The organism is Odoribacter sp., assembly GCF_985060555.1.
In genome coordinates this window covers 1-57,671 of the sequence record NZ_CFKYFN010000063.1, presented here as the reverse complement: position 1 = coordinate 57,671, position 57,671 = coordinate 1, and the positions used below count along the sequence as shown (strand labels likewise).

63 protein-coding genes (1 of these 63 running past the window's edge) are annotated in these 57,671 nt (G+C 42.6%); 7 read left to right on the top strand and 56 right to left on the bottom strand.

The window, feature by feature from the left end; translation table 11 throughout:
* From AC5RDS_RS08650 to AC5RDS_RS08640, 3 genes are all read right to left on the bottom strand, one after another.
* On the bottom strand, nt 1-2,986 hold the 5' portion of the coding sequence (locus AC5RDS_RS08650; protein WP_087382288.1) for a SusC/RagA family TonB-linked outer membrane protein. It extends 374 nt beyond the left edge of the window; 2,986 of the gene's 3,360 nt are visible here — the first part of the coding sequence; it begins with the start codon at nt 2,984-2,986; the stop codon falls past the left edge of the window.
* A gap of 94 nt (nt 2,987-3,080) precedes the next feature.
* Nucleotides 3,081-4,241, bottom strand: coding sequence for a FecR family protein (locus AC5RDS_RS08645; protein WP_494222298.1), 1,161 nt, complete (start codon nt 4,239-4,241; stop codon nt 3,081-3,083).
* Nucleotides 4,242-4,538: 297 nt separating this feature from the next.
* Nucleotides 4,539-5,099 (bottom strand): RNA polymerase sigma-70 factor, encoded by a 561-nt coding sequence (locus tag AC5RDS_RS08640; protein ID WP_013612475.1) that lies wholly within the window; start codon nt 5,097-5,099, stop codon nt 4,539-4,541.
* Between the two features lie 166 nt (nt 5,100-5,265).
* On the opposite strand from AC5RDS_RS08640, the gene hydE reads away from it, so the two are divergent.
* Nucleotides 5,266-6,348, top strand: coding sequence for a [FeFe] hydrogenase H-cluster radical SAM maturase HydE (gene hydE, locus AC5RDS_RS08635; protein ID WP_013612476.1), 1,083 nt, complete (start codon nt 5,266-5,268; stop codon nt 6,346-6,348).
* Between the two features lies 1 nt (nt 6,349).
* On the opposite strand, the gene AC5RDS_RS08630 is transcribed toward hydE, so the two are convergent.
* The 4 genes from AC5RDS_RS08630 to recF form a co-directional block, all read right to left on the bottom strand.
* On the bottom strand, nt 6,350-7,006 hold the full coding sequence (locus AC5RDS_RS08630; protein WP_013612477.1) for a LysE family translocator: 657 nt from the start codon (nt 7,004-7,006) through the stop codon (nt 6,350-6,352).
* A 45-nt stretch (nt 7,007-7,051) separates the two neighbouring features.
* A complete protein-coding gene (locus tag AC5RDS_RS08625) occupies nt 7,052-8,860 on the bottom strand; it encodes a bifunctional lysophospholipid acyltransferase family protein/GNAT family N-acetyltransferase (protein WP_013612478.1) in 1,809 nt (602 codons plus the stop codon).
* Between the two features lie 21 nt (nt 8,861-8,881).
* Nucleotides 8,882-9,172 carry a DciA family protein gene (locus AC5RDS_RS08620; RefSeq protein WP_013612479.1) on the bottom strand — a complete coding sequence of 97 codons (291 nt, stop codon included), beginning with the start codon at nt 9,170-9,172 and terminating at the stop codon, nt 8,882-8,884.
* Between the two features lie 72 nt (nt 9,173-9,244).
* The gene (gene recF / locus AC5RDS_RS08615; RefSeq protein WP_306442663.1) at nt 9,245-10,339 is read right to left on the bottom strand and encodes a DNA replication/repair protein RecF; all 1,095 of its coding nucleotides are present in this window, start codon (nt 10,337-10,339) and stop codon (nt 9,245-9,247) included.
* A gap of 223 nt (nt 10,340-10,562) precedes the next feature.
* On the opposite strand from recF, the gene AC5RDS_RS08610 reads away from it, so the two are divergent.
* From AC5RDS_RS08610 to AC5RDS_RS08600, 3 genes are all read left to right on the top strand, one after another.
* A complete protein-coding gene (locus AC5RDS_RS08610) occupies nt 10,563-11,252 on the top strand; it encodes a tetratricopeptide repeat protein (RefSeq protein ID WP_013612481.1) in 690 nt (229 codons plus the stop codon).
* A 96-nt stretch (nt 11,253-11,348) separates the two neighbouring features.
* Nucleotides 11,349-13,031, top strand: a complete 1,683-nt coding sequence (locus AC5RDS_RS08605; RefSeq protein ID WP_147348745.1) for a hypothetical protein — start codon at nt 11,349-11,351, stop codon at nt 13,029-13,031.
* Nucleotides 13,028-13,672 (top strand): putative outer membrane beta-barrel protein, encoded by a 645-nt coding sequence (locus tag AC5RDS_RS08600; RefSeq protein WP_013612483.1) that lies wholly within the window; start codon nt 13,028-13,030, stop codon nt 13,670-13,672. The genes AC5RDS_RS08605 and AC5RDS_RS08600 overlap by 4 nt, the downstream gene beginning before the upstream one ends.
* A gap of 131 nt (nt 13,673-13,803) precedes the next feature.
* On the opposite strand, the gene AC5RDS_RS08595 is transcribed toward AC5RDS_RS08600, so the two are convergent.
* The 9 genes from AC5RDS_RS08595 to AC5RDS_RS08555 form a co-directional block, all read right to left on the bottom strand.
* Nucleotides 13,804-14,679, bottom strand: coding sequence for a TlpA family protein disulfide reductase (locus tag AC5RDS_RS08595; RefSeq protein WP_022161100.1), 876 nt, complete (start codon nt 14,677-14,679; stop codon nt 13,804-13,806).
* Between the two features lie 43 nt (nt 14,680-14,722).
* The gene (locus tag AC5RDS_RS08590; RefSeq protein WP_113028507.1) at nt 14,723-16,210 is read right to left on the bottom strand and encodes a PKD-like family lipoprotein; all 1,488 of its coding nucleotides are present in this window, start codon (nt 16,208-16,210) and stop codon (nt 14,723-14,725) included.
* A 27-nt stretch (nt 16,211-16,237) separates the two neighbouring features.
* Complete coding sequence (locus AC5RDS_RS08585) at nt 16,238-16,954, bottom strand: DUF4843 domain-containing protein (protein WP_118404561.1); 717 nt, start codon at nt 16,952-16,954, stop codon at nt 16,238-16,240.
* 6 nt (nt 16,955-16,960) lie between these two features.
* Nucleotides 16,961-18,463 carry a RagB/SusD family nutrient uptake outer membrane protein gene (locus AC5RDS_RS08580; protein WP_494222297.1) on the bottom strand — a complete coding sequence of 501 codons (1,503 nt, stop codon included), beginning with the start codon at nt 18,461-18,463 and terminating at the stop codon, nt 16,961-16,963.
* A 28-nt stretch (nt 18,464-18,491) separates the two neighbouring features.
* Nucleotides 18,492-21,800 carry a SusC/RagA family TonB-linked outer membrane protein gene (locus AC5RDS_RS08575; protein ID WP_113028504.1) on the bottom strand — a complete coding sequence of 1,103 codons (3,309 nt, stop codon included), beginning with the start codon at nt 21,798-21,800 and terminating at the stop codon, nt 18,492-18,494.
* 76 nt (nt 21,801-21,876) lie between these two features.
* On the bottom strand, nt 21,877-23,046 hold the full coding sequence (locus tag AC5RDS_RS08570) for a FecR family protein (RefSeq protein ID WP_087382298.1): 1,170 nt from the start codon (nt 23,044-23,046) through the stop codon (nt 21,877-21,879).
* A 207-nt stretch (nt 23,047-23,253) separates the two neighbouring features.
* On the bottom strand, nt 23,254-23,901 hold the full coding sequence (locus AC5RDS_RS08565) for an RNA polymerase sigma factor (protein WP_022161094.1): 648 nt from the start codon (nt 23,899-23,901) through the stop codon (nt 23,254-23,256).
* Between the two features lie 29 nt (nt 23,902-23,930).
* Complete coding sequence (locus AC5RDS_RS08560; RefSeq protein WP_022161093.1) at nt 23,931-24,947, bottom strand: 2-oxoacid:ferredoxin oxidoreductase subunit beta; 1,017 nt, start codon at nt 24,945-24,947, stop codon at nt 23,931-23,933.
* Between the two features lie 63 nt (nt 24,948-25,010).
* Nucleotides 25,011-26,849, bottom strand: coding sequence for a 2-oxoacid:acceptor oxidoreductase subunit alpha (locus AC5RDS_RS08555; protein ID WP_172721255.1), 1,839 nt, complete (start codon nt 26,847-26,849; stop codon nt 25,011-25,013).
* A 451-nt stretch (nt 26,850-27,300) separates the two neighbouring features.
* Here AC5RDS_RS08555 and AC5RDS_RS08550 point away from each other — a divergent pair, with 451 nt between their 5' ends.
* Both AC5RDS_RS08550 and corA read left to right on the top strand, forming a co-directional pair.
* Complete coding sequence (locus AC5RDS_RS08550; protein ID WP_195305863.1) at nt 27,301-28,797, top strand: mechanosensitive ion channel family protein; 1,497 nt, start codon at nt 27,301-27,303, stop codon at nt 28,795-28,797.
* A gap of 83 nt (nt 28,798-28,880) precedes the next feature.
* Nucleotides 28,881-29,942, top strand: coding sequence for a magnesium/cobalt transporter CorA (gene corA / locus AC5RDS_RS08545; RefSeq protein WP_013612490.1), 1,062 nt, complete (start codon nt 28,881-28,883; stop codon nt 29,940-29,942).
* Nucleotides 29,943-30,065: 123 nt separating this feature from the next.
* Here the strand turns inward: corA and eno are convergent, their stop codons facing one another.
* Nucleotides 30,066-31,358, bottom strand: a complete 1,293-nt coding sequence (gene eno / locus AC5RDS_RS08540) for a phosphopyruvate hydratase (RefSeq protein ID WP_013612491.1) — start codon at nt 31,356-31,358, stop codon at nt 30,066-30,068.
* Nucleotides 31,359-31,591: 233 nt separating this feature from the next.
* On the opposite strand from eno, the gene AC5RDS_RS08535 reads away from it, so the two are divergent.
* A complete protein-coding gene (locus tag AC5RDS_RS08535; RefSeq protein WP_175315765.1) occupies nt 31,592-32,200 on the top strand; it encodes a DUF4923 family protein in 609 nt (202 codons plus the stop codon).
* A 14-nt stretch (nt 32,201-32,214) separates the two neighbouring features.
* Here the strand turns inward: AC5RDS_RS08535 and AC5RDS_RS08530 are convergent, their stop codons facing one another.
* The 39 genes from AC5RDS_RS08530 to AC5RDS_RS08340 all read right to left on the bottom strand — a co-directional run bounded on the left by AC5RDS_RS08530 (nt 32,215) and on the right by AC5RDS_RS08340 (nt 57,561).
* Nucleotides 32,215-33,330 carry a hypothetical protein gene (locus AC5RDS_RS08530; protein WP_195305864.1) on the bottom strand — a complete coding sequence of 372 codons (1,116 nt, stop codon included), beginning with the start codon at nt 33,328-33,330 and terminating at the stop codon, nt 32,215-32,217.
* A 47-nt stretch (nt 33,331-33,377) separates the two neighbouring features.
* A complete protein-coding gene (locus tag AC5RDS_RS08525) occupies nt 33,378-34,478 on the bottom strand; it encodes a hypothetical protein (protein ID WP_195457959.1) in 1,101 nt (366 codons plus the stop codon).
* Between the two features lie 67 nt (nt 34,479-34,545).
* Complete coding sequence (rplQ, locus tag AC5RDS_RS08520; protein WP_013612495.1) at nt 34,546-35,058, bottom strand: 50S ribosomal protein L17; 513 nt, start codon at nt 35,056-35,058, stop codon at nt 34,546-34,548.
* Nucleotides 35,059-35,062: 4 nt separating this feature from the next.
* Nucleotides 35,063-36,055, bottom strand: a complete 993-nt coding sequence (locus AC5RDS_RS08515) for a DNA-directed RNA polymerase subunit alpha (RefSeq protein WP_013612496.1) — start codon at nt 36,053-36,055, stop codon at nt 35,063-35,065.
* Nucleotides 36,056-36,073: 18 nt separating this feature from the next.
* Nucleotides 36,074-36,682: a 30S ribosomal protein S4 gene (rpsD, locus tag AC5RDS_RS08510; RefSeq protein ID WP_013612497.1), complete on the bottom strand. Its 609-nt coding sequence runs from the start codon at nt 36,680-36,682 to the stop codon at nt 36,074-36,076.
* A 115-nt stretch (nt 36,683-36,797) separates the two neighbouring features.
* Nucleotides 36,798-37,190, bottom strand: a complete 393-nt coding sequence (rpsK, locus tag AC5RDS_RS08505) for a 30S ribosomal protein S11 (protein WP_013612498.1) — start codon at nt 37,188-37,190, stop codon at nt 36,798-36,800.
* Between the two features lie 12 nt (nt 37,191-37,202).
* Nucleotides 37,203-37,580 carry a 30S ribosomal protein S13 gene (gene rpsM / locus AC5RDS_RS08500; protein ID WP_013612499.1) on the bottom strand — a complete coding sequence of 126 codons (378 nt, stop codon included), beginning with the start codon at nt 37,578-37,580 and terminating at the stop codon, nt 37,203-37,205.
* Nucleotides 37,581-37,610: 30 nt separating this feature from the next.
* Nucleotides 37,611-37,727 (bottom strand): 50S ribosomal protein L36, encoded by a 117-nt coding sequence (gene rpmJ / locus AC5RDS_RS08495; protein ID WP_013612500.1) that lies wholly within the window; start codon nt 37,725-37,727, stop codon nt 37,611-37,613.
* A gap of 108 nt (nt 37,728-37,835) precedes the next feature.
* Entirely contained in the window at nt 37,836-38,057 is a 222-nt protein-coding gene (infA, locus tag AC5RDS_RS08490) for a translation initiation factor IF-1 (RefSeq protein WP_013612501.1), read from the bottom strand.
* A gap of 25 nt (nt 38,058-38,082) precedes the next feature.
* Nucleotides 38,083-38,862 (bottom strand): type I methionyl aminopeptidase, encoded by a 780-nt coding sequence (gene map / locus AC5RDS_RS08485; RefSeq protein WP_195426648.1) that lies wholly within the window; start codon nt 38,860-38,862, stop codon nt 38,083-38,085.
* A gap of 97 nt (nt 38,863-38,959) precedes the next feature.
* Nucleotides 38,960-40,300 carry a preprotein translocase subunit SecY gene (secY, locus tag AC5RDS_RS08480; protein WP_013612503.1) on the bottom strand — a complete coding sequence of 447 codons (1,341 nt, stop codon included), beginning with the start codon at nt 40,298-40,300 and terminating at the stop codon, nt 38,960-38,962.
* Nucleotides 40,301-40,408: 108 nt separating this feature from the next.
* A complete protein-coding gene (rplO, locus tag AC5RDS_RS08475) occupies nt 40,409-40,855 on the bottom strand; it encodes a 50S ribosomal protein L15 (protein WP_013612504.1) in 447 nt (148 codons plus the stop codon).
* 27 nt (nt 40,856-40,882) lie between these two features.
* A complete protein-coding gene (rpmD, locus tag AC5RDS_RS08470) occupies nt 40,883-41,065 on the bottom strand; it encodes a 50S ribosomal protein L30 (RefSeq protein WP_013612505.1) in 183 nt (60 codons plus the stop codon).
* Between the two features lie 12 nt (nt 41,066-41,077).
* The gene (gene rpsE / locus AC5RDS_RS08465; RefSeq protein WP_013612506.1) at nt 41,078-41,584 is read right to left on the bottom strand and encodes a 30S ribosomal protein S5; all 507 of its coding nucleotides are present in this window, start codon (nt 41,582-41,584) and stop codon (nt 41,078-41,080) included.
* Nucleotides 41,585-41,596: 12 nt separating this feature from the next.
* Entirely contained in the window at nt 41,597-41,953 is a 357-nt protein-coding gene (gene rplR / locus AC5RDS_RS08460; protein ID WP_013612507.1) for a 50S ribosomal protein L18, read from the bottom strand.
* A 22-nt stretch (nt 41,954-41,975) separates the two neighbouring features.
* The gene (gene rplF, locus AC5RDS_RS08455; RefSeq protein WP_013612508.1) at nt 41,976-42,530 is read right to left on the bottom strand and encodes a 50S ribosomal protein L6; all 555 of its coding nucleotides are present in this window, start codon (nt 42,528-42,530) and stop codon (nt 41,976-41,978) included.
* 18 nt (nt 42,531-42,548) lie between these two features.
* Nucleotides 42,549-42,944 carry a 30S ribosomal protein S8 gene (gene rpsH / locus AC5RDS_RS08450; RefSeq protein WP_046403686.1) on the bottom strand — a complete coding sequence of 132 codons (396 nt, stop codon included), beginning with the start codon at nt 42,942-42,944 and terminating at the stop codon, nt 42,549-42,551.
* A 21-nt stretch (nt 42,945-42,965) separates the two neighbouring features.
* Entirely contained in the window at nt 42,966-43,235 is a 270-nt protein-coding gene (rpsN, locus tag AC5RDS_RS08445; protein WP_013612510.1) for a 30S ribosomal protein S14, read from the bottom strand.
* A gap of 11 nt (nt 43,236-43,246) precedes the next feature.
* Nucleotides 43,247-43,795, bottom strand: coding sequence for a 50S ribosomal protein L5 (rplE, locus tag AC5RDS_RS08440; protein ID WP_013612511.1), 549 nt, complete (start codon nt 43,793-43,795; stop codon nt 43,247-43,249).
* A gap of 204 nt (nt 43,796-43,999) precedes the next feature.
* Nucleotides 44,000-44,323 carry a 50S ribosomal protein L24 gene (gene rplX, locus AC5RDS_RS08435; RefSeq protein ID WP_013612512.1) on the bottom strand — a complete coding sequence of 108 codons (324 nt, stop codon included), beginning with the start codon at nt 44,321-44,323 and terminating at the stop codon, nt 44,000-44,002.
* Between the two features lie 94 nt (nt 44,324-44,417).
* Nucleotides 44,418-44,783: a 50S ribosomal protein L14 gene (gene rplN, locus AC5RDS_RS08430; RefSeq protein WP_013612513.1), complete on the bottom strand. Its 366-nt coding sequence runs from the start codon at nt 44,781-44,783 to the stop codon at nt 44,418-44,420.
* Nucleotides 44,784-44,785: 2 nt separating this feature from the next.
* Complete coding sequence (gene rpsQ, locus AC5RDS_RS08425; RefSeq protein ID WP_022161085.1) at nt 44,786-45,043, bottom strand: 30S ribosomal protein S17; 258 nt, start codon at nt 45,041-45,043, stop codon at nt 44,786-44,788.
* Between the two features lie 4 nt (nt 45,044-45,047).
* Nucleotides 45,048-45,248 carry a 50S ribosomal protein L29 gene (rpmC, locus tag AC5RDS_RS08420; RefSeq protein ID WP_013612515.1) on the bottom strand — a complete coding sequence of 67 codons (201 nt, stop codon included), beginning with the start codon at nt 45,246-45,248 and terminating at the stop codon, nt 45,048-45,050.
* A 40-nt stretch (nt 45,249-45,288) separates the two neighbouring features.
* Nucleotides 45,289-45,711: a 50S ribosomal protein L16 gene (gene rplP, locus AC5RDS_RS08415; protein ID WP_013612516.1), complete on the bottom strand. Its 423-nt coding sequence runs from the start codon at nt 45,709-45,711 to the stop codon at nt 45,289-45,291.
* 30 nt (nt 45,712-45,741) lie between these two features.
* Nucleotides 45,742-46,476 carry a 30S ribosomal protein S3 gene (gene rpsC / locus AC5RDS_RS08410; protein ID WP_013612517.1) on the bottom strand — a complete coding sequence of 245 codons (735 nt, stop codon included), beginning with the start codon at nt 46,474-46,476 and terminating at the stop codon, nt 45,742-45,744.
* A 3-nt stretch (nt 46,477-46,479) separates the two neighbouring features.
* A complete protein-coding gene (gene rplV, locus AC5RDS_RS08405; protein WP_013612518.1) occupies nt 46,480-46,902 on the bottom strand; it encodes a 50S ribosomal protein L22 in 423 nt (140 codons plus the stop codon).
* Between the two features lie 37 nt (nt 46,903-46,939).
* The gene (gene rpsS, locus AC5RDS_RS08400; RefSeq protein ID WP_013612519.1) at nt 46,940-47,209 is read right to left on the bottom strand and encodes a 30S ribosomal protein S19; all 270 of its coding nucleotides are present in this window, start codon (nt 47,207-47,209) and stop codon (nt 46,940-46,942) included.
* 19 nt (nt 47,210-47,228) lie between these two features.
* Entirely contained in the window at nt 47,229-48,053 is an 825-nt protein-coding gene (rplB, locus tag AC5RDS_RS08395) for a 50S ribosomal protein L2 (RefSeq protein ID WP_013612520.1), read from the bottom strand.
* A gap of 5 nt (nt 48,054-48,058) precedes the next feature.
* A complete protein-coding gene (rplW, locus tag AC5RDS_RS08390) occupies nt 48,059-48,349 on the bottom strand; it encodes a 50S ribosomal protein L23 (RefSeq protein WP_013612521.1) in 291 nt (96 codons plus the stop codon).
* A gap of 11 nt (nt 48,350-48,360) precedes the next feature.
* A complete protein-coding gene (gene rplD, locus AC5RDS_RS08385) occupies nt 48,361-48,996 on the bottom strand; it encodes a 50S ribosomal protein L4 (RefSeq protein ID WP_013612522.1) in 636 nt (211 codons plus the stop codon).
* Complete coding sequence (gene rplC / locus AC5RDS_RS08380; protein WP_013612523.1) at nt 48,996-49,619, bottom strand: 50S ribosomal protein L3; 624 nt, start codon at nt 49,617-49,619, stop codon at nt 48,996-48,998. The genes rplD and rplC overlap by 1 nt, the downstream gene beginning before the upstream one ends.
* 54 nt (nt 49,620-49,673) lie before the next feature.
* Nucleotides 49,674-49,979, bottom strand: a complete 306-nt coding sequence (gene rpsJ / locus AC5RDS_RS08375) for a 30S ribosomal protein S10 (protein WP_013612524.1) — start codon at nt 49,977-49,979, stop codon at nt 49,674-49,676.
* 60 nt (nt 49,980-50,039) lie between these two features.
* Nucleotides 50,040-52,142, bottom strand: coding sequence for an elongation factor G (gene fusA, locus AC5RDS_RS08370; protein ID WP_013612525.1), 2,103 nt, complete (start codon nt 52,140-52,142; stop codon nt 50,040-50,042).
* An 18-nt stretch (nt 52,143-52,160) separates the two neighbouring features.
* Nucleotides 52,161-52,640 (bottom strand): 30S ribosomal protein S7, encoded by a 480-nt coding sequence (gene rpsG, locus AC5RDS_RS08365; RefSeq protein ID WP_013612526.1) that lies wholly within the window; start codon nt 52,638-52,640, stop codon nt 52,161-52,163.
* Between the two features lie 123 nt (nt 52,641-52,763).
* On the bottom strand, nt 52,764-53,177 hold the full coding sequence (gene rpsL, locus AC5RDS_RS08360; RefSeq protein WP_013612527.1) for a 30S ribosomal protein S12: 414 nt from the start codon (nt 53,175-53,177) through the stop codon (nt 52,764-52,766).
* 279 nt (nt 53,178-53,456) lie between these two features.
* On the bottom strand, nt 53,457-55,016 hold the full coding sequence (locus tag AC5RDS_RS08355) for a PKD-like family lipoprotein (protein ID WP_041556741.1): 1,560 nt from the start codon (nt 55,014-55,016) through the stop codon (nt 53,457-53,459).
* A gap of 7 nt (nt 55,017-55,023) precedes the next feature.
* Entirely contained in the window at nt 55,024-55,767 is a 744-nt protein-coding gene (locus AC5RDS_RS08350; protein WP_013612529.1) for a DUF4843 domain-containing protein, read from the bottom strand.
* 10 nt (nt 55,768-55,777) lie between these two features.
* On the bottom strand, nt 55,778-57,205 hold the full coding sequence (locus AC5RDS_RS08345; protein WP_013612530.1) for a RagB/SusD family nutrient uptake outer membrane protein: 1,428 nt from the start codon (nt 57,203-57,205) through the stop codon (nt 55,778-55,780).
* Nucleotides 57,206-57,216: 11 nt separating this feature from the next.
* Nucleotides 57,217-57,561, bottom strand: a complete 345-nt coding sequence (locus AC5RDS_RS08340; RefSeq protein ID WP_041556743.1) for a hypothetical protein — start codon at nt 57,559-57,561, stop codon at nt 57,217-57,219.
* Nucleotides 57,562-57,671: the final 110 nt, after the last annotated feature.

Genomic DNA, 57,671 nt, shown 5'->3' with positions numbered 1-57,671 from the left:
CCAAGCGATAACCGAAAGACAGGTTCACACTCAAGTCGCGGAAAGTAAACATAGTATTGATATTTCCTCTGAATTTAGGATCGGTTACTCCACAGGCCACTTTATCACGGGCATCCCAATTGAATGTGACATTACCGAAGCGGTCGATAAACAATTCCTGTCCGGTACTGGGATCGATCCCCAGAGAAGGGACGACATAGATGGTCCGCAAAGCCTCTCCTTCCCGATACATGAAATTCGGGTTAGATCCTCCTTGTAATTCCAATTCCTCGTTGGCCACTTTCAATGCCTCGGAGATTTTGACAATCTCGTTCTTTTCATGAATGAAGCTGGCAGATACCGACCAAATGATATTCTTTTCCGTATTCCGGATGGGATATCCTGACAAAGCCACTTCAACTCCCTTATTCTTCACTTTACCGACATTATCTGTATAACTGGGGAAACCATTCGTCAAAGGAAGATACATTTCAGACAATAAATTATTAGTCTGGTTTGTATATATATCGGTTGTCACTTTCAAGCGGTTATGAAATGCTCCGATTTCCAATCCGAAGTTCCATTTGTCGGTTTTCTGCCATTCCAGGTCATCATTGGCCAGACCTTTCAGGTGGCTTCCGAACCAATACCGGTACCGATCGTCGGTATAATATTCATAAGTAGCAAGGGCCTGATAAGCATCGAAATTCACCGATCCGGTCACCGCATAAGAACCCCGCAATTTCAGACGATCCAGCCACAATACATTTTCCATAAACTTTTCTTTATGAATATTCCAACCGATCCCGAAAGAATAAAAGGGCGCGAAGCGTTTCGAACTACCGAACTGGGAGGCCCCGTCCATACGATAAGCAACGTCGGCGAAATAACGATTGTCGTAGATGTAATTCACATTCCCCGTTACACCGATGCGCCGGTTGAGCGATTCGGATCCGGTAGGTTTTCCATCTTTCTGGTATTGAAGAGCCATCGATAGAAATTTAATATTGGATTGGGGAAAACCTTCTACCTGAAATGTATAAGAATGCGATTTATCCTGGGCGAGATTATAATCCAAACCGACATAAAGCTCATGTTTTTCTTTGAAATTCCGGGAATAACTCAAAGTCAGACTCCAATCATAACTGAAGCTTTTCCCCGAAGAATAGATATATTCTCCTTTACGGAAAATCTGTTCATCCGAATAATCCTTAAATTTGGTATGGTCGGCAGGTTTAAAATTATCATAATCATTCACCTGTTTCGACAAACCGATGCGGGAACGCAAGGTCAGGCCTTCCCAGGGTTTCCATTCTACATCGAAGTTATTGGTAATAGTCGTATAAGTCTTTTTATCGACCAAATCGAGCATAGCATTGTAAAGCGGATTTTCAGGGGCAGTATTCCAAAAATCTCCTTTTTGTTCGAGTTCTTTCAACACTTTACCATCTTCTCCGCGTTCCCGCCAGTAAGGATTGAGTTTCACATACTGATCGAAGGATCCGTAAGGTGATTCATTCGATTCGCTCAGTCCGACTTCGAGGTTATTGCGGAACAATAATTTTTCTTGCTGATACATCAGGTTAATATTCCCGTTGAAAGTTTTCCGGTCGGACCCTTTCATCACCCCCAGGATATCGTTATATTGAACAGAAGCAGAATAACGGAAGCCGTCATTCCCTCCTCCTTCCAACCGCAGGTTGTGCTTGTGTCCTACACCCGTACGCAAAGGCTTCGACAACCAATAAGTATCGACTCCCCGTTCTACTTCTTGTTTGATCCTGGCCTGCCTTTTCCTCAACGCCATTTCCATATCGGCCCATTCGTTTTTATATAAACCGGCACTCTCTTCCAACTGAAGTTTTTCAGCAGCATTCAATACATCGTAATCGCTCAGATCAGGCACCTCGATATTCACACTTCCCCGATAAGACAACCTCAATTTTCCAGCCTCGGGTTGTTTAGTCTCGATGACAATCACTCCATTAGCTCCCCGGGATCCATAAATCGCGGTAGCCGAACCGTCTTTCAACAAAGTCACTGAACTAATATCCTCGTCGTTTAAATCCAGCATCCGGGTGAGACTGATCTCAAAACCATCCAGGATTATCAAGGGAGTATTCAAATCTACTTTCGTTTCATTTTTCAGGTCCTCTACCGTCGGTAAACTGGAAGTTCCCCGGATCTGTACTTCCGGTAAATGGTTCGGATCTGCCCCATAGACATTGTTTTCGATAATATTGAAGGTCGGATCGATATTTTTCAACGTAGATAATAAATTACGTCCCCGAAAAGATTTCAGTTCTTTCTCCGTAATTGTCGATACCGAACCGGTAAAACTCTCCTGAGATTTCTTAAAAATACCGGTTACCACAACTTCATCCATTTCGGCCACTTCCTCCTCTAATTTTATTTTCAATTCACTTTGGCCATTATACCGAACTTCCAAGGGTTTCATCCCGACAAAAGAAAAAGCCAATACAACCTCTTTGGTATCGGGTAATTCGAAACGGAATTTACCGTTCACATCGGTAGAGACTCCGAGCTGAGTTCCTTTGATCCGTACGGTTACCCCAGGCAAGGGTGTACCCCGGACATCCGTTACCTGTCCCTGAATAACCTGTACCTGTTTCGTCTGGGTAACCTCATCGAGTTTACGGATAATAATGGTCTTATCCGTAATATCGTACACCAGCTTCGTCCCTTGTAAACAGTTTTTCAATACCTCCTCGATCGTTGCATCCTTCATTTGTACATTCCGTTGAGTGATCCCTACCAAATCGGCATCACTATACACAAAACTAAAGTCAGAATGAAGGCGGATTTCCTGAATCACTTCTTTGAGGGTTGCATTTTGTAAATTCAGGTCCAAACGCAACTGTTGTGCATAGACATTTGCTTTTATCTGCAAGGTCAATAGCAGTAAAAAAATAAAACTCGCTTTCATCACTAAAAAATGAATGATTTTTCTACACCCCGGACTAGGGTATAAAGACTTTTTTTTCATAATTTTGTATTTAAAGTTCAACAAACGCTCATTATCTGTTAGCAGCAGAAATGAACATGAATTTCAGGGCAGTGTTAGCAGCACTGCCTTTGTATTATCTGACAATCACTGTATTTTTATTTATTTCGAATTGTATTTTTCCTGTACTCTGCATTAGTTCCAGTACCTGAGCAAATTTCTCATGCTTCCGGATATTCAAAGAAAAAGGTATTTCTTTTGCTGCGGAAGTGGCATAAAACACCTCGAATGAATACCAACGCCCCAAGTCTTTCAAAATCCGCTCTAATGAACAATTATCGAACACCAATCGTCCGTCTTTCCAACCCACAAACAACTCAGTATCCACAGCAGCCACTTTCACGGCCTCTGTTTGTTTATCGAACACAGCTTGCTCCGAAGGTTTCAACTCATACACCTGTTTCCCGGCCGACACATTTACCCGGCCCGAGACCAGGGTCGTACGAATTTCTCTTTCATCGGCATAAGCCCTGATACCGAAAGTAGTGCCCAACACGTTGACCTGCATACCGCCGATATCGACGACAAACGGTTTCTCCGGATTTCGTTTTACCTCGAAATAAGCTTCTCCTTCCAATTTCACTTTGCGCAGATCGCCCGAAAACAGTACGGGATATTTCAAGCTGGATTCGGCATTCAAAAACACCTTCGAGCCATCGGCTAAAACCAAGGTATACTCTCCTCCCCGGGGCACTTTTAAAGTATGATATTCTTCCCCTCCCTTTACTCCCTCTTCGCAATACTTCAAAGAATCGGACCTCACCTCCCAATGTCCCCCCTGCATTTGTCCCCGGACAGCTGTTTCCCCCAAATCGATACTCGTTCCGTCGGCCAACTCGAGCACGGCATAGGATTTCCCAGGAATAAAAGGTACTGAAATAAGCGTTTTTTCTTGAGGAGTACGACTCAATTTTATAAAATAACCACTGGCAATCAATAAAGGGAGAAAGATAGCTGCGGCATAACGATACCAGCGGATCGTTCTCTTGCCCCTGTCCCGACCGACCGTTCTTTGCCGGATGATCTCCCATTCGGATTGGGTATCGGATTCATTTTTCACAAAACGACCTATACTCCGTTGCCAATGGGCAGAGGATAACAAACGCCGAAAAAGAAGTTCATGTGCTTCAGATGCAGCACGCCATCGCTCAAGCTCCCGGCTTTCTTCTTCATTCAATCGATCCCGGAGATAACGGAATATCAATCGGCTCAGGTGTCGTTGTGTTTTAATATTCATCACTTCAATCGCAGGTTGTTTCTATTATAACACGCAATCCCTGCTTTGGTGTAATATAAAAAGTCATTTTTTTAATTTTAACTAAAAAATAGAAGTTGCAAGGGTTGCAGAAATTTAAGCCAACGAGTAGTTTTTGCGAAAAAACTTTCAGTTTGCCGAGACTCACTTCATTCTCGTCGAGAGCCCCAGGGCCTGTGTAGAATAATCTTTAATTCAATGATTCCCGACAGAAATCGAAGGATTGGTCATGCAATATCGACCCGGAAATATAGCCCAATGCCCCGTCCCTGTGGTTTATTAAGGAAATTGACAAAGAACCAGTAAGGAAAGAATATGTTTCAGGCGCTCACGCATATAATGGTTGGCATTATTCTTATGTTTTTTGACGGTATTTACCGTAATCTGAAGGATTTCAGCTATTTCTTCATGTTTTTTCCCTTCAAGGCTCAGGCGGTATACCTCCCGGCAAGCCGGAGGAAGTTCATTGAAAACTCCTAATAATAATTCGAATAATTCGGTTTCCAGGATATGATCCCAAAAAGATTCCAGTTCTTCTTCGTGGAGAGCCACTTCGGCATAACGATCTTTCACTCCCTGATGCCGGATCGTATTCAGACAACTATTTTTTACAGCCTTATACAAAAAAGCTTTGATCGTTTCTTCTGTTTTAAAATCAACTCTTTTCTCCCATAGACAAACAAACACATCCTGTACGATATCGTCGATCACCTCTCCCTCCTCGACATATTTCGCAGCAAAATAACGTAAAGCAGGAGCATATTTTTCATATAATATACGAAAAGCCTTTTCCTGTCCTACCGAAAAATCCCGGATAATATGTTCGTTTATACTTCCCAAGTCTGCCGTTTAAAAGAGTTATTCACCGATTCTATTTTTGCAAAAGTGATAAAAAATCTACCGACACCGAAATTTTCGAGTCAAAACAACGGCTAAAAATATAAATTAAATTCAAAATATACCGATTCTCTTTTGTTTTTGTATTTTTACCGTCAAAGAGACAACTATGGAGGTAAAAACGATATTGGGAAAACAGGAACTTAGCAAAACAGATTTAGTGGCGTTGTTGGATTGCCGGGATACAACGGAAGCAGAATTATTCCGGCATAGCCGACAGCTTCGGGATGCGACCATAGGGAACGGCGTTCATATGCGAGGCCTGATCGAGATTTCGAATGTATGCATCAAAGATTGCCTTTATTGTGGGATCCGGAAATCGAACAGCCAGGCCCAGCGCTACGAGCTGAACGATGAAGAAATCGTCGAAGCAGCTATCTTTGCTTACCGGAATCACTATGGTTCGGTGGTGTTACAAGGTGGCGAACGCCATGATCCGGCTTTTATCCTACGCATCGAACGGCTCGTCAGGGAGATCAAACACCTGAGTAACCAGCGTTTGGGGATCACTCTCTCGCTGGGAGAACAAACCGAAGACACCTACCGGAGATGGTTCGATGCAGGAGCTCACCGCTATCTGCTCCGGATCGAAACTTCGAACGAATCACTCTACCGAAAAATTCATCCTGCCGGCCAGCTCCATGATTTTCACACCCGGCTGGAATGTATCCGCAGCCTTCAGCGTTGCGGTTACCAAACCGGTACAGGAGTGATGATCGGACTTCCTTTTCAAACGACCGGAGATCTGGCCGACGATTTGCTTTTTTTGAAATCGATGGATATCGACATGGTGGGTATGGGACCTTATCTGGAACACCGGGATACTCCCCTATGGCGATACCGGGAAGCCCTTCCTTCCCAACAGGAACGTTTAAGATTAGGACTGCATATGGTCAGTTGTCTCCGGCTGTTGATGCCTGATATCAATATCGCCGCGACGACAGCTTTACAGGCAATCGACCCGGAGGGACGGGAAAAAGCGCTGGAAATCGGTGCCAACGTAATCATGCCTAATATCACTCCCCTCGGCAACCGGGGCAACTACCGCCTCTATGAGAATAAGCCGGGCATGGATGAAGGAGCCGAGGAATCGACACGCCGGTTGATGGAAAGCGTCAAGCGAAGCGGATGCGAAATACAACTGGATACGTGGGGAGATTCCCTACACTTTCAGAACAGAGTGAAAAAATAGGTCAGGCTGCGGGCAACAAAGACCGGAAAGGCTCGAAAGCAGCTAAAATCACCAAGCCTCCCAACACGGTGATCAATACCCCGGACACCCGGTTGATGGTGATCAATACCCGAAGCCGGAATTTCTTCCGGAAAATGTTCACCAGCGTCGAAAGCGTATACCACCACAAACCACCGCCGATCACCACGCCGGACAAAACAAACAATTCGATCCGATACGAAGGATCATCTCCGAAAACCGAAGCACCGGCAAAGACAGCCATAAAAACGACAATAGCCACCGGATTAGAAACAGTCAGAAAAAAAAGGGTCAGAAAATCACCCAGCAACCCTTTTTTAGTGACCCGCTTTTTCATCCGGATTTGCTTCAAGGGATTATCGAAATAGATTTTCAATCCTACGATAATCAGAAAAATTCCCCCGATGATCTGTAGGATCAACTCGTGAGTCTGTATGACATTGATCACGAATCCTAATCCGAAAGCCGCCACCGTAGCATAAAAAAGATCTGCACAGGCCGCTCCCATTCCGGCGACAAAACCGGCTAAAGCTCCTTTCTGTAATGTCTTTTGTATAATCAGTACACCCATCGGACCGAGTGGCACCGACACCATCAGTCCGATCAGTATTCCTCTGAAAATATAAACAACATCATACATGCTCTTCAAAGTTAAAATACACCTTATAAACGCTATAATCCGGACTTATACTTCCAGATTATCCGAAGAGAAACGATTCAAAATCGTATCATCATTGATCTCTTTCGACAAAGATTCAATGGTACTCATAGGTACATCGAACAAATCCAGAATCAACAAACCATCCAGGCACATATTAAATTTAGGGTCTATATTGAAACCGACAATACGCCCGTTCAATAAAATATATTTCTTCAATAAAATAGGAAGTTTATCGCTCGAAGGCTCTATATCACCGATCAACTTATCCAGCGTAGCGATATTATCCCCCGAAGCTTCCACCATTACATCCACATCGGGATCATGAGTCTCTACCCGATATTTACAGCGGGGAGAGATACACCGGGCCAACTCGGCATCCCAATGATTTCTGATGATAAACTTCATAATCAGTTCTTTCGAAACCTCCGAATATTTCCCGCTTATCGTCACCGGCCCGATCAGATAGCGGTATTCCGGATTCTTGATCAGGAAGTAAAGAATTCCTTTCCACAGCATAAATAAGGGCAACGGTTTACGCTGATAGTCTTCGATAATAAAAGAACGTCCTAATTCGATCGACTCATACAATACAGGCATGATCTGCTTGCGGATTTTGAACAGAGTATTGATATAAAATCCTTTTATCCCATAACGGTCGATGATATCCTTCCCTTTTCCCACCCGATAGGCCCCGACAATCCGGTCGGTATCGTTGTCCCAAATAAACAGATGATAATAGTATAAATCGAATTCATCCAGATCGATACTCCGGTTGGTGCCCTCGCCGACAGCCCGGAACGTCAGTTCACGCAAACGCCCGATCTCGTTCAGGATGTTCGGAATTTTCATGGTGGGAGCACAATAAACCGTATAATTTTTCATGGAAAACAACAGATAGTCTTCCATGATATCTTTAATTTCCTTTTGTAAAATTTCCACGGGAGTCTCCTTTGCTACCGGTTCGACCTGTTTTTCCGCCTTCTGGGATTTCAGGAAAAATTTTTTCACTTCGAGCGAAGATCCCAATAGATAAGTCTTTGCCCTCAAAAATTTACCGTATTGTATCAGATCGGCGAAAGAATTTTGAGTTTCTACAGAAATCGGATTTCCTACCCGTAATTTAATTACCCGGTTTTTCTTATTCAAGAGTTCCGAAGGTAATTTCACCGTTCGCAGCATCGGATGAATCATACCGAGTATCTGAAACAACATACTATTGGAACCTTTAAAATAAATCGGGATCACCGGCACATCGGCTTTCCGGATCAACTTCAACACAGAACGGCTCCACGCTTTATCTTCAATCGAATTCGAGTCGGCCTGGTAAGCAGATACCTCTCCTGCAGGAAACAGCCCCAACGCCCCTCCTTCCGATAAGTGCCTTAAAGCTTCTTTCAATCCCCCGGCACTCGAAATATCTTTCAGTCCCTCGAAAGGATTCACGCCTAAAAAATAATCTTTGATGGGTACGATCTTCTTCAGCAGAAAGTTAGCCATCACCTTATAATCGGGACGGATTTTACTCAACAACTTGATCAGGATAATCCCGTCAAGCCCACCGAAAGGATGATTGGAAATGGTGATAAAAGCTCCCTCTTTCGGTATTTTCTGAAGATCTTCTTCATTCACTTCGATCGTCACTCCCAGGGCTTCGATCAATCGGTCCAGAAAAGCTTCGGGATTATCGCTATATACATCGGAATACAGCTTGTTGATTTTATTCAGCCGCATGATATACATCACCAGCTTCGCCACCAGGCTTCCGCCCAGATTCCCCCCAAACCGATTCAACTTTGAGGCTTTCAATATATCGTTCGAGTCTATCAGATTCATATTATTTCCTACGTAAATCCATTAGTTTATGATCATTTCTTTGACCACTTCTTTTCCGACTTTTTCGTTCAGAGCTCTGATCAGTCCTTCTTTGACCATCATAATTTCATTTCTCACGACGGCAGAAGTGAAAGAGACGAAGAGCTTGCCATCCATCACCCGGACACTTTTCGTCCGGGAGGCAATCATTTGCCCCACAACTTCCGGCCAGATCATACAAACCTCATGCTCCTTAAATTTCTGTTCAAGGCCCATATTACGAAGCACCTGGTCGACCAGCTCATCGATTTGTTTTGTTTTCCCCTCTTTCATAAACAAGGCACCGAATTCCCTTTTTCAAATTACTTGCAAATATAATATTAAATCTCAAATGCGACCGGAAAATCAGGAAATCTCCCCTCCGGTAACTGTAAACAACTTATAATCCACCGCCTGGGCTCTCAGTATATCATCGATATGCCCGCGATTGGTGTCTGTGATAAAGACCTGTCCGAACATCTCTCCTCCTACGATTTTCACGATTTGTTCTACCCGGTCGGCATCCAGTTTATCGAAAATATCATCGAGGAGCAAGAGCGGTTTCACCTCACTCATCTGGTGTAACCAATGGTATTGTGCTAATTTCAAGGCAATCAGGAAAGTCTTTTTCTGTCCCTGCGAACCGATTTTACGAACCGCATAGTCACCGATATTCAGAACCAGATCATCCCGGTGAATACCGACAGTCGTGTAAGTCAACAATCGGTCGCGGTCGGCAGCCTGTTTCAAAGCCGTCAGGAAATCACCCTCTTTTACCGAAGGTTTGTATTCCAGACATACTTCTTCCCGCCCCAGAGACAACCGTTCGTAATAAGTCTGAAATACCGACCGGAATTCCTTCAGAAATGCGATCCTTTTTTGGCGGATCGCTTCTCCATGTTCGGCCAATTGCTCGTTCCATACTTCCAGCATTTCAGGATCGAGAAATTTACCGGCAGCCGATTTCAACAGCATATTCCGCTGAGTAAGTGCTTTATTATAACGAATCAGCCGATGCAGGTAAACCCGGTCGCACTGGCTGATAATACCGTCCACCAACTTGCGTCTCTCCTCACTTCCTCCGTCGATCAGGATAAAATCTTCGGGTGAGATCATTACTAAAGGGATCAGTCCGATATGTTCGGACAACTTATCATAAGCTTTCTGATTTTTCTTAAACACTTTTTTTTGCCCCCGTTTCACTCCACAATAAACCGTCAGTTCTTCTCCCCCGCGTTCGTATTTTCCCTGCACAACGAAAAAAGGTTCTTCGTGCCGGATATTCTGCAGATCAGGCAGGTTAAAATAACTTTTACACATGGAAAGGTGATAAATAGCATCCAGGACATTGGTCTTTCCAACCCCATTATTTCCGACGAAACAATTGAAACCGGAAGTAAAAGTCAGGGTCGCCTCTGCGATATTTTTAAAGTTGATGATATTTAACTCCTTCAGTGTCATTTAACAAGCTATTCCTTATCCGGCATTCATAATTCAGGACAAAATTAGTCTTTTTCACCTAAAACACGCCCAAATCAATGGCTTATTTAAAGTCGATCGAAAAAAAACTGCCGGATATTTCGATTTTCAATTAAAAAAGCTAATTTTGCAGGCTATTAAGAATAATGTAAAACCGGGCATAGCCGGTAGGTGTTAACACGGTAACCTTTATAACATTACAGATATGTCAAAAGAACAGAAAAAACGCGAGGATGGTTTCGAGCACTTGGAAGAGGCCCTGACCAGTGGTGAACAATTTATTGAAAAAAATCAAAAAATGATTGTGAATGTCGTCCTTGTTCTGGTAGTGATTATTGCCGGATATTTCGGATACAACAGATTCATTGCTGAACCACATGCCCAAGAAGCTGCCAACCAGATTTTCGGAGCGCAAAACTATTTCGAAAAAGATTCTTTCAATCTGGCCCTGAACGGAGACGGTAATGTGCTGGGGTTTATCGAAATAGCAGACAAATACAGCTCGACTCCCAGCGGTAATCTGGCAAAATATTATGCCGGATTGTCTTATTTATATATGGGCGAATATCAGAATGCCATCCAATATCTGGAAAAATTCTCTTCGGACGATTTATTATTGTCCAACTTAGCTAAAGCCAATATCGGAGATGCTTATATGCAATTAGGAGAATACCGGAAAGCTGCTGAAAATTACAAAAAGGCTGCAGCTTCTAAAACGAACGATTTTTCAACTCCTACTTTCCTGATGAAAAACGGCTTAGCCTTAGAGAAATCCAACGACTACAGCGGAGCTTTAAAAGTCTACGAGCAAATCGAACAGGAATATCCGGCATCGCCTGAAGGCCGGGATATTGAAAAATATATCGAAAGAGCTCAGTTGAAACTGAAAAAATAACAGAAAGCCCCGGTAACGGGGCTTTTTTCTTTCTTTTTTATTATTTTTGCAGGAGTATGTGTAGCATTCCTCACTGTGGAATAATTCGATCCCGACATGAAAAACTTGCTTATACTCCTTGGCATTCTATTGTCTTCTCCGTTTGTCGTAGCCCAGCATTCAGCTATCAACGGCAACGTCGCTATTGCAAATAACAGCCCGGAAGGAACGCGGGTTGTCGTAATCAAAAACGGGAATAAGCTCGACGAACAGGTGCTGAATAAAAAAGGACATTTCGATTTGAAACTCGCCTTCGATGCCGACTACAAAATTTCTTTCGAAAAAACAGGTTATATCACCAAAATTATCAGCATCAACACCGAAGTACCGGAAGAAAGCATTGAAAACAACCCCGATTTTCCTCCCGTCAAGTTGATCATCAATCTGTTGCCAAGTGTCGAAAAAATCGATCTATCCATATTCGATCAGCCTATTGCCATACTGACCTATCAGGCCGAACTGGACGATTTTACGTTCGACAAATCGTATTCAGATAAAATCAAAGACCGGATCGCCCAAACCGAACAAGCTGTAAAAAAACAATTAGCTGCCCGGGATGCCGCCGCCATCGAACAGGAACGGAAATTTGCCGAACTATTCAATAAAGGACTGGAATCGTTCGGCCGGAAAGCCTGGCAGGCAGCCATCGACAGCTGGACCCTGGCTCAAAATATGAAGCCCGGCAACAAAGAGGTGAAACAAAAAATTGCGGAAGCTCAGGAACAAGCAAAACTGGAAGAAGCCCGAAAGAGTGTCGAACCTCAAAACGAACAAACCTACCGGCTACTGCTCGCTGCGGCCGACAGCTTATTCAGCCGGGAAGAGTACCCGGCGGCTAAAGAAAAGTATGCCTCAGCCAAACAAATCAAGACAAAAGAGCCTTATCCCCAGGAACAAATCCGTAATATCGACCGGTTATTGGCAGAGATCGCCCAAAAGGAAGCTATAACACAACAGCAATTAGCCGAAGCCGAAGCTACCTATCAAAAAACAATCGCCCAAGCCGACCGTTCCTATCAAGCCCAGGAATACCGCCAGGCCATTACTACTTATCGGCAGGCACTGGCCTTAAAATCGGAAGAAGCCTATCCCCGGAATATGATCGGCAAAGCCGAGCAAGCACTGGCAGCCCTGGAAAAGCAACAGGCTGACGAAGCTGAGAAACAACGCCAGGAAGAAGAAAGAATCAACACTTTAAAACTCAAATACACCGGGATCATAGCCGAAGCCGACCAGGCATTCAAAAACGAAAACTACAGTGCGGCCAAACTACGCTATTCCGAAGCCGATCAACTTAACCTGGGCGAAGATTATCCCCGTAAACGCCTCGGAGAGATCGAGCAAATCATCCATTCTTCGAAATACAAAGCCCGACTGGCCGAATACAATAAAAACAAAACACTGGCCGAAAAGAATCTGGAACAGAAAAACTATGCTTCTGCCAAGGTATATTTCCAAAAAGCATTGACCTTATCACCGGCCGACAAAGAGAGCATCAGGGAACGGATCGCCGAAACAGACCGATTGATTGAAGCCGAACAACTGGCTGCCTTAGACAAAGCCTATCAGACCAATATAGATAAAGCCGACAAAGCTTACGCTGAAAAAGCCTACGCCATTGCCAAATTCTATTATCAAAAAGCGTTGGAAATAAAAATCGGCGACAAACATGCTACCGAACGGCTGCAGGAAATAGAAAAATACATCGGAGAACGACAGACTAAAGAAGCCGAATTATGAAAAAAATCATCTATCTGTTTTGTCTGATCTGCACAATCACACTGGCCAAAGGCCAATACTACCGTCCCGACCGCGGATTTTTACCGGGCATCAATGCCGGATATTTTTACCCGACAGGCGATATGGGGAAAATCCTGAAAAACGGTATCGGGGGAAACGTATCGGCCAAATACCTAATTAACAAGATGATCGGTATAGGTTTCGAGGCAGGATATTACGGTTTCAAAACCAAAGTCAATCTAAACAAAGACGATGTCTCCCAAAAATATAAATACCACCTGATCCCGGTCCTGCTCGAAGCGACCTTTTATGTCCCGACATGGAACAGAACCACTTTGCCTTATCTGGGCATTCAGTTCGGGGGGTATTTCTCCCAGCTCGATGTAGGACGCCAATATACCGGTTATTCTGCCTCCCTTTCTTTTTCAAAACACCTGTTTCTGTTTTCACCGGGAGTGGGGCTTCATGGCGGTCTCTTGTTTCAACTCTCGGACAAGGTATGGATGGACCTGAAAGTGAGGGCCGATTATGTCCCCCGAATCGACGATGCATATGAGTACAACGAATATACCCAAGGTAACATCGGTTTCAACAAAATGCTGAATATCGGAGGAAATATCGGCCTGCTTTATCGGTTTTAAGGGTATATCCCTTGCAGTAATCTGTATTCCTTTCAGACACCGGCCGGCTAAAAAACGATTTTTTATCCAAACCGTAATTCCGCCCATCGATATGCTGAAAGAAATCACCGATCAAGACTTGTAAAGCAGTCTCAAATTCCTTTGAGCCTGCTTAAAGTTTCCACCGTTATTTCCTGTGAAGGGCGGCTCATATTCGGATTTACGACTTTCCCTTCAGGATCGAGCAAAATAAAATGGGGGATTCCCTGAATACCGAAAAATTTCATAAATGCAGGATCGCCTCCACAATTCAATTGAATCCCTCCCATCCGGTCGGTTCTGAGTTTCTTCTTCCAGGCCTGTAAATCCTTATCACAGGAAAGACTGACAAAACAGATTTTCTTACCGTGAAATTTCTTTTCCAATTCGCCCATATAAGGAATCTCCTCACAACAAGGCCGGCACCAGGTGGCCCACATATCCACGTACACATAATTTCCCCGGAAAGAAGAAAACTTCACTTCTTTGCCAGTCGAATCGCGATAACAAAAATCAGGTATTTCGCGTCCGATCAAAGCGATTTGCTGCTGAGCCTGCGGATTGACCGGATAAACGGTTTTCGAAGCCAATGCATCAGCACCTACCTGCAACAATTCCGCTTCCTTTTTGCTGCCTACAATCCGGTAAACTTCACCACCTTCGCCATTGACAAACAAAAGGGTCGGGAAGGCATTGATTTTATAAGTATTCAAAATCACCGGTCCCTCTCCTTTTTCCATATCCATCTTCACATTTATAAAATGCTCGTTGTAAAACTTCCCCACTTTTTTCGACGGAAAAACCTGCTGTTCCATTTGCTTACAAGGCTGGCACCATTCCGTATAACAATCCACAAAGATCAATTTTCCTTCCTTTTTCGCTGTTTCCAACAGTTCTTTCCAACTTCCTTCTGCAAAGCGTATTCCCTGTGCCTGCCCACCCAAGGCCAATCCACACAGCATTGCTATGATAAAATAAACTTGCTTCATTTCTTAAAATTTTACCGTTTTTTCATTTTTTACCTCCTACCCCTCACTCCTCGACATCATATTCGACAGATTTCTTTTCGACCATATCCACCGGTGTCCCGCCGAAACGCTGATAATGTTCGAGAATTGTCCCGTCTTTTGCATTTATCTTATACACATCTCCTTTGTATTTCTCCGGTCTGTCTGTCTCCACTCCGACAAACAAGGCCAAATTATCGACAGATACTTTCAGCATCGTTATCCGGCAATTATCCGGTAAAGCACATTCGAAAGGGATAGAAGGAAACTTAAAATCAGGATCCGATAAATTCAACACATAAAGCTGACGGCCTCCATCCGAATAATACAACCAATTGATACCGGAATTAACGGCCATAACCGAACCTTCGGCTAAATGATGACCGGACAGAAAAACCAGCGAATCCTGTCCTTTCAATTTTCCTGTAGCGGTATGGGCCCGGGCCAGTGCAGCCCGATCAGTAACCGGATCATAAAATAAAGAACTGAACTGATATGTTCCGCCAGACATATTTTTTCCCCATCCCAGCCAGGGAAGTCCGATATAAGTCTCCGATATCCGAACTTCATCATACTGATTTTCATCATAAGAAGGGATATCGTAACTATTCATAAAATACATAAACCGCCCCGACAGATTATCATACCCCAAAGTAGAATTCCGGGTATTCAAAAGCATCGGAGACAACCGATAGTCCACCAATCTTTCTTCATCTCCTTCGACGTGGATCGGTTTTAAAGAAGAAGCCATATAACGGTTTTGACGGGCCTGTTTAGGATAAATAATCCCATCTTTACCGATAGCCCCTCCGAATTCGGTAATCGCATCTTCAAACCGGCAATACACCATATCATATTCCTGGGCAGGCCCGGTAAATGAATTTTCGTCGAACAAGGCAATCTCTTTAAATAGTACAGGATCCAACTCATGAGAGGAAGCTGAAGTATGTACAAAAACAGTTCCACCATAAGAGTATTCATCGGACTGCTCTATTGCTAAGGCCTTCCCCTTCAACTCTCTCTTATTCTCCAAACTATACACATCCCGCATGATTTTATTAGTCGGATTATTCAATGTGCTCATAAAAGAAACTTCCGGATAATCCTCATAATCACTCAATAACAATAGTCCTTTTGAATAGGGTGAGAAAACCTGAACCTCAAAATCAGCAAAAAAACGGACACTATCATCTTCCGGCAAAGTAACTTCCATACGAGCCTGATATTTTTTAGCCTTATCCGACACAACATAACAAAGGTCCTCGGTTTCCGCAATCTTTTTCTGATCCAGATACCAGGCATAAATCAATTTAGCTTTCTCATTCAGGCTATTTTCTAAAGTAACCGGAATTTTCAAGGTATCCCAGCGCAATATTTCGTAAGGGTCTTCTTTAATCCCCGATATTTTTACTTCATTGATCGGATGATAGTCATAATTTCCTTTATCCTCATAACAGGAAACTGTAAGAAGCACAATCATCCAGAAAAAGGCATATATTCTTATATTATTCATAAGTTCATCATTTTTTTAATTAGCATACTATATTTCCAGGCGTTTACCGGTAAAAGGATCGATCACGATATTATTTTCAAAATATTCGCGGACAACATTAGCTACATAAGCACAATAAGGATTATTCCCATAAGGGTCGATTTCCTCACTTCCATACACTTCGACCACTTTCTCATATTTCAACGGATGGTATTCCCCCAGGATAAATTCAAAAGCCCACCACCAATCGGGTTCCAGCACATAAGCACTGAAATTCACTTTCAGGGTTGAAAATTCAACATAAGCAATCCCTAAATCTTCTGTCGGTTCGAGTTTTAACAAAACATTCCGGTTAAAAACTTTCTCAAAGGCCTGTTTATTCAGCACCAAAGGGAACGAATCCACGCCGACGTTACGGTGAAAGATATATTCATCCGCTAACTTATCGAAATCCACACCTTCCTTACCGGTACTGCTATCGGCAACAACGACCACTTTATAATTTCTGTCGAAATCTTTACGGGCTCCCATAATCTGTAATTGAATCCACAAAGTATCTTTCCCATCCGGAAGGTCTTTCCCATATACAGTATGAACAATACTATCCACCAACAGATCTGTTTCTATTCCTAAATCGTTTATTTTTTTCGGATATTTGAAATATATCTTACCGTCATCTTTAAAATCGAAAGCAGGATCTGTTTCGCACGACTGTCCTAACCAAGCAATGACAGCCACCAAAGCGATGATTATTTTATTTTTCATAATTATTTATTTTTCAGTTTTCCAAATTCCGGATTCCCGGTCCCCATATTTAATTTCATCCTGTGGTAAAGGCCATACCAGAACTTTATTTTCATTCGGAATATTTATACCTAAAGGAAGGATAGCCGCTTCCTCTTCAATCAGGCGTTTATAAGCATAAAAGAACTGTCCATCTCCGATATATTCCTTGCGGTATTCTTTCAACACTTCGGTCAATACTTCCGTCCGGCCGGCATTCACCGGCAAAGAACGATGAATTTCACGGGAAGGCAAAATCTCCTCCAACAAATCGTATGCTTCGGCGGGATGAGCTTCGGCAGCGATGTAATACATTTCAGCCAATGTTATCATCCTCACCTTTTCTTTGGCATACTCCAAATCCGCATTATGTTTCAATAAATAAGAAGTGCCCCAGGATGTTTTAAACCAATGTGTCTGACGCAGATCACGTGTTCCCTGCCCATAAATATCACTCAATTTATTGATTAAAATCTTTTTAACTCCATAAGATTCATCGAAATTCGACTTATAAAAAGCATCTACCTGTGCTGAATATAATCCGAAAATAAATTCGTCGGTAAACAGAATATCCCTGTATTTCGCCTGTTCGCCACTCACCAGAATATGTTCTTCCTGAATGGGCCGGAATTTACCGCTTTCGATGACTTCCATCGCATAATCATAGGCTTTCTCCATATCGTCGGTTGTCCCTAAAGTCAGGTGTACCCGTGCCAGTGTCCCTAATACGGCATAATAATTCATCCGGTATTTCCTTGTTTTCAGAAAATCGGATGTATAATAACCCTCATTCTTATCAGTTACATCGTCCGATTCTTCTTTCTTTTCACTTTCTCCCAACCAGTCGGGACCATTTGTCCGGATCACATCGTTGGATAAAAGTTGTTTTGCTTCAGTCAGGTCAGCCAGAATCTCCTGATACACCTCTTTAACTTTTAACTGAGGTTCGATATCCGGTGAAAAAGTTTTCCGATAGGGGATCGACTTATATTCAGGATTTTTCTTCACATCCGGTGCAAAAATCCGGATTAATTCAAAATGCAGATAGGCCCGCAGAGCCAGCGCTTCTCCTCTCAAATAATCATAATTGCTACAAATCTGTACCGCTTCAGGTTTATCCAGGTATTTCAGTAAATTATTCGTCAGACCGATACAATAATAAATACGCATCCATAAAGCATCGGATATAGCTGTACAAGAGGGATGCTCATATTCGAAGGTTTGATAGTGCCCGTAAGGACATTCAGAAATATCATAATAACTATAGTACTGAGCCGTCATGTCCAGGGCAGTCTGTAACGTACCTCCATATAAATCGCTTTTTCCCATGTTTACATATATTCCGTACAACGCATCCATAAACCCTTGCTCGGTATTGAACATATCATCCTCATTCACTTCAGTTTCAGGTTTCACGTCCAGCCAGTTTTCACATCCGCTTAATGTAACCGCAGCCAGCAGAAAACTTATTATCTGTATATATTTCCTCATAATTCTCATTTTTAGTATTTATACCCTATTACAAACTAGCAGACAAAGAAAAAGTAAATTGCCGGGCAAACGGATAAGACAATCCCCGTTCTTCTTTTACCGAAGAGAAACGGGCAATATCTCCCATATTGAAATTAAAACGCAAGCCGGTAAGACCGATTTTCCGGCATAATTCCCGTCGCATTTCATAACCGAGCGATATACTACCGATCTGAAAATAATTGTAATCCTGTACAAAGCGGGTCGTCAGATTCGACACATTTTCTTCCAAAGCGATATTTTTAAAAAAGGTCCGGTCGCCCGGTTTTTTCCAACGGTCATACAATACCCGCCGGTCACAATTACTATTGGGATTCACCCCTTCCACCCGGGAAGCCAACGTCTGATTATAAGTTTGTCCACCCCATTGGAAATTGAAAGACATATTCAGGCTAATTCCCTTAAAGGTCAGAAAAGAATTCAAAGTGCCTCTGAATTTGGGATCTGTCGTTCCACAAACCACTTTATCATTGTAATCCCAAATGGTAGTCAGGCTGCCGTCTTTTTTCACAAACACTTCTTTACCGGTTTCCGGATCGATTCCCAAAGAAGGCACAGCCTTCAAGGCATCGAGTGATTCTCCTTCTTCGTATAAAGGTACCGGTTTCTTGGTTTCATTTTTATTGTTCTCATCATTCATCGCTCCCAGCTTATCCGTGATCTTTTTGATCTTATTCTTACTGTCACTGGTACCGAAAGCCAAAGACCAATACAGTTCCCGTTCAGTATCCCTCAGCATCTGAGTACGTAAATTCAGAGACCACCCCTTATTTTCCATCTCTCCGAAATTTTCTTTATAATCGATAAACCCAAGAGAGGGTGGCAGACTGATATCCATCAATACATCCTTGGTATATTCACGGAAATACTCTCCGGTCAGAGAAAAACGTCCCTCCCAGAAATCCAGATCACATCCCAGATTCACCGTAAATTTGCGTTGCCATTTCAGATCCTCATTTCCCAATGCAATGATATCGGCTCCGACTCCGTTCAGGTAAATATTATCCGATGAATATTGATAAGTAGTCTGGGCCTGATAAGGGGAAAAGGTCACATTACCGGTATATCCTACAGAACTCCTTATTTTTGCCTGAGTTAACCACTCCGGATTTCCCCAGAATTTCTCGTTATGAATATTCCATCCGATACCTGCCGACCAGAAAGGAGCAAACCGGTTTTTCTTACCGAATTTGGAAGAACCGTCTGTCCGATAAGAAAAATCGAACAAATAACGGTTGTCGTATGCATAACTGGCATTAGCAAAGAAACCGATCAACCGGTCCTGGGATACCGATCCTCTGGGTTTCGCACCCTCCCGGTATTGCATGGCAAAATCCAGATTAGTCAGCTTATCACTCAAGAAACCGGTAGCTGAAAAACTTTTATTATCTTCTTTATTATCCTGCATATTGGCCCCTAACACCAAGGTAAACATATGCTTATCGATAGATTTCCAGGCATTCACCACAATATTTCCATCCATAGAATGGGTCGAACTGCTACTATAATCGTAGGATCCTTTATCTTTATCATCCTGCTGATCTTCAAACTGACTCGATTTTGGCGATACAAAGACATCACTATGGGTCGTCCCGTAGGTATAGGCAAAACGCCCGGTCAGCCGTATTCCTTCGACAATATACCATTCAAAATCAAAATTGTCATTGAAGGAAGTGCTCTTACTTTTATTGACATTATTCAGTGTAGCATCAAATACCGGGTTAGCCTCTCCGTTAGACAAGCGTTTAATACAGCGTCCCATCTCATCATAGGCTCTTTCGTAGGGATTAACTTCCGTATATTTACTGAAATTTCCATAAGGAGATTCCTCTGTATTATTCTGATCAACAGACAACATATTCCCGATACGTAATTTTTGACTGATCGTATAATTCCAGGTAAAACTCAAACCCAACCGATCCCGCTTGGATCCTTTCATAACCCCCGGATTATTGCCGTAATTGATGTTGATTCCATACCGGGAATTTTCATTTCCTCCTCCCAGATATAAAGAATGCGTATGCTTGAAAGCCGTGCGGAGCGGTTTGGAAAGCCAATAGGTATTTACTCCCCGGAGCACTTCTTTGTGGCGTGACTCATATAACCGATCCAATTTCCTTTGCTGTTCGATATTACCGTCTTTATCTTTATACACTCCGGCCAAACGTTCGAATTCAAGTTTTTCGGCGGCATTCAACAAGTCGTAATCGGTCAGATCCGGGATTTCAACCGTAGCATTAAAATTATAACTGGCGGTGAGGCGTCCTTTTTCCGGCATTTTCGTTTCGATTACAATCACCCCGTTGGCAGCCCGTGAACCATAAATAGCGGTGGCCGAAGCATCTTTCAGGATTGTGATCTGTTTGATTCGCTCGATATCGAAGTCGAATACTTTTTGCATATCCACTTCATAACCGTCCATAATGAAAAGAGGATTATTGGATTTCCCTTCGAAACTCGATTTCCCGCGAATAAGGATTTCCGGCAATTTATTCGGGTCGGAACCGTATTCATTATTCTCGACGATCTGTAACGAGGGCTCATAAGCCTGTAAAGCCTTGAACAAATTCGTCGGACTGATCCGCTTCAATTCTTCTGCCTGTACGGTTACTGCCGAACCGGTATAAGAACTTTTGGTCTTGGTAAAATAACCGGTCACAACCACTTCGTCCATTTTCTGAGCTTCCTCCTCCAGCACAATATACAGAACCCTCTGTTCACCGGGTTTTACGGTCTGTGTTTTATAACCGATAAAAGAAACCTGCAGCATCAGATCTTTTATTTCGCCTACTTCCAGTTTAAACTTACCATCCTGATCGGAGACAACCCCCATTTGAGTATCTTTGATACGTACCGTTGCTCCCGGCAGCGGGTTACCGTCTTTATCCTTGATCTGACCGGTAATCGTCACTGTTTTCAGTGCTTGTGGCAATGGTTTTCCCTTAGGGGAAATGACGATCACACTATCCAGAATAGAATAGCTCAGAGGCAGACCGGCAAATATTTTATCCAACATCTCATGCAGCGTCGCATTTTTAAGCGACACATTCACCTGAATACCTTGCAGTTCGTTATCATTATATAAAAACTGCATATCGGTCTTTTGGCTGATCTCGGTCAAGACCTCTATCACGCTGGCATTTTGTTTCATCAGCGATAGCCTGGTATTCTGCGAATAACCGTTTGCCGCCACCGATAAAAATGAAGCGAACAGAAAAAAGACACATAATTTCATCATTAACACCATTTTTCTCAGGCCAGGGAGTTTTCCCGACCTACCGTTTCGTTTTTTTTTCATAACTTTGTTTGATTTTAATCGTTTGTATTAGATCGACTTTTTATGCAGAAGGTGTTACGACCACCTTCTGTATTTTTTATTGTATCATTTCGACTACGACTGTTTTATCTGTCTTTTTGAACCGGATATTCGTCGTCAGTTCCAACATTTTCAATACCTTCGATAAATCCGAATATTTAGGAATACTCCCGGAGAATCGTTTTATTTTCAGGCTTTCCCCAGCAAAAAAGAAACTGACATCATACCAGCGTTCCAGTTTCCGGGTCACCGCTTCCAATTCTTCACTGACAAACACAAAACGGTCTTGTATCCAGGAACAATAAAGGGCGGCATTCACTTCTTTCACCTCGATTCCCTTTTCGGTGTATATCGCCTGTTGTCCGGGCTTCAATAATTGTTTACCCTTTTCACCGCTAACTTCGACACTTCCCTGCAACAAGGTCGTGTATATCCCCGGTTCTCCCTCATAAGCAGTGACGTCGAAAGAAGTTCCTAACACCTCGACTCGTTGTTTTCCCGATTGTACGATAAAAGGCCGGGCTTCATTCCGGGCAACCTCAAAATAAGCCTCTCCTTCCAGGGTCACTTGCCGGTTTTTACCTGTAAAACGAACAGGATACCGCAATTCCGATGCACTATTCAACCATACCCGGCTCCCATCCTCCAATACCAATGTATATTCGCCTCCTCTCGGGATTCGCAGGATATGCCATTCTTCGGGAGTTTCCTGCTGTAAAGAATCCTGGTGATAAGCCAAACGCCCCTGATCGTTGATCCATAAGCGTTCCCCTTGCCCGAGCGACAAACAAGTGTCTTTTATACCGTTCAACACCAATTCTTTTCCATTCTCCAGCACTAACACCGCCTGCTGGTGAAACTCCTTCGGGCCGACTGCAGCCAGAGTCATCTCTTTACGGGTATCCGGCACGAAATACAGGAAACCGATCCCTCCTATTATAAATAAAATCACCACTGCGGCGACATACCGCCAATAGCCCGGATGGATTTTACGGCGATTCGTTATTCTACAATAACGTTCCAGCTCTTCCCACCTCTTCGCTGTATGAAAAGAAGCATAAAGTGACAAAGCTCCTTTCAGATTCTCTCTTGTAGTAAAAGTATCGAACCACTCCTGATTTTTAGGATCCTGTTTTAACCAGCAGGCCAATTCGGCCTCATCCTCCGGTGTCAGCTCTCCCTTTATCCAGGCAGCCACCCAACGATAGATTTCCTCGTTTTTATCCATAACATTTAATCTTAGCCTGATCAGTACTCCTTCAATTCGTATATCTACACTGAAATCGGTATTTCCTCATCCTTGATTAATCAGAAAGTCCGAAGGTCTGACACCGATCAATACCCAAAGGACGCTAATCATTTCTGAGTATTTTAATCCTTTTTACTATTTAAACACACCCGATAAGGAAATAGGTGACAAGAGGTATGAAAAAAATTAAAATTCGAAAAAAAACAGAGTCATATAGACGAAAAGTTCTCCCAACCGTCCTTTCAGATAGGCCTTGGCCCGTTGTTTTTGCGTCTTGACCGTATTGACAGAAACCCGCAGGAGTTCGGCGATTTGTTTTTCTTCTTTTTCCTGAAGATAAGCCATATAAAAGATTTCCCGGCACCGTTCCGGTAATTCATCGATCGCTTCGAATAATTCGGTTACCACTTCGGATTCCATCTGCCTGAGGAGGAAACAATCCTGATCTTCTTCGGATTCCGGGACAGCTTTACGATCATTCCTTGCGCGGATTTCCAAATCGCGCAGATAGTTCAGGCAGCCGTTTCTGACACTGGTATACAAAAAAGTACGAATCGTCTTTTCATTGGGAAAGGCGGACAAATCGTATTTCCAGAAAGCGACGAATACATCTTGTACCAAATCCTCCGCCACATCCTGATCTTTGATTATCCGGGAGGCAAAAAAGCACAATGGACGATGCCAGGAATAAAAAAGCTCCTGGAAAGCTTCTTTTTCCCGTTGTTGCAAACGCCGTATGAAATCTTCCTGATTGATCACTGCCCTTATTCCTACTTTGTGCGTATAAAAGTAAATAAAAACAAATAAAGGTGCAACCGGTATTTCCGATTGCACCTCATTTTCAGCTTACACTTGTCCGCTTATTATTTTACTTCCCAGGTATCCCCGCTATTCAGCAAGTCTTCCATACAATGGATCTTAGAAATTTTCTTCACTTCTTCGATCTGATCGTCCAGAGCCTGGTCGTAAGTATGCGCTTCGACATCACGGATAACTCCCAGGGCAACCGGGAATTCCGGAGCTTTCATATTGACGAGCATCCAATGCAGGAACGGATTGGGATTATGTGCATCGTGAACCAGGATATCTTTTTCAGTGATACCGTCTTTACCGATTTCGACCACTTTCAGCTCACCTGATTTTGCCAATACCAAACCTTTATCTTTGTTTTTACCGAAGATCATCGGTTCACCGTGACGCAAAACGATCTGACGCTCTTCTTTCAACTCTTTATCCGTTACAGCAGAATGAGCACCATCGGCAAAGATGACACAATTCTGAAGCACTTCTACCACAGAAGTTCCCTGGTGTTTTACAGCTGTTTCCAGAATTTCAGCGGTCAAGTTCACGCTGGTATCGATCGAACGGGCGAAAAATTTACCCTGAGCACCGATGCAAAGCTCTCCAGGATTGAAAGGATGCTCGATCGTTCCGTAAGGAGAAGTTTTGGTTTTAGTTCCCAATTTGGTAGTCGGGGAATATTGTCCTTTGGTCAGACCATAAATTTCATTGTTGAACAACAAAATGGTAATATCCACATTCCGGCGGATAGCATGAATAAAATGGTTACCCCCGATAGCCAATGCATCACCATCACCGGAGATCTGCAATATATTCAGTTTCCGGTTGGCATTCTTCGCTCCGGAAGCAATAGCGGCAGCACGTCCATGAATTGTATGGAACCCATAGGTATTCATATAATAAGGGAAACGGGAAGAACATCCGATACCGGAAATCACAGCCCAGGATTCTTTGGGATAGCCCAGTTCAGCCATCGCTTTTTGCACGGAATTAATAATACCGTGATCACCGCAACCCGGACACCATCTGATTTCCTGGTCGCTTTTAAAATCTTTAGGAGTATATTTTAATTCGCTCATTTCAATTTCTAATTTTCGATTTCTGATTCTAAATATCTTTCATCCTTGTTTAAGTCGAAGAGCTTAAATTATTTTATTGATTTTTTCTTTCAATTCTACGACAGTAAAAGGTAATCCAGCCACCTTATTTACTTGCAGGTAATTGAATTCGGGAAATTTACTTTTCAGATATTTAGCAAACTGTCCGAGATTCAATTCACATACGACGATTTTCTTATAACGAGCCAACACATCCCGTGTATTTTTCGGCAGCGGATTGATAAAATTGAAATGGGCCAAACTGACATCTTTTCCTTCAGCCCGCATTTCAGACACTGTGGTATAAAGGTGACCATAAGTACCTCCCCATCCGACAACCAAAATATCGCCTCCTTCGGGATTACCGTATACTTCCTGTTCGGGCAGATCGTTTGCAATCCGGGCTACTTTTTCTTCACGCAGATCGGTCATGACCTGATGATTCTCGGGCACATAACTGATCGTTCCGGTGATATTCATCTTTTCCAGTCCGCCGATCCGGTGTTCCAAGCCTTTGGTACCGGGTAAAGCCCAGGTTCTGGCCAGAGTTTCGGGATCACGGGCATAGGGTTTATAATCATCACCTTCTTTAGCCAGACGCAATTTTATCTCAGGTAATTTAGCCATGGAAGGAATCAACCAGGGCTGAGCTCCGTTGGCCAGGAAGCCATCGGTCAGCAGGACTACCGGAGTCATATGCTCGAGCGCAATCTTTCCGGCCATAAAAGCATAGTCGAAACAGTTTCCTGAAGTACTGGCAGCGATTACCGGCATCGGACATTCACCATTACGGCCGTAAAGTGCCTGTAATAAGTCGGACTGTTCGGTCTTCGTAGGCAGACCCGTAGAAGGCCCTCCCCGTTGTACATCCACGATCACCAAAGGCAATTCAGCCATAACTGCCAATCCGCAAGCTTCCGATTTCAGCGCCAATCCGGGACCTGAAGTCGTCGTACAGGCAAAATTACCGGCATAGCTGGCACCGATAGCGGTACAGATACCACCGATTTCATCCTCAGCCTGATAAGTCTTAGCACCCAAATCACGACGAAGTGCCAATTCATGCAAAATATCGGTAGCGGGAGTGATCGGATAAGAACCACAGAATAAAGGCAGTCCTGCTTTTTCTGCAGCTGCCAACAACCCCCAGGCTGTGGCTTTATTACCGGTAATCGTACGGTATTTACCTTTCTCGATGGTAGCCGGAGCTACTTTAAAATGAGTGGCTAACGCATGTACATTAGCAGCATAATTATAACCGGCTCTCAACACCATTTTGTTGGCAGAAGCAATAGCCGGTTTTTTGCCGAATTTAATATCGAAGAAAGCTTCGGTATGCTCTACAGATTGCTCGAACATCCAATAGATCATTCCCAAAGCAAACATATTTTTACATCTCAATATCGATTTCTGATCCAAACCGGTCTCTTTCAGCGCTTCGATAGTCAGCTCGGTTACTTTCACCGGAACAACATTATAGTCCGCCAAAGAACCGTCTTCCAACGGATTTGCAGTATAACCGGCCCTTTCGATATGTTTGTCGGTAAAGGCATCGATATCCACAATAATAGTACCTGCTTTTTTAGCCCAACGTAAGTTCGCTTTTAAAGCAGCCGGATTCATAGCCACGAGGACATCGGCATAATCACCCGGAGTAGTAATGTGCTCTTCTCCAATGTGTACCTGGAAACCGGACACGCCACCAACAGTACCTTGCGGGGCACGAATTTCTGCCGGATAATCCGGAAATGTTGCTACGTCATTTCCAAATAAAGCAGCTGTATCCGAAAACTGCTGCCCGGTTAATTGCATTCCGTCTCCCGAATCTCCGGAAAAACGAATGACAACATCATGTTTTTCGATAACTTTTGTCTCTTGACTCATGGTTGAATAAGTAGTTTTAATTGTTGCTGACGTCAATCAGCTTACTTCATTGTAAATGTAAAAGGGAAAATTACCACTTTAACTATTCATTTTAACAATCTTATAACATTCTCCGAATGCTATTTTTATGTTTTAAAACATGGTAAAGGTAGCGAAACCTCCCTTTTAAACAAGTTTAATCCGAACATTTTTTCCTGATTTGCAATAACTCTGATAATCAACGATTCTGCAAACGATTTTCAAGTTTTCGAAACGCTTTAAAATGAAATCGTTCTAAACAATCTTCCCAAAAACGACATTTTTTTTGTATAGAGCGCTCACGTTTGCGGAATTATCGCTTAAAATGTCTTTTTTATTACAAATTATTACTTTATCGTATTTTTTGTTTTTTTTAACAGAATCCTTCTTCTTTTTTTTTTTCCTTTACGTATGACTCTAAAAATGGATACGCATGAATAGAATACTACTCTTTTTCTGTTTACTTTTCGGGTTATACTCCTGTCACACCCCAAGTACGCCAAAAACACCACCGGCTAACATTGTCTCCGAATTCAGGATAACGTCTACTCAGGTCGGAGCCATCCGAAAGGGTATGACGATAAAAGAATTGTATGCAGCTCTACCGGAAGACCGGATCAAAAAACTGAAAACCCGTACCGAGTTATCCAACGAGACTGCCGACTATTACTATATCTATGGCGATAGTTCCCGTTTACTCCTCATTGTCAATACCGAACGGCAAAACGACGAACGCTCGCGTATTTCCCGAATCATCGTAAAAGATAAACGTTTCCAGACAACCTCGGGAATCGGACTGGCTTCCACCGTAGGAACAATCAGAACGGCTTATCCTCATAGTCAGTTTCTACCTTCGGTAGATGAAATCATCCTATATGTCCCGGAAATAGATGCCAATTTCGAAATAAACAAACGACTCCTCCCTCCTTCACTAGCCATCGACTCGACCGGAGAGATCGCCCCCGACAGTATACCCGCCCAAACCAAAGTAACCGACCTGTCTATCTTTTGGGATTACAGTATTAAAAATCTGGCCGACAAAACCTTCTGGAAAGACCTGACTCACCGGTTTACCAATTGGGTAATCACCCAAGTACCTTCTATAATCATCCTCACTCTCATTTTTATCGGCTTATTACGACTACTCAATTATATCGTCAAAAAATTAAATAAAGCGGCCAAACGACGGGTACACCTCAATGAAAATATCGACGACGCAGAAGGCAACAAAAGAATAGAGACCTTATCCGGTATTATCTTAGGGGTTGGAAAAATATTCTTATGGACCATATTCGTGCTGATCATGCTGAGTAAGTTCAACATCAATATCGGTCCGATCCTCGCCAGTGCCGGAATCGTCGGATTGGCAGTAGGTTTCGGTGCCCAGGAATTAGTCCGGGACTTTATCTCGGGATTCTTTATCCTATTGGAGGATCAAATCCGGACAGGAGACGTGGCGATCATCAACGGTACGACAGGAACCGTAGAGAAAATAGAGATGCGAACGACGACCTTACGGGACGCTTCGGGGGTCGTTCACATTTTTCAAAACGGTAAAATCAACTCCTTATCGAATATGACCAAAGGCTGGTCGGCAATAGTAGTCGATATCGGCGTAGCTTACAAAGAAGACACGGACCATGTCAACGAAATAATGAAACAAGTGGGTGACGAACTCATGAAAGACGCTGCCTGGCAATCGATCCTTATGGGGGTAGATTTATGGGGAGTAGATAGTTTCGGCGACAGTTCCGTGATTCTGAAAGTAAAACTGACGACTAAATCAGGACAGCAGTGGGCAGCCAGCCGGGAATTCCGCCGCCGGATCAAAAAAGCTTTCGACGCCCAGCACATCGAAATCCCATTTCCACAAGTCAGCCTGAACACCGGCTCCGGAACAGGGGCTATGCCGGTGAAAATAGAAAGTTAAAAAGCGATAAGCTATAAGCTAAAAGCTTATTTTTGTTTTACCATACAGCTTAGCTTATAACTTTTAACCTATTTAGTTGATTTATGGCTCGTTTTTTAAAAGATAAACAAAAATCCAAGGGAGCTGCTCCTGGTTCACTGATCTTTATCGGCCGGCAAAAGATGGATTACAGCTGCATTCGGGTAACCCAATACAATGCCGAATATGTCAAAGAAGGGGAAGTGAAAGCTTTGGATAAGATTTCCGAATACCTTTCCGACGACCATGTGGTCTGGATTTCCGTGCGCGGCTTACAGGATACCAACCTGATCGGCAAACTCGGAAAGAAATTCGACATCAGTGCCCTGATCCTGGAAGACATCCTGAATACGGACGAACGTCCCAAATTTATCGAAGACGACAAGCATTTGTTCGTTATCCTGAAATCCCTGAATTTCAACCGAGAACTCCGTAAGGTTCAGATCGATCAGATCTCGTTGATTGTCGGAAAAAATTACCTGATTTCCATTCAGGAAACGGATAACGAGTATTTCGAAGATGTCTCGAAAAGAATATATGCCGGACAAGGAAAAATCAGAAGTTTATCCTCCGATTATCTCTGCTATGCGATGATCGATACCTTGGTCGATAATTATATATTGAATATCGAAAAATTAGGTAATGTGATCGAGGAACAGGAAAAATTATTGCTCACATCAGGGAAGGAGCTTGTCGAGAATATTTACCACTATAAGACCGAATTATCTTATGTCCGGAATAATGTCCGTCCTGTAAAAGAGCTCATGACCCGTTTCGTCACCTGCGATTCCGACTTGATCAACGATCATACTTACAACTATCTGCGCGATCTGGAAGGTTTGGTTACCCAAGCCCTGGAAGCTATCGAAATCTACTACACCATGCTTTCCGACCAACAAAACAGCTACAATGCTACCATCAGTAATAACGTCAACGACATCATGAAAGTGCTGACGATCTTTTCAGCTATTTTCATCCCCCTCACCTTTATCGTAGGAGTTTACGGAATGAATTTCGACTATATCCCTTTCCTCAGATACCGCTATGCCTATTTTATCCTGTGGGGGATCATGATCGCTATCGTTATCCTGATGCTATTTTTCTTCAAACGGAAAAGATGGTTTTGACAGCCATTTGTTTTCAATATACAATTAACAAGAGGTTACAAGGCTTAGGGATAAACTTCCGAACCCCTTTTCACCTTTGTAACCTCTGTAACTAAAAAAACCGGATACGTTATTTCGTTCGTATTATTTCTTAAGATTGAACTTCTTTCCGGCAAACACAGCATCTTCACCCAATTCTTCTTCAATACGCAGAAGCTGATTGTATTTCGCCATACGGTCGGAACGGCTCATCGAACCGGTTTTAATCTGACCGGAATTTGTTGCGACGGCAATATCTGCAATGGTAGCATCTTCTGTTTCACCCGAACGATGGGACGTCACGGTCGTATACCCTGCACGCTGAGCCATTTCTATAGCATCCAATGTTTCGGTTAGCGTTCCGATCTGGTTCACTTTGATTAAGATCGAATTGGCACATCCTAATTCGATCCCTTTCTTGAGGTATTCGACATTAGTCACAAACAGATCGTCTCCAACCAACTGGCAACGATCACCGATTTTTGCAGTCAGCATTTCCCAGCCATCCCAATCATTTTCAGCCATACCGTCTTCAATTGAATCGATCGGGTATTTATCGATCAACTCTTCCAGATAAAGTACCTGCTCGGTAGAAGTACGTTTCGCTCCATTCGGCCCTTCAAAAATGGAATAATCGTAAATGTCGTTTTTATAGAACTCCGAAGAAGCACAGTCAAGTCCGATCATCACCTCTTCGCCTGGTTTGTAACCCGCTTTTTTAATAGCTTCGATAATAGATTCCAACGCATCTTCCGTACCTTTCAAGGTAGGAGCGAAACCACCTTCATCTCCTACAGCCGTACTCAATCCCCGATCATGCAATACTTTTTTGAGGGTATGGAAAATCTCTGCTCCCATCCGAACAGCTTCCCGGAAGGTTTTCGCACCCACCGGGCGAATCATAAATTCCTGAAAAGCAATAGGAGAATCGGAATGGGAACCTCCGTTGATAATATTCATCATCGGCACAGGCAATACTTTTGCATTGCATCCGCCGATATAGCGGTATAAAGGAATTTCCAAAGCGCCGGCAGCAGCTTTTGCACAAGCCAAAGATACGCCCAACATGGCATTGGCTCCTAAATTGGATTTTGTCTTCGTGCCGTCCAGATCGATCAACAACCGGTCGATTGCTGCCTGGTCGGTAACATCGAATCCCAGCAAAGCATCGGCAATCACTGTATTGACATTGTTGACAGCATTCAATACACCCTTCCCCTGATAACGGGATTTATCCCCATCGCGCAATTCCAAAGCTTCATGTTCGCCTGTCGACGCTCCCGAAGGAACAGCTGCACGCCCCATCACTCCGTTTTCCAGAGTTACATCTACTTCTACTGTCGGATTCCCGCGAGAATCCAATATTTCGCGGCCTGTAATATCTACAATATGTGTCATCGTTTTGTCGTAATTTTAAATTATACATTTTATTTTGCTGACACAAGTTACGACAAAAGAATGAAGAATGAAGAATTAAAAATGAAGAATTAACTTTCATTTATAAAATTTACATAAAACATAAACTGTATCTATTGTATGATTATTTCAGTCTATAAAATCCGGTAAATTGTCGGTTATTTTATCAAATAAAGAAGGAAGCTTATATCTTTGCAAAAAATAATCTAAAAGATATGAAAAAGATCCCGGTTACCTTATTTATAGTCTCGGCTTTACTTTTCATCCTCCCGGAAAAAACAGAAGCACAGAGCCTGAAAGACATCCTAAAATCAGAAACAGCACAAAAAGTCATCGATGCCGTAAAGGAAGCGACAGCACTCAAATTCGAAGACTTGCAGGGGACCTGGCAATACAAAGGAGCAGCCTGCCAATTTAAAAGTGAGGAATTACTCCAAAAGGCAGGAGGTATAGCCCTGGGTGAAACAATGGAAGGCAAACTCGAAAAAGCTTATGAAAAAGCAGGAATCAGAACCGGCAATTTCTCATACACTTTCAACCATGATTCCACCTTTACCTGCCAAATAGGGAAAAAGGAATTGAAAGGTACCTATGCTTATGATAGCTCTAATCAAATTTTGACGTTAAGTTATTTTGGTTTATTAAACACCGAAGTACAACTATCGGGAAAGAAAGACGGCACGGCTTTCCTCTTCAATGCCGACCGATTACTAAAACTGGTCACTTTACTGTCGGGTTATTCAAAGAGCAGTACTTTATCGGCTGTCAACAAAGTAGCCCAACAATACAACGGCATGATGCTCGGATTCGACCTGCAAAAATAACCGGACATCTGCCACTATAGAAAATCCCTGACATCATACTTCCGGATGCAGTCTTCTTCATCCGTAGCGTATAAAAAACCTTTCTCTGCATCCAAAAAAGGATATTTAAGGGGATGGGAAAGTTTGAGTTGAAATTTAAAAGTCCCTGCCCAATCGAATACCTCCACCGAAAAGCCAAGTTTGACCGGACGCCGCGGATCCTCGGGAAAAGCTCTGTAGGCAAAAACCGTTTTATCGGTACAATCGACTCCAGAATAATTTTCCCCGAATGACTCGGAAGAATTCAATAACGGCAATTCGTTATCCGTTGTCAGCCAACGGAAGTTTTGCATTTTTGAATCGTATAATATGATCTGATTCATATTACGAAAGGCCACCGCTATTCTCCGGCGATCGGGCGACATCGCTTCATCCCCGAGAAAAAGCTGATCAAAATCCCGGATGTCGTCATAATCGGTATACCATACGCTATCTAAAACGGTAGCGGAAGCATAATTATAGCTCAACCAATACAAATTCTTACCTCCTACATGCGTCGTTCCCTGCATAGACAGAATCCGTATACTACCATCAGCATTTTTTCTAATATTCTGATTCGGTATAATATCATAAGGCCTTTCGGCACGGGAAATCCAAAACACCGAATCGTTCAAGACAAAAACCGGGCGGTATAAGAAATCGGCCATACCCCGATCCATAAATTTATATTGCTTTTCCCAACAAGGTTTACCTGCTGTTAAAGAACTTTCCAAATCGACGACTCCTATGAAATTTTGGGGAGCTTTCAACCACAGCCTCATTTTTCCCTTCCAGGGAGCTGCCCATATTTCCTGGCAGCTGATCACTTCATCATCTCCCCGTCCTTTTTCCAAAAAGGCTCCTAAAAACCGATAGGTATCCGCCTGATATACCCTCACTATTTTCTCTTCCTCCATATTCAGTATCACCAGAAAAGAATCGAGACGGCAGATACTCGTCGGGATCAATTCCTGTATAGGTAATTCCTCTCCTTTCAACTCGACTATTTGTTCAGGTGTTACCCCTAAAATCATTACTTTCTTCTCTTCATTACCTCGTTCTGCACAACTCATAAAAAGAAAAACTAGAAAAAGCAGGTAGAAAATCTTCATAAATCCGGTTTTAATTATAATGAGCAAATATATAATTTCCGATGTGATTAAAGAAATTCCCCGACAGCATACTTCCGGATACGGTCTTCATCGTCCGTAGCATAAAGAAATCCCTTTTCTGCATCGAAAAAAGGAGCTTTCAGGGGGTGTTCGATATTCAGTAGATATTTGAATTTGCCGTTCCAGTCAAAGACGGAGATGTTACGTTCTCTTTTTCTGCCATCCGGATGCAAAGGAAAAGCCCGAAATGCAAGTACTGTCTTATCGGTACAGCAAACCCCGGAATAATGTTGTCCATCGGTTGTGTGGGGCAAAGGTAATTCAGTCGAAGTAGTCAGCCACTTTGAAGTAAGCTTCTTCCGGTCAAAGAACAACATCTGATTCATCAGCCGAAAAGCCACGACAATCTTATGCTGATCCGGTGACATCGCCTCTTCGGTTGAAAAAATCCGGTCGAAATACTGTAAATCGGTATAAGACGTATACCAAACAGTATCTTGTGCCTGAGAAGAAGCGTAATTGAATTCCAGCCAATACAAGTTTTTCGGAGGAAAACTCTGCATCCCTTTTTCAGAAATAACGGTATAACTACCATCCGGATTTTTTTTCAATGTCCCTTCCGGGTAAAGCCACGAAGGTTCTTCGGCACACGATATCCAGAAAACAGAATCATTCAAAGGAAAAACTGAACGGTATAAATGATCACTTTTTACGTACCTCCCCAATTTATACTGTTGTTTCCAACAAGGTTTACCTGTTTTTAATGAACTTTCCAAATCGACGACTCCGACAAAATTCAACGGAGCCTGTAGCCATAATCTCATTTTACCTTTCCAGGGAGCTGCCCATATTTTACGGCAGGTAATCACTTCATCGCTCCCTCTTCCCTTTTCCAGAAAGGCCCCTAAAAAACGGTAGGTATCCGCATGATACACCCTCACTATTTTCTCTTCCTCCATATTCAGAATCACCAAAAAAGTATCGAGACGGCAGATACTCATCGGTATCAATTCCTGTATAGGTAATATTTCACCATCCAAATCCAGCGTTTGTTCCGGACTTGCAGCTAAAATCACTTCGCTGTCATTTTGCTGCTGCGTACAAGCGAAAAAAAATAAAAGCAAGAAAAAAAGAGAGAAGATTTTCATGACTTTGTATTTAAAAAGAAAGGCAGATCCTGAGGATCCGCCTTCTATCTGAATTCCTGTAAAAGAATTATTCAGCCTTAGGAGCTTCCTCTGCAGGAGTTTCTGCTTTCGGAGCTTCTTCAACTACTGCAGCCCCGGTAGCTTCAGCTTTCTTAGCGCCTGAAGAACGACGACGACGGGTAGTTGTTTTCTTCACTTCCTGTTTAACTTCAGTATAAGTGGCATTGAAGTCTACCAATTCGATAATACAAGTCTCAGCGTTATCACCGATACGATTACCGGTACGCAGGATACGGGTATAACCTCCCGGACGGTTCACGATTTTCGGTGCGACTTCGCTAAACAATTCGGTAACGGCTTCTTTCTGTCCGAGGTAACTAAATACAACACGGCGAGAATTGGTGTTATCGTTTTTACTTTTAGTGATCAGAGGCTCAACATATATTTTGAGCGCTTTAGCCTTAGGCACTGTCGTGCTGATTCTCTTGTTGAGAATCAAAGAAGCGGCCATATTGGACAACATGGCTTTCCGATGTGCACTGGTCCGGCTCAGATGATTAAATTTCTTCTTATGGTTCATGATGTTATTCCTTATCTAATTTATACTTTGTAACATCCATACCGAATTCGAGGTTGTTATTTTCCAACAGAGCTTCCAGTTCGGTCAGCGACTTCTTACCGAAGTTGCGGAATTTCAACAGGTCGTTCTTATTGAAGCGGCACAATTCCCCGAGTGTTTCTACTTCGGCAGCTTTCAGGCAGTTCAATGCACGCACTGACAAGTCCATATCGACTAATTTAGTCTTCAACAGCTGACGCATATGAAGCACTTCTTCGTCGAATTCCTCATTACCGTACTTGTCTTCAGATTCCAAAGAAATCTTTTCATCCGAGAACAACATAAAGTGATGAATCAGAATTTTCGCAGCCTCTTTCAAAGCATCGGTAGGAGCGATAGAGCCATCGGTTTCAATTTCAAACAACAACTTTTCATAGTCGGTTTTACCTTCTACACGATAGTTCTCAATTTCATATTTTACATTCCGGATCGGAGTATAAATGGCATCAATAGGGATAAATCCCGCTTCGGCCTCTGCCGGCATATTTTCTGTACTAGGAACATAACCGCGCCCTTTCTGGATCGTAATTTCCATCTGGAAATTAACAGAAGGGTCCATATGACAGATGACGAGTTCAGTATTGAGCACCTCGAATCCTGTGAGGAATTTGTTGATATCCCCTGCCTTAAAAGCTTCCTGACCGTTGATCAGAACCGTCAGCTTCTCATCCTCTACATCTTCCACTTTTCTCTTGAACCGAACCTGCTTCAGATTCAGGATAATCTCGGTAACATCCTCGATCACCCCGGGGATGGTGGCAAACTCATGTTCTACACCATGTATTTTGATTCCGGTAATCGCGAAGCCTTCCAATGAAGACAGTAGGATTCTGCGTAACGGATTACCAATTGTGATTCCGTAACCTGGCTCTAACGGACGAAATTCGAATTTTCCGAATTTGTCTGTCGATTCGAGCATGATTACTTTGTCCGGTTTCTGGAAAGCTAATATTGCCATAAATATCTTTAATTTTTTTTACTTAGAATACAATTCTACGATTAACTGCTCTTTAATGTTTTCCGGAATATCGCTTCTTTCCGGCACGTTCAACAGTTTGCCACTCATAGAAGCCCCGTCCCATTCCAACCAGGAATATTTGCTGACACGGTTACTACGCAGGCTATCTGCTACCACTTCAAGAGCTTTGGATTTCTCACGTACTGCAACGACATCCCCAGCTTTAACAGCTGCTGAGGGAATGTTACAAACACCACCGTTCACCGTGATATGACGATGAGAAACCAATTGCCGTGCTGCAGCACGGGTAGGAGCAATACCTAAACGGTATACGACATTGTCCAGACGACATTCGAGCATCTGCAACAATACTTCACCGGTAACACCTCCTGCACGTTCTGCTTTTTCAAACAGGATACGGAATTGTTTTTCCAGTAAACCATAGGTATATTTTGCTTTTTGTTTTTCTTTCAACTGAACACCATATTCAGAGATTTTTCTTCTGCGACGAGCCAAACCGTGCTGTCCTGACGGATAATTTCTCCGTTCCAGTGCCTTATCCGGTCCGTAAATAGGCTCACCGAACTTTCTTGCTATTTTAGACTTAGGTCCTGTATATCTAGCCATTTGTTTCTATTCTTTAAATTTACACAACATTCATAAGCTATAGGCTACAAGCTATAAGCTACAGGCTTTCGGCCTTTTCTTGCTTTTAGCATTTCGCTTTTAGCTTTTAGCTTTATTACACTCTTCTGCGTTTCGGAGGCCGGCAACCATTGTGTGGAAGCGGGGTAACATCGATGATTTCAGCAACTTCGATACCACTGGCGTGAATAGAACGAATGGCTGATTCACGGCCATTACCCGGACCGGAAACATATACTTTAGCTTTACGCATCCCCAGATCGAATGCGACCTTAGCGCAATCGGCAGCTGCCATCTGAGCTGCATACGGAGTGTTCTTTTTAGATCCTCTGAAACCCATCTTTCCGGCGGAAGACCATGAAATCACCTGACCAGTAGAATTGGTCAAAGAAATGATGATGTTGTTAAATGAGGAATGAACGTGTGCTTGTCCCACGGCTTCTACTTTAACCAGCCGCTTCTTGTTACTTGATGTAGACTTCTTTGCCATAATTCAACTCAATTATTTAGTTGCTTTTTTCTTGTTAGCAACAGTTTTCTTCTTACCCTTACGTGTACGGGCATTGTTCTTCGTGCTCTGTCCTCTTACGGGCAGTCCTAAACGGTGACGGATACCCCGGTAACAACCGATATCCATCAGTCGTTTGATGTTCATCTGAACGCTTGATCTCAACTCACCTTCGACTTTGTACTCTGTTCCAATGATTTTTCGTACAGCCCCGAGCTGGTCGTCGTTCCAGTCTTTCACCTTCAGGTCATAATCGATGCCGGCTTCACTCAGGATAGCACGTGCACTACTTCTACCTATACCATAGATATAGGTCAAGGCTATTTCTCCTCTTTTGTTTGAGGGTAAATCTACACCTACGATTCTTGCCATAAATCTTTTTTAATTTAACTAGATTAATGATTAACCCTGACGCATTTTAAACTTAGGGTTCTTTTTGTTAATGACGTACAAAACGCCTTTTCTTCTTACAATCTTGCAATCGTCATTACGTTTCTTGATTGACGCTCTTACCTTCATGGTCCTTTAATTTGAATTATTATGATTCATGATCTACGCATTACGATTTTCAATCAAAAGCCATACAGCTAAATCCGAAATCAAAAACCGTAAATCAAAAATTAAATTTTAGTTTTTGTATCTAAATGTAATTCTACCTTTTGTCAGGTCGTAAGGGGACATATCCACACGTACCCGGTCGCCAGGAAGTATCTTAATGTAATGCATACGCATCTTGCCGGAAATATGGGCTGTAATCACATGTCCATTTTCCAATTCTACCCGAAACATGGCATTCGACAATGCTTCTGTTATTACTCCATCCTGCTCTATTGACGGCTGTTTTGCCATAAACAATTAATTTATGATTTATGATTTACGATTTATGCAATACTTGCTCGACATATTCGAACGTAGACAAAATATCCGCACCATTCTTCCCTACGGCTACGGTATGCTCGAAATGAGCTGCCGGCTTTTTGTCCCTTGTCCGGATCGTCCATCCGTCGGCTTCCTGATAAATATGCCTTTTACCCAAATTGATCATCGGTTCGATAGCGATCACCATCCCTTCTTTCAGTTTTACCCCCTGCCCCTGACGGCCATAATTAGGCACCTGAGGCTCTTCGTGTAAATCGTGTCCGACTCCGTGTCCTACCATCTCCCTCACCACCGAATAACCTTCGGCCTCACAATGGGATTGCACTGCATGTCCTATATCTCCGATCCGCATACCCGCAACAGCTTTTCCGATTCCTTTATAAAGGCTTTCTTTCGTCACCCGCAATAACTTCCGGATTTCTTCATCCACTTCCCCAACCTCGAAGGTATAGGCACTATCACCGTAAAAACCGTTCTTCAAAGTGCCACAATCGATGGAAACAATATCCCCCTCTTGTAAAACACATTTTTCAGAGGGAATACCGTGCACGACAACGTCATTTACAGAAATACAAAGCGTATTCGGAAAACCACCGTAACCCAAAAATCCGGGCTCTGCACCGTGGTCACGAATAAACTCCTCTGCAATACGATCGAGCTTTAATGTAGAAATCCCCGGACGAATATGCTTTGCCATCTCGCCCAGAGTCATCCCTACCAATCGGTTGCTTTCTCTTAACAGTTCAATCTCTTCTCCGGTTTTTACAAAAATCATGCCGCAAAATTACAAAAAATATTTCAAGTTTCTAAGTTACTGAGTCACAAAGTTACTAAGTTTTTCTGAACTCAGTAACTTAGCAACTCATTCACTATTAATAGGCAGCCGGTCCTCCGGGAGTCTTCCCTTTAATTCGTCCTGTTTTCATCAATCCGTCGTAATGACGCATCAACAAATGCGACTCGATCTGTTGTAGAGTATCCAAAACAACTCCGACCAAAATCAACAGGGAAGTACCGCCATAGAACTGAGCAAACTGTTGGTTCACTCCGGCAATGGTTGCAAAAGCCGGTAATATGGCAACTATTCCCAGGAATATAGATCCCGGTAAAGTAATCCGTGACATAATGGTATCCAGGAATTCCATTGTTTTCCGTCCGGGTTTCACACCGGGAATAAATCCACCGTTCTTCTTCATATCCTCGGACATCTGCATCGGATTAACCGTAATCGCCGTATAAAAATACGTAAATGCCACAATCAGGATAAAGAAAGTGAAGTTATACCAAAAACCGGTGAAATTAGAAAAAGCAGTTGCAAAACCGGATAACGATTCAGAAGCTGCATAATTCACAAAAGAAATCGGTAACAACATAATTGCCTGAGCAAAAATGATCGGCATAACCCCTGCAGCATTAATCTTCAGAGGGATATACTGACGTACTCCACCATATTGTTTGTTTCCGACAATACGTTTTGCATACTGTACAGGCACCTTACGGGTTCCTTGTACCAGCAGGATCGTACCGCAGAATACGAAAAACAGCAGAATAATCTCGATCAGGAATGCCACCAATCCGCCACCTTGCTGACTAACACGCGAAGTCAGTTCGGCAAAGAATGCAAACGGCAGACGGGCGATAATACCAATCATGATAATGATAGAAACACCGTTTCCAATACCTTTATCTGTAATTTTTTCACCCAACCACAAAACGAACATAGAGCCCGCAGCCAGGATAATTACGGAATAGATTGTAAAGAAAGCCCCTTTTATCAGAAAGAATTCGGGCTGAATCTGTGCATGCAAGTTGGTAAGATACGCAGAACCTTGTAATATCAGAATGATAATGGTCAGATAACGGGTAATCTGGTTGATTTTACGCCGTCCACTTTCCCCTTCACGCTGCATACGCTGAAAATAAGGAACCGCAATTCCCAGTAACTGAACTACGATAGAAGCAGAGATATAGGGCATAATTCCCAAGGCAAAGATCGAAGCATTCGAAAATGCACCTCCCGAAAACATATCCAGCAATCCCAGCACACCACTCGAAGTCTGCTGTTTTAAAGCGGCTAATCCGGCAGGGTCGATACCCGGTAGTACCACCTCTGTTCCAAGTCTGTAAACGAGAATCAACCCGAGTGTTGTCAGAATCCGGGTTTTCAATTCCTCAATTTTCCAAATGTTCTTTAATGTATCAAATAACTTCATAAGTTCTTTTATTTATAAGTTTATAAAGTTTATAAAGTTTAAAAGTTACAAAGTTAAAATTACCTTATGAACTTATGAACCTTATGAACTTTATAAACTCGTTTTGTTTTACAAAACGACTACAGAGCCACCGGCAGCCTCGATCGCAGCAATCGCTGACTTAGAGAATGCATTTGCTGTAATTTCGAGTTTAGCACTGATTGAGCCGTCACCCAAAACTTTCAACAATTCATTCTTATTGAGCAATCCGGCTGCAATCAGAATATCCCGATCGATTTTCTCCAGATTATCTCTTTCAGCTAAAGCCTGCAACATGCTTACATTGATAGCTTTATAGGCTACACGATTGATATTCTTAAAGCCGAATTTCGGTACACGTCTCTGCAGAGGCATCTGACCACCTTCAAAACCAATCTTCGTATGGTAACCCGATCTTGATTTAGCTCCTTTATGTCCTCTTGTAGAAGTACCTCCTTTTCCGGAACCTTGTCCGCGACCAATTCTTTTTTCGTGATGAGTTGATCCGCAGGCCGGTTTTAAGCTACTTAAATCCATTTTATTTCGTTCTTAAAATGTTTATACTTATTTTACTTCTTCCACACGAACCAGATGGCTGATTTTTGCCACCATTCCCAGGATCTGCGGAGTAGCTTCTTTCTCAACACTGCTGTTGGTTTTCTTCAATCCCAAAGCCTGAATAGTGCCTACCTGAGTTTTATCGCTACCGATTTTACTTTTTACAAGTGTGATTTTAATCTTTGCCATGATCCTCAAATATTAACCGTTAAACACTTTATCCAGACTAATGCCTCTCTGAGCGGCAATCGTACGGGCATCACGCATTTCTTTCAATGCAGCTATCGTAGCTTTTACCAAATTGTGAGGGTTGGACGAACCTTTACTTTTAGCCAATACGTCGTGAATACCGGCACTTTCCAAAACAGCACGCATAGCACCTCCGGCTACCAGCCCGGTACCGGAAGAAGCGGGTTGCATATAAACCTCAGAACCGCTGAAACGAGCTACCTGCTCATGAGGAATAGTTCCTTTCAATACAGGTACTTTGATCAGGTTCTTTTTAGCAGCTTCGATTCCTTTAGAAATAGCTGTAGTCACCTCGTTTGCTTTTCCTAATCCCCAGCCTACGATTCCGTTTTCGTCACCTACCACAACGATAGCTGCGAAACTGAATGTACGACCTCCTTTTGTAACTTTGGTCACACGATTGATAGCTACCAATCTGTCCTTTAATTCCAAGTCAGTATTATTTACTTTTTGTTCCATTCCGCTAACTTATTAAAAATTAAGACCTCCGTTACGGGCAGCATCAGCTAATGCTTTTACTCTACCGTGATACAAATAACCGTTTCTGTCGAAAACAACAGCTTCGATACCGGCAGCTTTAGCTTTTTCTGCTACAGCAGCCCCTACGAAAGCAGCCTGTTCGGTCTTGTTGCCTTTCTTCTCAGCAATTTCCTTGCACAAAGATGAAACAGATAATAAAGTCTTACCTGCTTTATCGTCGATCAGCTGTACAGATATCTGCGCATTTGAACGATAAACGCTCATACGTGGACGTTCAGCTGTCCCGGAGACAATCTTCCGAATTCTCCGTTTTATTCTTAATCTTCTTTCTTCTTTCGTTAAAGCCATAACTTTTTACTTCCTTTAGTAATTAAACTTTAGCTGACTTACCTGCTTTCCGGCGAACCACTTCACCAACGAAGCGAATACCTTTACCCTTGTAAGGCTCAGGTTTACGGAAAGAACGGATTTTAGCAGCTACCTGACCGATCAACTGTTTGTCACAGCTTTCGAGCGTAATAATCGGGTTAGCACGTTTTTCAGTTACGGCTGTAACTTTCACCTCTGCCGGTAATTGCAAGAAGATAGAGTGAGAATATCCCAGTCCCAGTTCGAGAACCTGACCCTCAGCGTTAGCACGGAAACCAACACCTACTAATTCTTGTTTGATGGTATAACCTTCAGAAACACCTACAACCATATTATGAAGCAATGCACGGTACAGACCATGCTGTGCTTTGTGTTCTTTATCTTCTGTATGACGTGCTACATGCACTTCGTTCTCTTCAACGGTAACAGTCAGATCAGCACTTACCTGCTGAGAAAGTTGTCCTTTCGGACCTTTGACTGTGACGGTGTTATCAGGACTTACTGCTACAGTAACTCCTTGTGGTATATGAATCGGTAATTTCCCTATACGTGACATTTCTTCTTCACTTTAAAATTAATACACATAACACAATACTTCACCGCCTACATTCCGCTGGCGAGCTTCTTTGTCAGTCATCAATCCCATTGAGGTAGACAAAATGGCAATACCCAGTCCGTTCAATACACGTGGCATTTCTTCCACATTAGTGTACCGACGTAAACCCGGTTTTGACACACGTACCAGTGATTTGATAGCCGGCACTTTTGTCTCGGGATGATATTTCAATGCAATTTTGATATTGCTTCTTGCACCTTCCTGTTCGAACTTATAATTCAGGATATATCCTTTTTCTTTCAGGATTTTGGTCATTTCGAGTTTAATTTTAGAACCCGGGATTTCAACCACTTTATGACCAACACTTACCGCATTCCGAATGCGGGTAAGGAAATCTGCTATTGGATCTGTCATCTCTTTTCGTTTTTTTTAATATTACCAACTAGCCTTTTTAACTCCCGGTATCAACCCTTGTGAAGCCATTTCACGGAATTGGATACGGCTGATACCAAATTGTCTCATATAACCTCTGGGACGTCCAGTCAGTTTGCAACGGTTGTGCAAACGGATCGGATTCGAGTTTCTAGGCAGGAGACTCAGTGCAGCATAGTCACCTTCCTCTTTTAATTTTGCTCGTTTCGCAGCGTACTTTTCTACCAATTTTGCACGCTTCACCTCACGGGCTTTCATTGATTCTTTTGCCATTTCGCTTGTTTTTAGTTCTTTTTAAACGGTAATCCAAACTCTCTGAGCAGAGCAAAACCTTCTTCGTCGGTATTAGCCGAAGTCACAAATGTAATGTTCATACCCATGATTTTGTGAACGGAATCCATCACAATTTCAGGGAATATGATCTGCTCTTCAAGACCTAATGTATAGTTGCCTTTTCCGTCCAGCTTACTGTTGATCCCCTTGAAGTCGCGGATACGCGGCAGGGCACTACAGATCAATCTTTCCAGAAATTCGTACATACGTTCTTTCCGTAAAGTCACTTTCACACCGATCGGCATGCCTTTACGCAATTTGAAGTTAGATACGTCTTTTGTCGATTTACCTACAACAGCTTTCTGACCTGTTATCGCGGTAATCTCATTCAATGAAAACTCCAGGATCTTCTTATCCTGAATAGCTGAACCCACTCCCTGATTGATTACTATCTTCTCCAGCCGGGGAGCCTGCATAACTGACTTGTATCCGAATTCTTTCATTAAAGTCGGTACAATCTCTTCGTTATACTTTGTTTTAAGATTTGGTACGTATTTCATCTATTTAATTATAATTTTGATTCACGATTGACGATTTTACACACAATAGTCGACCGAAAAATCAGATTTTCAGGCGGCAAAGGTATAAAATATTTTGGATTATATCACTTCGTAAATCCCATTTTTATTCTTGCTTTACGATATTGATTTACGATCAGAGTGTTTTTTCACTATAATCGTAAATCCGGAATCGTAAATCAGGTCTTATTTCAGGATTTCTCCTGATTTTTTAGCATATCTCACCAAGTTACCTTTTTCGTCCTTTTTACGGCCGATACGGGTCGGTTTGTTGGTAGACGGATCGATCACGTTCAGGTTAGAGATGTGGATCGGAGCTTCTTGCTTGATGATACCACCCTGCGGATATTTAGCATTCGGTTTGGTATGTTTGCTGATCATGTTGATTCCCTCAACGATCGCTCTTTCCTTATCCGGAAAAACTTCCAGTACCTTTCCCTGTTTGCCTTTATCTTCCCCAGCGTTCACCTGTACTAAATCGCCTTTTTTAATATGAAATTTTCTATTCATCTCTTTACTTTTTTAATTGTCGAAAGTCCAAAAGTCAAGAGTTTAAAAATTCTCATTCCCGAACATTCGACTTTCTGACATTCGACATTTGACATTAAAGTACTTCGGGGGCTAACGAAACGATTTTCGTATAACCTTCACGAACTTCACGGGCTACAGGTCCGAAGATACGGGTTCCTCTCATTTCACCGGCATTGTTCAACAATACACAGGCATTGTCGTCAAAACGGATATAAGAACCATCGGGACGTCTGTATTCCTTGGTTACGCGTACTACCACAGCTTTGCTGACAGTACCCTTTTTAATTTCACCGCTAGGCAGGGCACTTTTTACAGCAACAACGATTTTATCGCCTACGCGTGCATATCTTTTCTTGGAACCTCCAAGAACACGGATACAAAGCACTTCTTTAGCACCGCTGTTGTCTGCTACTGTTAATCTGGTTTCCTGTTGTATCATGATTACTTCGCTCTTTCAATGATTTCAACTAATCTCCATCTCTTCATTTTACTTAAAGGACGGGTTTCCATAATTCTCACGGTATCACCGATATTACACTCATTCTTTTCATCATGAGCGGTGAACTTTTTGGTCTTTTTAATGAACTTACCGTAAATCGGGTGTTTTTCCTTAAAATGTACAGCAACGGTGATAGTTTTATCCATCTTATTGCTCAGTACCAGACCGATACGTTCTTTTCTAAGATTTCTTTCTTCCATTGCTTTACTTCTTTTCAGTTAATTCTCTCTTACGTATTTCTGTCATCATACGAGCGATGGTTTTACGGGCGGCACGAATCTGCATCGGGTTTTCCATCGGCGTAATGGTATGATTCATCGTCATCTTATTGAGGGCTGCTTTTTCAGTCTCTACCCGTTCAATAAGTTCAGCTGTGGTCATTTCAATAATTTCTGAATTTTTCATCTCTCTGACAAATTAATTTTTAAACTTAATAGCCGGAAGACTATTCTTCTGTATAATCACGTCTAACCACAAACTTTGTCGTAATAGGTAATTTCTGTGCTGCAAGACGTAAAGCCTCTTTTGCCACTGCATACGGAACACCGTCAGCCTCGAAAATAATTCTTCCCGGAGTTACAGGTGCTACGAATCCCTCTGGGTTACCTTTACCTTTACCCATACGTACCTCGGCAGGTTTTTTGGTAATCGGTTTATCGGGGAATATACGAATCCAAATCTGTCCCTGACGTTGCATGTAACGGGTTACTGCAACACGGGCAGCTTCTATCTGGCGTCCTTCGATCCATTTTTCTTCTAACGCCTTAATACCGAAAGATCCGAATGCAAGTTGATTACCTCTCTGGGCATTCCCCTTCATCCTACCTTTCTGGCTTCTTCTAAATTTAGTCCTTTTCGGCTGTAACATAGCTCTTCGTTTATTAAATTAAAAGACTACTTACTTTTTCTTCTTTCTGAAACCGCCTTTTTTCCCGTCAGCTTTACCAGCTGATGCAGGACGGCTGTTGTCACGGGTCTGGAGCAGTGAGTTCGGAACGAGTTCACGTTTTCCATAAACTTCACCTTTACAGATCCATACCTTGATACCTAACAGACCATAAGTGGTCAGGGCCTCTGCCTGTGCAAAATCGATGTCAGCACGGAAAGTGTGCAGTGGAGTCCTTCCTTCTTTGAACATCTCGGCACGTGCCATTTCAGCACCGTTCAGACGTCCTGAAATCAGGATCTTGATTCCCTCGGCACCCATTCTCATAGTTGAAGCGATTGCCATTTTGATAGCCCGGCGGTATGCTACACGGCCTTCCAACTGACGAGCTATGTTATTTCCAACGATCACAGCATCCAATTCCGGACGTTTGATCTCGAAGATATTGATCTGAACCTCTTTATCGGTAATTTTCTTCAGCTCTTCTTTCAGTTTATCCACTTCCTGACCGCCTTTACCGATAATAATTCCCGGACGGGCGGTATTGATCGTGATAGTGATGAGCTTCAGCGTACGCTCGATAACGATTTTTGCGATTCCGGCTTTTGCAAGACGGGCATTCAGGTATTTACGGATTTTGTAATCTTCTACCAGTTTGTCACCGTAATTCTTGCCGCCGAACCAATTAGAATCCCATCCACGGATGATACCTAATCTATTGCTTATTGGATTACATTTTTGTCCCATGCTTTACTCTTTTACAGTGTTTTCAACAACGGCGGTTTTACTTCCCAACACGATAGTCACGTGATTGGATCTTTTACGGATTCTGTGAGCCCGTCCCTGTGGAGCCGGACGCAGTCTTTTCAGAATACCCGCACCATCCACAAAGATTTCTTTGATATACAAAGCAGCGTCGTCTACGCGCTGGCCTTCGTTTTTCACGCTCCAGTTTGCAATAGCTGAAAGTAAAAGTTTCTCCACTTTACGAGCAGCTTCTTTCGGACAAAATTTCAGTGTATCCAAAGCCCTCTGTACGTCCATACCCCGTACAAGGTCTGCCACCAATCTCATTTTCTGAGGTGATGAAGGACAATCATGCAGCACAGCGAAAGCCTTTGTTTTTCTGGCTTCCTTCATCTGATTTGCTTTTATTCTTTTTCTTGCACCCATTTTATACAATCTTCATTTGTTCAACATCATCACGCTATTATTTTTTCTTCTTGTCAGCGTGACCTCTAAATGTACGTGTCGGTGCAAATTCACCCAATTTATGACCTACCATATTTTCGGTCACATATACCGGGATAAATTTATTACCGTTGTGTACAGCTACTGTATGCCCTACGAAATCCGGAGAAATCATGGAGTAACGAGCCCAGGTCTTAACAACCGATTTCTTGTTGGTCTCATTCATTGCCAGGATTCTCTTTTCCAGCTTTACATCAATAAAAGGGCCTTTTTTTAACGAACGACTCATAACATCAAGTTTTAATCAGTTATTTTTTCCTTCTTTCAATAATATACTTCGAAGAAGCCTTCTTCGGTGCTCTGGTCTTCAAGCCCTTAGCCAGCAAGCCTTTTCTTGAACGGGGCAGACCTCCGGAAGCACGGCCTTCACCACCACCCATCGGGTGATCAACCGGGTTCATGACAACACCACGGACACGAGGACGACGGCCTAACCAGCGGGTACGCCCTGCTTTACCGGAACGTTCCAGAGAATGGTCAGGATTAGATACAGTACCTACGGTTGCTTTACAGGTAACCAGCACCATACGGATCTCACCTGAAGGCAATTTGATAGAAGCATATTTTCCTTCTCTTGCAACTAACTGAGCATAAGAACCGGCGCTACGGGCCATTACAGCTCCTTGTCCCGGACGTAACTCAATGTTATGTATGATTGTACCCAATGGGATTTCAGACAAATACAGCGTATTCCCGATTTCAGGAGCGACTCCTTTACCGCTCTCGATGGTCTGACCGACAGTCAAACCGATCGGGGCAACGATATAACGTTTTTCACCATCTGCATACACTAACAGGGCAATACGGGCCGTGCGGTTCGGATCATATTCGATACTTGCTACTTTAGCAGGTATATTTTCCTTCTCGCGTTTGAAGTCGATTACTCTGTATTTGCGTTTATGACCACCACCTATATATCTCATTGTCATCTTACCGGTGTTATTACGACCTCCGGTTTTGCTGTAGGGTCTCAACAATGATTTCTCAGGTCTATCTGTAGTCACCTGTTCGAAAGTATTCACTACCTTTCCTCTTTGTCCAGGCGTTACAGGATTTAATTTTCTTACAGCCATCTTATTTAAATATTGCTAAAAAAATCAATACTATCACCTTCTGCTAAAGTCACAATTGCTTTCTTGAACGAGTTGGTACGTCCGCTGATTACACCGGCCTTGGTATAACGGGATTTAGCCGTCCCCTGATAACGCTGGGTATTTACAGCCAATACGTTCACTCCATACATGGCTTCAACTGCTTTCTTTATCTCAATCTTATTTGCCTCTTTTGCTACGATAAAAGCTACTTTACGCTGTTTATCGGTGAGAGCTGTCATCTTTTCCGTTAAAACGGGCTTAATAATAATTTCCATCTCTTCTTGGTTTAGTTAAGATTGAACATTTCGTTAAGGCCCTCTACAGAACTTTCAACTAAAACAAGGTTTTTAGCCTTCATTACGTTGTAAGTTGCGATGTCGCTAACTCTCATCACTTCCACATTCTGCAAGTTACGGGCAGACAGAAGTACATTTTCGTTCACACCGTTACCCAATACCAACAACAGACGACCGTTGTTTACCTGCAGGTTGTTCATCAAAGCAACCATTTGTTTGGTCTTCGGAGCTTCGAAGGTGAAGTCTTCAACGACTTTTACAGCATTTGCACTTGCTTTTACAGCCAAAGCTGATTTACGAGCCAATTTTTTCAATTTCTTGTTCAGTTTGAAGCTGTAATCTCTCGGTACGGGACCAAAAATACGACCTCCTCCTCTGAACTCAGGGTTCTTAATACTACCTGCACGAGCACCTCCGGTACCTTTTTGCTTTTTCAGCTTTTTGGTACTTCCGGAAATTTCATTCCGCTGTTTTGACTTGTGAGTACCCTGACGGTTGTTGGCCAGGAACTGTTTTACGTCAAGGTAGATAGCGTGCTCATTAGGCTGAATTCCAAAAATAGCGTCATCCAACACTATCTTTCTGCCGGTTTCCTGTCCGGCAATGTTTAGTACACTTAACTCCATTACTTCTGAATAATTACGTATGAACCTTTAGATCCGGGAACAGATCCCTTCACCAACAACAAATTATTTTCAGGAATTACCTTCAAAACTTCCAAGTTCTCTACAGTAACCCGGTCTCCGCCCATACGGCCACCCATACGCATTCCTTTGAAAACACGTGCCGGAGTAGAACATGCTCCGATAGATCCCGGTTTTCTCAGACGGTTATGCTGACCGTGGGTAGCTTGTCCTACTCCACCGAAACCGTGACGTTTCACAACGCCCTGGTAACCTTTACCTTTAGAGGTACCGACGATATCGACATAGGCAGTACCTTCCAGTATGGTCACGTCGATTACATCTCCCAACTTGTGTTCTTCGGCAAATCCTGCAAACTCAACGAGTTTACGTTTCGGAGTTGTGCCAGCCTTCTTAAAATGTCCACTTAGCTGCTTCGTTGTGTGTTTTTCTTTTTTCTCATCAAAACCCAACTGAAGTGCTTCGTAACCGTCTTTTTCTATGGTTTTCACCTGAGTTACGACACATGGACCGCATTCAATAACAGTGCATGGGATACTTTTCCCCTCAACACTGAAAACGGAAGTCATTCCGACTTTTTTTCCAATTAAACCTGGTAATTTCATTTCTTTTTTAATAGGTTAATTCTTCATTTTAACGACATAGGGTTTCGCCGTTAACTACACTTTAATCTCAACTTCAACACCACTGGGTAATTCAAGTTTCATCAGCGCATCGATGGTACCTGTAGTAGAACTATAGATATCAATCAGACGTTTGAAAGTACATAATAAAAATTGTTCACGGCTCTTCTTATTTACGAAAGTAGAGCGGTTAACAGTAAATACTCCTTTGTGGGTAGGAAGTGGAATCGGACCACTAACCACTGCACCTGTAGCCTTCACTGTCTTAACAATCTTTTCAGCCGACTTGTCTACCAAGTTGTGATCGTAAGATTTTAACTTAATTCTGATTTTTTGGCTCATGTTTTTTGTTTATTATATTTAAGCGGTCGGAAAGGCCAGAGACCTCTCCGACATTAATTTTTAGATTAAATCCACACGTCCGTTCGCTTTTTCAACCACCTCTCTCGCAATATTCTTCGGAACTTCGGCATAGTGATCGAATTCCATAGAAGAACTTGCACGTCCGGATGACAGGGTACGTAATACAGTCACATAACCGAATTGTTCTGCCAAAGGAACTTTTGCCGTAATCACACGGGCACCGATACGGGAATCCATCGATTCTACCTGTCCCCGGCGACGGTTCAGGTCAGCGATGATGTCACCCATAAAGTCTTCGGGAGTAACTACTTCCAGCTTCATAATCGGTTCCAGCAATACCGGTTTTGCTTTCTGAGCAGCTTCTTTATAACCGATTTTAGCAGCCATTTCGAACGACAACGCATCAGAGTCAACAGGGTGGAAAGAACCATCGATCAAAGTGATCTTCAAAGCTTCCAAAGCATAACCTGCCAGAACACCGTTCTGCATCGCTTCTTTGAACCCTTTTTCTACAGACGGGATAAATTCCTTCGGAATATTACCACCTTTCACTTCGTTCACAAAAGTCAAGCCCTCTTTACCTTCCTCTGCAGGTTCCATACGGAAAATAATATCTGCAAACTTACCACGACCACCGGACTGTTTTTTGAACACATGACGATGATCGACAGGTACAGTAATCGCTTCTTTGTAAGATACCTGAGGAGCTCCCTGGTTACATTCTACTTTAAATTCACGACGCAAACGGTCGAGGATGATATCCAGGTGAAGCTCACCCATACCGCTGATTACGGTCTGGCCTGAATCTTCATCAGTTTTCACGCGGAAGGTCGGGTCTTCTTCAGCCAATTTAGCCAAAGCCATACCTAATTTATCCGTATCTTTCTGAGTCAGCGGTTCGATAGCGATACCGATCACAGGTTCCGGGAAAGTCATACTCTCCAGTACGATCGGTTTATCTTCAGAACACAAGGTATCTCCGGTACGGATATCTTTGAAACCTACGCAAGCGCAGATATCTCCGGCTTCCAGTACTTCTTTCGGCTGTTGCTTGTTAGAGTGCATCTGGAACAGACGGGAAATACGTTCTTTTTTATCGGTACGCGGGTTATAAACATACGAACCGGCTTCGATCTTACCAGAATAAATACGGGTATAGCACAAACGGCCGACAAACGGGTCGGTAGCGATCTTAAATGCCAGTGCCGACAGCGGAGCCTCCGGATCTACAGGGAAATGTACATCTTCTCCTGTCCGGGGATCAGTACCTTTACTGTTCGGAATATCCAACGGGTTCGGCAAATAAGCGATCACAGCATCCAACAGGTTCTGCACGCCTTTATTTTTGAAAGAAGAACCGCACATCACCGGACAGAAGTCCATGGCGATCACAGCCTTCCGAATCACTGCTTTCAGGTCTTCGACTGTGATAGAGTCCGGATCTTCAAAGAAACGTTCCATCAAAGCTTCGTCCTGCACAGCAGCAGCTTCTACCAATTTCTCTCTCCATTCCTGAGCTTCAGCCATCATATTTTCGGGAATTTCTTTCACGGTAGCTTCCATAGCACCGTTTTCCCAAACATAAGCTTTCATTTCTACCAGGTCGATAATACCCTGATAGTTATCTTCCGCTCCGATCGGAAGTACCAAAGGAACCGGATTAGCACCTAATTTCTCTTTGATTTCACGAACTGCTTTGAAGAAATCGGCCCCGGAACGGTCCATTTTATTCACGAAAGCAATTCTCGGAACACCATATTTGTTTGCCTGACGCCATACGGTTTCAGACTGTGCTTCAACCCCACCTACTGCACAGAACAATGCAACCGCACCATCCAATACACGAAGAGAACGCTCTACTTCAACCGTGAAGTCAACGTGTCCCGGAGTGTCGATGATATTAATTTTATATTCGTTTCCCTGATATTTCCAGAAACAAGTGGTAGCAGCAGAAGTGATGGTAATACCTCTCTCCTGTTCCTGCACCATCCAGTCCATCGTTGCAGTACCATCATGCGTTTCCCCGATCTTATGGTTCACACCGGTGAAATACAGGATACGTTCGGTCGTTGTAGTCTTACCGGCATCGATGTGAGCCATGATACCGATATTTCTTGTGTAATGTAAATCTCTCTTAGCCATCTATTTTTCGCCTCTAAATTAAAATCTGAAATGTGCAAATGCCCGGTTAGCTTCAGCCATACGATGGGTATCTTCTTTCTTTTTGAAAGCAGCACCTTCCTCTTTGTAGGCAGCCATAATTTCAGCAGAAAGTTTTTCAGCCATGCTGTGTCCGCTTCTCTTGCGGGAGTAAAGGATCATATTTTTTACAGAGATCGCTCTTTTACGGGCCGGATTAATTTCAGTAGGCACCTGGAAAGTAGCACCACCGACACGGCGGCTCTTTACTTCTACCTGAGGAGTAATATTTTCCAATGCCTGCTTCCAGATCTCCAGAGCAGATTTCTCTTCTTTTTTTGCCATTTTTTCCTCAACGATATCCAGTGCGTCATAAAAGATTTTGAACGCAACAGTCTTTTTACCGTCCACCATCAGGTCATTAACAAACCTCGTCACCAGTACATCGTTGAATTTTGGATCCGGTAACAGGATTCTCTTCTTTGGTTTAGTCTTTCTCATTTCTTTTCGTTTACGAATTTGTTCGTCAAGCTGCCCTTTTTGGTCTTCAACGGTTTCCCAACCATTTACTCAACTGTTTTTCGGGAACGCTTCATAAACATAATTCCTGTTAATCACTAATTTTTATTTCTTGCCCTTTCCTTTAGCTGGAGCAGCAGCCTGACCCGGTTTCGGTCTTTTCGCACCATACTTAGAACGTCCCTGGCAACGTCCGGCAACACCGGCAGCATCCAAAGTACCACGAACCAAGTGGTAACGCACACCCGGAAGGTCTTTCACACGACCGCCACGGATCAACACGATGGAGTGTTCCTGCAAGTTGTGGCCTTCTCCCGGAATATAAGCATTCACTTCTTTTCCGTTGGTCAATCTAACACGGGCAACCTTTCTCATGGCTGAGTTCGGTTTTTTCGGAGTGGTAGTGTAAACACGTACACAAACTCCTCTTCTCTGTGGGCAAGAATCCAAAGCAGGAGCTTTACTCTTGTCCTCGATCTTTACTCTTCCTTTTCTTACTAACTGTTGAATAGTAGGCATTTTACAAGTACTCTTTTAAAATTATTATACTTTTCTCCAAAATGGAGTGCAAATGTACTTACAATTCTAGTAACTACCAAATGTTCCTTCTACTTTTTTTGTAAAAAAGATAAGATTGTCAGAAAGTTACCTATTCAAACCCACCAGTCCTTAAGATTTCGGAAAGCCGGAAACAGATAAAAGAAAAAGAAAATCGCGATAAAATATGTCTTTATCGCGATTTTCTAAACTAAACACGGACAAGAAACCTCGTTCACTCAACCTTGTCTGCCACACTCATCAATATCTTTCCCGATAAACTATATCCACCGGTTTGGCAAAACCGCTATACTCTTTATACAAGGTCACTTTTCCATTCATCCTCTCCGGAATATCCACTATACGAATCATACCTCCATTCTCTCCACCTTTGTCCGAACCGATGATCAACCGGTATTCCATATCCAATCCTAACCTACCGTATTCACCATACTGGAACCAGTTAAATTTGATAAATGTGATTTCCTCTCCGGAAAGATCTATTTTCTCCCCGTCTCCGTCCAATATATCCAGTTTCCGCCACTCTTTATAAGCCATATCGTACAGATAAATCATATTATCGACAACGTAGAAGAGGTAACGATAATGCATGTGTACAGCAAACAATTCTGCACGTTCGATATCCGGAGCATCGATTCGGTAATAATAATTACTCAACTGAGAGAAAGAATTATACCACAAATTACCGAACCCGTGCAACCACAATTTTCCGGTATCATCACGCAAAATAACATACGAGCTGTTACCATCATGTCTGGTATTAGCAGCATAAACAAACTCTTTTCCTGTTACCATGGGAAAAACCTCATTTGCAACCGGGGGTATACGGCAGGATGTTTCATTCCAGGCAAGCCCCAGTTGTACAAACCGTCTGTTGTCCGTATCATAAAGGATAACCGGTGGTTCATAATATCCCCATACTCCATCTGCCGATGTAATGATAAAGGGAGCAACCTTAAAGGTCTTCTCTTCTCCAGCTACATTATTTCTCGGTAATTCATAAATAATTCTTCCCGATGTTTTACAATACACTTCGGTCGTTGTCAACAATACCGAACAAGGATATGTACCGGAGCCATACATCGGATCAAGACAAATCATAGCAGTCGGAACAAATACTCCCGGTATTTTCCCCATGTCGTACTTCAAATCGAATGCTTCTTCCCAAGCCAAACTTTCCGGATCCAAATAACAAGCCCCTGTTTCAGTCATCAATATGATTTTATCTCCCGATCCTGTTATATTTAACACTATACTTTTCGGTCCCTTTTTATTCGGCAGGGCATAATCGTCGAGCAAATTGCGAATCATTAATTCCTGGTTACCGTATTTAGAGATCATATCCAAACGTACTTCGCCCTTTTCGTCGCACAGCACCAACCAACCTTCAGTTGTCTGAATAATCACCTCCATGTCGAAATGTTGCCGCCAAGTCACTTCTGTCTCTTGGTCCAACACATTCAAATAAACAGCGTATTTTCCCAATGGTAAATCGATAAAATAATTCAAATTTTTCTCTTTACCAATCTCATATTCGAACTCATTACCGGTTTTATTCTCTTTCGCGACAGCCACCCAAGTATACTCATACTTTCCGCTTCCGGCAGCCAATGTGTGTTTCAGCTCCGGAACAACTTTTAGTGTATCTGTATTTTTAAATACCGTCACCAGTGTGTCCGGCATTCCTGCAATAGAAATCTCATCGATATCCTCATAACTGTAATTTCCTTTATCATCGTAACACGAATAAAGTATAACAGTCATCAACCATACAATTAAATATACATTCTTTCTCATCATATTTCATTTATTGGGCCTGTGGTCCCATTGTCATTTCCGTAATACCATCCTCTTCATAAACAGTCCGGCCCGCCGCTTTTTCGTCGGCCAGATATTTTTTCATATACGATCCGATATACCCCATGCGGGAAAGTATATAACCCGCCTCCTCGGATTTTTTATTAAACTCTTCCCGTGGAATATCCATTTCATCGCAAATCAAAGCAAACTTCTTCGCCGAAAATTCACCGAACATATATGGATTCCACTGCGAAGGCGGTTCATTCATAAATTCCGAAAACAATAATATCAGCTTTAACCGCTGCGTCTTTACCCAAGAGGTCGAATCGCTGGAACCATAATCGTAATAAGTTGTAAAATGCCCGTTAGGCAATAATTCCATATCAATTCCCTTTTCTTCCGTTTGTAAGGCTTTCGTCCGGATCATAGTTACAGGAATCACAAGAGAAACCTCTCCCTTCTTAACCACATACTCTTTCTCCAACGGTTCAAAATCCACACCTTCCACCGCATTTACCGGTGTAAATTTTATATTCACCGGACGATCGTAATCTGCCACCTTACCTATCACCTTCAGATGAATATCCTGTGCCTGTGTTTCATATTCACTGTCGACATAAGTAAAAGAAAAACGTACCGTATCCGATATCTCATTCAGATAAATGGCATCAGTACCGCTATATTCCTCATATTCTGATTTACAACTGCTCAATATTGTCAAAAGCAATATAAAAATAACATTCTTTTTCATAACTCATCTTTTAACGAAAATCGGTTTCACTTAATGGCAACGGGACGACGTATTTTGCTGCATCCATATCCAGGTCGGCATTTTCCGAATAAGAATGTAATACTTTTACATTCAAACGCTTATAATAAAAAAACAACTGTCCTTCTCCAAAAAATTCTCTCCTGTATTCGTCCCGAAGCATTCCGGCCAATTGTGTTTTATCCTCCAATTCTTTCACTCCCCTATTAAACAATACGGTATTCAGCGCATCCAACGCCTCCGTCTCATCCGTGGCTGTCTCTGCAATAATGTAATACATTTCCGTCATCCGAATCAAAGGGATCAACTTAGTCCATACCTCAGTCGACGACACGTCTTCATACTTATGGAAACACCTGTAGTCCCGGGTAGTGCCTTCCAACCAAATCGGTCTGTTACGCCAATCCAGCAAATCCCAAGTAAATAAATCATCGATATGTTTTTTAGGTGAATACACTTGTGCAGGCTCCAGAGTGGGACTGAAATAATTCGTAAAAATCTCTTCACGTGCATTATAATAAGCTGCAAACAACAATTCTGAAGAAAAGATCCTGTCCGGATTTCTCGTATTATCCATAATCTCCCGGCGTTCGGTCCAAGGGAACCATTGTTCTTGTACAGCTGTCACGGCTTTTGCTTCCCGATAAGCTTCCGCCTTATTGTCCGCCCATAAATATACCCTTGCTTTTAAAGCTTTTACCGCATAATAGTTCAAGCGTTGTGTACGATAAGTATAATAATTCAACCCATCTTCCGAATCCTGGTTTTGCGGTCCTTCTTCAATAATCGGATCAGACTCACCTAACAAACGTTCCGCCTCATCCAAATCTTTCAGTACTTTCTCCACAACCTGAGTAGCCGGTAAAAGGGAGGTTGCCGAAATTGAATATACCGTATTATAAGGAATAGACAAATCGGCTTTATTGGTAGCATATACCGGTCCAAACAAACGTAACATATCAAAATGCAGAAAAGCACGAAGTGCCATCGCCTCACCGATAATCATTTTCCGCATTTTTCCTGTCAACACTTCCTCATTTTTTTCCGCATATTCCAATAATTTATTACAATTGGCAATCAGCGAATAGGCTTTCTCCCACACTGCAGCGAACTTACTCTTCGCATAATCTATGGTATAATTATATGTTCCCAACCGATAAGCATTTGTCGTATTCCCCGAAAAATCATACCGTTGCGCTAAAATCTCTACGGCATCTACCGATAATTCACCTCCATAAAGCGCATTATTGCTCAATTCCACATAAATTCCATTCAGAGCAGTGCGAAACCCTGATTCCGTACTGAACAGCTGCCCGTCGGTCACCTGATCTTCCGGCTGCACATCCAACCAAGAGTGACATCCCGAAAATATACCCGTTATACAAACAAGTAATCCTATCAATATATATTTTCTATTCATAACTTCCATTTTTAGAACATTGCAGACAATGAAAACGAGAACGAACGGGCAAACGGATACTCAATTCCCCGCTCCTCCTTGATCGAAGAAATACGGAATAAATCCGTCGTATTCGCTTGTAAACGCAAAGACTGGATTCCCAGTTTCTGTACTGCTTGCGATTCAAAATCATAACCGACCGATATGGATTCGGCCTTGATATAATTCTCCCGCAATACAAAACGTGAAGAGATGGGTGTCGTTTCGGTTAGTGAAATTCCTTTAAACTTAGCATGATCCCCCGGTTTTTGCCAACGGTCATGCAAAGCGCGTTTGTCCTGATTGCTTTTCAAGCCAGCCAACGAAATATTCTCCACTTTATTATAAGTAGGAATATTCAGTAAATGTCCCTATAAAATACAATGGCATATGAAGATGCCCCAGTATAATCACTTCATATGTCATTTTTATTGTCATTTTTCTGTAT

Coding starts and splice junctions, on each gene's coding strand:
- AC5RDS_RS08355 (WP_041556741.1), bottom strand. CDS start 55,016: ATGATGAGAAAGAATGTATATTTAATTGTATGGTTGATGACTGTTATA.
- infA (WP_013612501.1), bottom strand. CDS start 38,057: ATGGCAAAACAGCCGTCAATAGAGCAGGATGGAGTAATAACAGAAGCA.
- corA (WP_013612490.1), top strand. CDS start 28,881: ATGGCTCGTTTTTTAAAAGATAAACAAAAATCCAAGGGAGCTGCTCCT.
- rpmC (WP_013612515.1), bottom strand. CDS start 45,248: ATGAAAAATTCAGAAATTATTGAAATGACCACAGCTGAACTTATTGAA.
- AC5RDS_RS08555 (WP_172721255.1), bottom strand. CDS start 26,849: ATGAGTCAAGAGACAAAAGTTATCGAAAAACATGATGTTGTCATTCGT.
- rplV (WP_013612518.1), bottom strand. CDS start 46,902: ATGGGTGCAAGAAAAAGAATAAAAGCAAATCAGATGAAGGAAGCCAGA.
- AC5RDS_RS08595 (WP_022161100.1), bottom strand. CDS start 14,679: ATGAAGCAAGTTTATTTTATCATAGCAATGCTGTGTGGATTGGCCTTG.
- AC5RDS_RS08350 (WP_013612529.1), bottom strand. CDS start 55,767: ATGAAAAAGAATGTTATTTTTATATTGCTTTTGACAATATTGAGCAGT.
- rpsH (WP_046403686.1), bottom strand. CDS start 42,944: ATGACAGATCCAATAGCAGATTTCCTTACCCGCATTCGGAATGCGGTA.
- hydE (WP_013612476.1), top strand. CDS start 5,266: ATGGAGGTAAAAACGATATTGGGAAAACAGGAACTTAGCAAAACAGAT.
- rplF (WP_013612508.1), bottom strand. CDS start 42,530: ATGTCACGTATAGGGAAATTACCGATTCATATACCACAAGGAGTTACT.
- AC5RDS_RS08580 (WP_494222297.1), bottom strand. CDS start 18,463: ATGAGGAAATATATACAGATAATAAGTTTTCTGCTGGCTGCGGTTACA.
- AC5RDS_RS08560 (WP_022161093.1), bottom strand. CDS start 24,947: ATGAGCGAATTAAAATATACTCCTAAAGATTTTAAAAGCGACCAGGAA.
- rpsG (WP_013612526.1), bottom strand. CDS start 52,640: ATGAGAAAGACTAAACCAAAGAAGAGAATCCTGTTACCGGATCCAAAA.
- recF (WP_306442663.1), bottom strand. CDS start 10,339: ATGACACTGAAGGAGTTAAATATCATCAACTTTAAAAATATCGCAGAG.
- AC5RDS_RS08535 (WP_175315765.1), top strand. CDS start 31,592: ATGAAAAAGATCCCGGTTACCTTATTTATAGTCTCGGCTTTACTTTTC.
- AC5RDS_RS08550 (WP_195305863.1), top strand. CDS start 27,301: ATGAATAGAATACTACTCTTTTTCTGTTTACTTTTCGGGTTATACTCC.
- rpsM (WP_013612499.1), bottom strand. CDS start 37,580: ATGGCAAGAATCGTAGGTGTAGATTTACCCTCAAACAAAAGAGGAGAA.
- rpsD (WP_013612497.1), bottom strand. CDS start 36,682: ATGGCTAGATATACAGGACCTAAGTCTAAAATAGCAAGAAAGTTCGGT.
- AC5RDS_RS08515 (WP_013612496.1), bottom strand. CDS start 36,055: ATGGCAATATTAGCTTTCCAGAAACCGGACAAAGTAATCATGCTCGAA.
- AC5RDS_RS08345 (WP_013612530.1), bottom strand. CDS start 57,205: ATGAATAGAAAATATATATTGATAGGATTACTTGTTTGTATAACGGGT.
- rplN (WP_013612513.1), bottom strand. CDS start 44,783: ATGATACAACAGGAAACCAGATTAACAGTAGCAGACAACAGCGGTGCT.
- AC5RDS_RS08570 (WP_087382298.1), bottom strand. CDS start 23,046: ATGGATAAAAACGAGGAAATCTATCGTTGGGTGGCTGCCTGGATAAAG.
- rplP (WP_013612516.1), bottom strand. CDS start 45,711: ATGTTACAGCCGAAAAGGACTAAATTTAGAAGAAGCCAGAAAGGTAGG.
- fusA (WP_013612525.1), bottom strand. CDS start 52,142: ATGGCTAAGAGAGATTTACATTACACAAGAAATATCGGTATCATGGCT.
- secY (WP_013612503.1), bottom strand. CDS start 40,300: ATGAAGTTATTTGATACATTAAAGAACATTTGGAAAATTGAGGAATTG.
- rpsC (WP_013612517.1), bottom strand. CDS start 46,476: ATGGGACAAAAATGTAATCCAATAAGCAATAGATTAGGTATCATCCGT.
- rpsJ (WP_013612524.1), bottom strand. CDS start 49,979: ATGAGCCAAAAAATCAGAATTAAGTTAAAATCTTACGATCACAACTTG.
- rplE (WP_013612511.1), bottom strand. CDS start 43,795: ATGAAATACGTACCAAATCTTAAAACAAAGTATAACGAAGAGATTGTA.
- eno (WP_013612491.1), bottom strand. CDS start 31,358: ATGACACATATTGTAGATATTACAGGCCGCGAAATATTGGATTCTCGC.
- rpsE (WP_013612506.1), bottom strand. CDS start 41,584: ATGGAACAAAAAGTAAATAATACTGACTTGGAATTAAAGGACAGATTG.
- AC5RDS_RS08605 (WP_147348745.1), top strand. CDS start 11,349: ATGAAAAACTTGCTTATACTCCTTGGCATTCTATTGTCTTCTCCGTTT.
- rpsK (WP_013612498.1), bottom strand. CDS start 37,190: ATGGCAAAGAAGTCTACATCAAGTAACAAGAAGCGGCTGGTTAAAGTA.
- AC5RDS_RS08525 (WP_195457959.1), bottom strand. CDS start 34,478: ATGAAAATCTTCTCTCTTTTTTTCTTGCTTTTATTTTTTTTCGCTTGT.
- AC5RDS_RS08630 (WP_013612477.1), bottom strand. CDS start 7,006: ATGTATGATGTTGTTTATATTTTCAGAGGAATACTGATCGGACTGATG.
- AC5RDS_RS08625 (WP_013612478.1), bottom strand. CDS start 8,860: ATGAATCTGATAGACTCGAACGATATATTGAAAGCCTCAAAGTTGAAT.
- rplO (WP_013612504.1), bottom strand. CDS start 40,855: ATGGATTTAAGTAGCTTAAAACCGGCCTGCGGATCAACTCATCACGAA.
- AC5RDS_RS08530 (WP_195305864.1), bottom strand. CDS start 33,330: ATGAAGATTTTCTACCTGCTTTTTCTAGTTTTTCTTTTTATGAGTTGT.
- rplB (WP_013612520.1), bottom strand. CDS start 48,053: ATGGCTGTAAGAAAATTAAATCCTGTAACGCCTGGACAAAGAGGAAAG.
- AC5RDS_RS08585 (WP_118404561.1), bottom strand. CDS start 16,954: ATGAAAAATAAAATAATCATCGCTTTGGTGGCTGTCATTGCTTGGTTA.
- map (WP_195426648.1), bottom strand. CDS start 38,862: ATGATTTTTGTAAAAACCGGAGAAGAGATTGAACTGTTAAGAGAAAGC.
- rplQ (WP_013612495.1), bottom strand. CDS start 35,058: ATGAACCATAAGAAGAAATTTAATCATCTGAGCCGGACCAGTGCACAT.
- rpsN (WP_013612510.1), bottom strand. CDS start 43,235: ATGGCAAAAGAATCAATGAAAGCCCGTGAGGTGAAGCGTGCAAAATTG.
- AC5RDS_RS08645 (WP_494222298.1), bottom strand. CDS start 4,241: ATGAATATTAAAACACAACGACACCTGAGCCGATTGATATTCCGTTAT.
- AC5RDS_RS08575 (WP_113028504.1), bottom strand. CDS start 21,800: ATGAAAAAAAAACGAAACGGTAGGTCGGGAAAACTCCCTGGCCTGAGA.
- AC5RDS_RS08600 (WP_013612483.1), top strand. CDS start 13,028: ATGAAAAAAATCATCTATCTGTTTTGTCTGATCTGCACAATCACACTG.
- rplD (WP_013612522.1), bottom strand. CDS start 48,996: ATGGAGTTAAGTGTACTAAACATTGCCGGACAGGAAACCGGCAGAAAG.
- rpsS (WP_013612519.1), bottom strand. CDS start 47,209: ATGAGTCGTTCGTTAAAAAAAGGCCCTTTTATTGATGTAAAGCTGGAA.
- rpmD (WP_013612505.1), bottom strand. CDS start 41,065: ATGGCAAAGATTAAAATCACACTTGTAAAAAGTAAAATCGGTAGCGAT.
- AC5RDS_RS08620 (WP_013612479.1), bottom strand. CDS start 9,172: ATGAAAGAGGGGAAAACAAAACAAATCGATGAGCTGGTCGACCAGGTG.
- rplX (WP_013612512.1), bottom strand. CDS start 44,323: ATGAATAGAAAATTTCATATTAAAAAAGGCGATTTAGTACAGGTGAAC.
- AC5RDS_RS08590 (WP_113028507.1), bottom strand. CDS start 16,210: ATGAATAATATAAGAATATATGCCTTTTTCTGGATGATTGTGCTTCTT.
- rplW (WP_013612521.1), bottom strand. CDS start 48,349: ATGGAAATTATTATTAAGCCCGTTTTAACGGAAAAGATGACAGCTCTC.
- AC5RDS_RS08610 (WP_013612481.1), top strand. CDS start 10,563: ATGTCAAAAGAACAGAAAAAACGCGAGGATGGTTTCGAGCACTTGGAA.
- rplC (WP_013612523.1), bottom strand. CDS start 49,619: ATGAAATTACCAGGTTTAATTGGAAAAAAAGTCGGAATGACTTCCGTT.
- rpsL (WP_013612527.1), bottom strand. CDS start 53,177: ATGCCTACTATTCAACAGTTAGTAAGAAAAGGAAGAGTAAAGATCGAG.
- rpsQ (WP_022161085.1), bottom strand. CDS start 45,043: ATGGAAGAAAGAAATCTTAGAAAAGAACGTATCGGTCTGGTACTGAGC.
- rpmJ (WP_013612500.1), bottom strand. CDS start 37,727: ATGAAGGTAAGAGCGTCAATCAAGAAACGTAATGACGATTGCAAGATT.
- rplR (WP_013612507.1), bottom strand. CDS start 41,953: ATGGCTTTAACGAAAGAAGAAAGAAGATTAAGAATAAAACGGAGAATT.